Source organism: Xanthobacter aminoxidans, assembly GCF_043193615.1.
In the GTDB taxonomy this organism is placed as follows: domain Bacteria; phylum Pseudomonadota; class Alphaproteobacteria; order Rhizobiales; family Xanthobacteraceae; genus Xanthobacter; species Xanthobacter aminoxidans.
Genome location: NZ_JBAFUS010000001.1, coordinates 790,143 through 846,243 on the forward strand (window position 1 = coordinate 790,143; position 56,101 = coordinate 846,243).

The 56,101-nt window shown below is 67.0% G+C and carries 50 protein-coding genes, 1 tRNA gene and 1 pseudogene (2 of these 52 only partly in view); 28 read left to right on the plus strand and 24 right to left on the minus strand.

Annotated elements, in window-relative coordinates:
- Nucleotides 1-486, minus strand: the start of a protein-coding gene (gene mutL / locus V5F74_RS03615; protein ID WP_394006306.1) for a DNA mismatch repair endonuclease MutL. Its footprint begins 1,362 nt before the window's first position; the window shows 486 of its 1,848 coding nt (coding positions 1-486); it begins with the start codon at nt 484-486; its stop codon lies beyond the left edge, outside the window.
- A gap of 198 nt (nt 487-684) precedes the next feature.
- On the opposite strand from mutL, the gene map reads away from it, so the two are divergent.
- Nucleotides 685-1,512, plus strand: coding sequence for a type I methionyl aminopeptidase (gene map, locus V5F74_RS03620; protein WP_024279754.1), 828 nt, complete (start codon nt 685-687; stop codon nt 1,510-1,512).
- A gap of 9 nt (nt 1,513-1,521) precedes the next feature.
- Nucleotides 1,522-2,226, plus strand: a complete 705-nt coding sequence (gene radC, locus V5F74_RS03625; protein ID WP_024279755.1) for a RadC family protein — start codon at nt 1,522-1,524, stop codon at nt 2,224-2,226.
- Nucleotides 2,227-2,248: 22 nt separating this feature from the next.
- On the opposite strand, the gene V5F74_RS03630 is transcribed toward radC, so the two are convergent.
- The 4 genes from V5F74_RS03630 to petA form a co-directional block, all read right to left on the minus strand.
- Nucleotides 2,249-2,785 (minus strand): adenine phosphoribosyltransferase, encoded by a 537-nt coding sequence (locus V5F74_RS03630; protein WP_024279756.1) that lies wholly within the window; start codon nt 2,783-2,785, stop codon nt 2,249-2,251.
- Between the two features lie 170 nt (nt 2,786-2,955).
- A complete protein-coding gene (locus V5F74_RS03635; RefSeq protein WP_029557864.1) occupies nt 2,956-3,801 on the minus strand; it encodes a cytochrome c1 in 846 nt (281 codons plus the stop codon).
- A 20-nt stretch (nt 3,802-3,821) separates the two neighbouring features.
- Nucleotides 3,822-5,096 (minus strand): cytochrome b, encoded by a 1,275-nt coding sequence (locus tag V5F74_RS03640; protein ID WP_029557863.1) that lies wholly within the window; start codon nt 5,094-5,096, stop codon nt 3,822-3,824.
- A 37-nt stretch (nt 5,097-5,133) separates the two neighbouring features.
- Nucleotides 5,134-5,661: a ubiquinol-cytochrome c reductase iron-sulfur subunit gene (gene petA, locus V5F74_RS03645; RefSeq protein ID WP_024279759.1), complete on the minus strand. Its 528-nt coding sequence runs from the start codon at nt 5,659-5,661 to the stop codon at nt 5,134-5,136.
- A gap of 449 nt (nt 5,662-6,110) precedes the next feature.
- Here petA and V5F74_RS03650 point away from each other — a divergent pair, with 449 nt between their 5' ends.
- The 4 genes from V5F74_RS03650 to V5F74_RS03665 all read left to right on the plus strand — a co-directional run bounded on the left by V5F74_RS03650 (nt 6,111) and on the right by V5F74_RS03665 (nt 9,118).
- On the plus strand, nt 6,111-7,322 hold the full coding sequence (locus tag V5F74_RS03650) for a beta-1,3-glucanase family protein (protein ID WP_394006310.1): 1,212 nt from the start codon (nt 6,111-6,113) through the stop codon (nt 7,320-7,322).
- A gap of 42 nt (nt 7,323-7,364) precedes the next feature.
- The gene (locus tag V5F74_RS03655) at nt 7,365-7,829 is read left to right on the plus strand and encodes a tRNA (cytidine(34)-2'-O)-methyltransferase (RefSeq protein WP_394006312.1); all 465 of its coding nucleotides are present in this window, start codon (nt 7,365-7,367) and stop codon (nt 7,827-7,829) included.
- Between the two features lie 80 nt (nt 7,830-7,909).
- Nucleotides 7,910-8,836, plus strand: a complete 927-nt coding sequence (gene hemF / locus V5F74_RS03660; RefSeq protein ID WP_394006314.1) for an oxygen-dependent coproporphyrinogen oxidase — start codon at nt 7,910-7,912, stop codon at nt 8,834-8,836.
- 72 nt (nt 8,837-8,908) lie between these two features.
- Nucleotides 8,909-9,118 (plus strand): DUF2158 domain-containing protein, encoded by a 210-nt coding sequence (locus V5F74_RS03665; protein ID WP_024279764.1) that lies wholly within the window; start codon nt 8,909-8,911, stop codon nt 9,116-9,118.
- 3 nt (nt 9,119-9,121) lie between these two features.
- On the opposite strand, the gene V5F74_RS03670 is transcribed toward V5F74_RS03665, so the two are convergent.
- The 4 genes from V5F74_RS03670 to V5F74_RS03685 are packed head-to-tail and all read right to left on the minus strand — an operon-like array spanning nt 9,122 to nt 11,872.
- The gene (locus V5F74_RS03670; protein ID WP_394006316.1) at nt 9,122-10,360 is read right to left on the minus strand and encodes a CCA tRNA nucleotidyltransferase; all 1,239 of its coding nucleotides are present in this window, start codon (nt 10,358-10,360) and stop codon (nt 9,122-9,124) included.
- Nucleotides 10,357-10,617 (minus strand): DUF6111 family protein, encoded by a 261-nt coding sequence (locus tag V5F74_RS03675; protein WP_394006318.1) that lies wholly within the window; start codon nt 10,615-10,617, stop codon nt 10,357-10,359. Before V5F74_RS03675 ends, V5F74_RS03670 begins: the two co-directional genes overlap by 4 nt.
- Nucleotides 10,617-11,294: a CoA pyrophosphatase gene (locus V5F74_RS03680; protein WP_394006320.1), complete on the minus strand. Its 678-nt coding sequence runs from the start codon at nt 11,292-11,294 to the stop codon at nt 10,617-10,619. The genes V5F74_RS03675 and V5F74_RS03680 overlap by 1 nt, the downstream gene beginning before the upstream one ends.
- Nucleotides 11,294-11,872: a DUF1285 domain-containing protein gene (locus tag V5F74_RS03685; protein ID WP_394006321.1), complete on the minus strand. Its 579-nt coding sequence runs from the start codon at nt 11,870-11,872 to the stop codon at nt 11,294-11,296. Before V5F74_RS03685 ends, V5F74_RS03680 begins: the two co-directional genes overlap by 1 nt.
- A gap of 458 nt (nt 11,873-12,330) precedes the next feature.
- Between V5F74_RS03685 and V5F74_RS03690 the strand changes: the two genes are divergently transcribed.
- The 5 genes from V5F74_RS03690 (at nt 12,331) to V5F74_RS03710 (ending at nt 19,479) form a co-directional block, all read left to right on the plus strand.
- Nucleotides 12,331-13,332, plus strand: coding sequence for an AAA family ATPase (locus tag V5F74_RS03690; protein ID WP_024279769.1), 1,002 nt, complete (start codon nt 12,331-12,333; stop codon nt 13,330-13,332).
- Between the two features lie 32 nt (nt 13,333-13,364).
- Nucleotides 13,365-14,330 (plus strand): DUF58 domain-containing protein, encoded by a 966-nt coding sequence (locus V5F74_RS03695; RefSeq protein WP_024279770.1) that lies wholly within the window; start codon nt 13,365-13,367, stop codon nt 14,328-14,330.
- Nucleotides 14,330-17,161: a DUF4159 domain-containing protein gene (locus V5F74_RS03700; protein WP_029557854.1), complete on the plus strand. Its 2,832-nt coding sequence runs from the start codon at nt 14,330-14,332 to the stop codon at nt 17,159-17,161. Before V5F74_RS03695 ends, V5F74_RS03700 begins: the two co-directional genes overlap by 1 nt.
- A gap of 16 nt (nt 17,162-17,177) precedes the next feature.
- The gene (locus V5F74_RS03705) at nt 17,178-19,244 is read left to right on the plus strand and encodes a hypothetical protein (protein ID WP_394006324.1); all 2,067 of its coding nucleotides are present in this window, start codon (nt 17,178-17,180) and stop codon (nt 19,242-19,244) included.
- Nucleotides 19,245-19,344: 100 nt separating this feature from the next.
- Nucleotides 19,345-19,479: a hypothetical protein gene (locus V5F74_RS03710; protein ID WP_280938448.1), complete on the plus strand. Its 135-nt coding sequence runs from the start codon at nt 19,345-19,347 to the stop codon at nt 19,477-19,479.
- Between the two features lie 47 nt (nt 19,480-19,526).
- Here V5F74_RS03710 and V5F74_RS03715 read toward each other — a convergent pair whose 3' ends face one another.
- From V5F74_RS03715 to V5F74_RS03725, 3 genes are read right to left on the minus strand one after another with little or no spacing between them, the layout of a single operon-like run.
- Nucleotides 19,527-20,342, minus strand: a complete 816-nt coding sequence (locus tag V5F74_RS03715; protein ID WP_024279773.1) for an ABC transporter permease — start codon at nt 20,340-20,342, stop codon at nt 19,527-19,529.
- Nucleotides 20,339-21,256 carry an ABC transporter permease subunit gene (locus V5F74_RS03720; protein ID WP_051679140.1) on the minus strand — a complete coding sequence of 306 codons (918 nt, stop codon included), beginning with the start codon at nt 21,254-21,256 and terminating at the stop codon, nt 20,339-20,341. Before V5F74_RS03720 ends, V5F74_RS03715 begins: the two co-directional genes overlap by 4 nt.
- Before the next feature lie 9 nt (nt 21,257-21,265).
- Nucleotides 21,266-22,444, minus strand: a complete 1,179-nt coding sequence (locus V5F74_RS03725) for an ABC transporter ATP-binding protein (protein ID WP_394006326.1) — start codon at nt 22,442-22,444, stop codon at nt 21,266-21,268.
- Between the two features lie 231 nt (nt 22,445-22,675).
- Here V5F74_RS03725 and V5F74_RS03730 point away from each other — a divergent pair.
- From V5F74_RS03730 to V5F74_RS03755, 6 genes and pseudogenes are all read left to right on the plus strand, one after another.
- Nucleotides 22,676-22,750 (plus strand) — tRNA-Thr (locus tag V5F74_RS03730).
- Between the two features lie 89 nt (nt 22,751-22,839).
- A complete protein-coding gene (locus tag V5F74_RS03735) occupies nt 22,840-23,448 on the plus strand; it encodes a DUF6538 domain-containing protein (protein WP_394006327.1) in 609 nt (202 codons plus the stop codon).
- A pseudogene (locus V5F74_RS03740) lies at nt 23,399-23,652 on the plus strand (IS3 family transposase); the annotation flags it as partial. The gene V5F74_RS03735 and the pseudogene V5F74_RS03740, both read left to right, overlap by 50 nt.
- Before the next feature lie 245 nt (nt 23,653-23,897).
- Entirely contained in the window at nt 23,898-25,058 is a 1,161-nt protein-coding gene (locus V5F74_RS03745) for a DUF6361 family protein (RefSeq protein WP_394006329.1), read from the plus strand.
- A complete protein-coding gene (locus V5F74_RS03750) occupies nt 25,055-26,854 on the plus strand; it encodes a phospholipase D-like domain-containing protein (protein ID WP_029557848.1) in 1,800 nt (599 codons plus the stop codon). Before V5F74_RS03745 ends, V5F74_RS03750 begins: the two co-directional genes overlap by 4 nt.
- Nucleotides 26,854-29,817, plus strand: a complete 2,964-nt coding sequence (locus V5F74_RS03755; protein WP_394006331.1) for a DEAD/DEAH box helicase family protein — start codon at nt 26,854-26,856, stop codon at nt 29,815-29,817. The genes V5F74_RS03750 and V5F74_RS03755 overlap by 1 nt, the downstream gene beginning before the upstream one ends.
- Before the next feature lie 612 nt (nt 29,818-30,429).
- Here the strand turns inward: V5F74_RS03755 and V5F74_RS03760 are convergent.
- The 4 genes from V5F74_RS03760 to V5F74_RS03775 form a co-directional block, all read right to left on the minus strand.
- A complete protein-coding gene (locus tag V5F74_RS03760; protein WP_394006333.1) occupies nt 30,430-32,400 on the minus strand; it encodes an ABC transporter ATP-binding protein/permease in 1,971 nt (656 codons plus the stop codon).
- Between the two features lie 273 nt (nt 32,401-32,673).
- A complete protein-coding gene (locus V5F74_RS03765; RefSeq protein WP_029557845.1) occupies nt 32,674-32,985 on the minus strand; it encodes a 2Fe-2S iron-sulfur cluster-binding protein in 312 nt (103 codons plus the stop codon).
- Between the two features lie 15 nt (nt 32,986-33,000).
- Nucleotides 33,001-34,038 (minus strand): NAD(P)/FAD-dependent oxidoreductase, encoded by a 1,038-nt coding sequence (locus tag V5F74_RS03770; RefSeq protein ID WP_029557844.1) that lies wholly within the window; start codon nt 34,036-34,038, stop codon nt 33,001-33,003.
- Nucleotides 34,035-36,077 (minus strand): molybdopterin-containing oxidoreductase family protein, encoded by a 2,043-nt coding sequence (locus tag V5F74_RS03775; RefSeq protein WP_029557843.1) that lies wholly within the window; start codon nt 36,075-36,077, stop codon nt 34,035-34,037. The genes V5F74_RS03770 and V5F74_RS03775 overlap by 4 nt, the downstream gene beginning before the upstream one ends.
- 210 nt (nt 36,078-36,287) lie before the next feature.
- On the opposite strand from V5F74_RS03775, the gene V5F74_RS03780 reads away from it, so the two are divergent.
- The 7 genes from V5F74_RS03780 (at nt 36,288) to pdxR (ending at nt 43,513) form a co-directional block, all read left to right on the plus strand.
- The gene (locus V5F74_RS03780) at nt 36,288-37,172 is read left to right on the plus strand and encodes a dihydrodipicolinate synthase family protein (RefSeq protein ID WP_197023007.1); all 885 of its coding nucleotides are present in this window, start codon (nt 36,288-36,290) and stop codon (nt 37,170-37,172) included.
- Nucleotides 37,173-37,264: 92 nt separating this feature from the next.
- Nucleotides 37,265-38,572, plus strand: coding sequence for an ABC transporter substrate-binding protein (locus V5F74_RS03785; RefSeq protein WP_245279371.1), 1,308 nt, complete (start codon nt 37,265-37,267; stop codon nt 38,570-38,572).
- A 23-nt stretch (nt 38,573-38,595) separates the two neighbouring features.
- Entirely contained in the window at nt 38,596-39,474 is an 879-nt protein-coding gene (locus V5F74_RS03790) for a branched-chain amino acid ABC transporter permease (RefSeq protein ID WP_029557840.1), read from the plus strand.
- Nucleotides 39,471-40,421 carry a branched-chain amino acid ABC transporter permease gene (locus V5F74_RS03795; RefSeq protein ID WP_051679139.1) on the plus strand — a complete coding sequence of 317 codons (951 nt, stop codon included), beginning with the start codon at nt 39,471-39,473 and terminating at the stop codon, nt 40,419-40,421. Before V5F74_RS03790 ends, V5F74_RS03795 begins: the two co-directional genes overlap by 4 nt.
- Nucleotides 40,418-41,191 carry an ABC transporter ATP-binding protein gene (locus V5F74_RS03800; protein ID WP_029557838.1) on the plus strand — a complete coding sequence of 258 codons (774 nt, stop codon included), beginning with the start codon at nt 40,418-40,420 and terminating at the stop codon, nt 41,189-41,191. Before V5F74_RS03795 ends, V5F74_RS03800 begins: the two co-directional genes overlap by 4 nt.
- Entirely contained in the window at nt 41,178-41,888 is a 711-nt protein-coding gene (locus tag V5F74_RS03805; protein ID WP_374250224.1) for an ABC transporter ATP-binding protein, read from the plus strand. Before V5F74_RS03800 ends, V5F74_RS03805 begins: the two co-directional genes overlap by 14 nt.
- Before the next feature lie 71 nt (nt 41,889-41,959).
- Complete coding sequence (gene pdxR, locus V5F74_RS03810; protein ID WP_394006338.1) at nt 41,960-43,513, plus strand: MocR-like pyridoxine biosynthesis transcription factor PdxR; 1,554 nt, start codon at nt 41,960-41,962, stop codon at nt 43,511-43,513.
- A gap of 64 nt (nt 43,514-43,577) precedes the next feature.
- On the opposite strand, the gene V5F74_RS03815 is transcribed toward pdxR, so the two are convergent.
- The 7 genes from V5F74_RS03815 to V5F74_RS03845 form a co-directional block, all read right to left on the minus strand.
- Nucleotides 43,578-44,756 (minus strand): iron-containing alcohol dehydrogenase, encoded by a 1,179-nt coding sequence (locus V5F74_RS03815; RefSeq protein ID WP_394006340.1) that lies wholly within the window; start codon nt 44,754-44,756, stop codon nt 43,578-43,580.
- Between the two features lie 10 nt (nt 44,757-44,766).
- Nucleotides 44,767-46,245, minus strand: a complete 1,479-nt coding sequence (locus tag V5F74_RS03820) for an aldehyde dehydrogenase (RefSeq protein ID WP_038193326.1) — start codon at nt 46,243-46,245, stop codon at nt 44,767-44,769.
- Nucleotides 46,242-47,111 carry an alpha/beta fold hydrolase gene (locus V5F74_RS03825; RefSeq protein ID WP_394006342.1) on the minus strand — a complete coding sequence of 290 codons (870 nt, stop codon included), beginning with the start codon at nt 47,109-47,111 and terminating at the stop codon, nt 46,242-46,244. The genes V5F74_RS03820 and V5F74_RS03825 overlap by 4 nt, the downstream gene beginning before the upstream one ends.
- On the minus strand, nt 47,104-47,688 hold the full coding sequence (locus V5F74_RS03830; RefSeq protein WP_284145621.1) for an amino acid synthesis family protein: 585 nt from the start codon (nt 47,686-47,688) through the stop codon (nt 47,104-47,106). The genes V5F74_RS03825 and V5F74_RS03830 overlap by 8 nt, the downstream gene beginning before the upstream one ends.
- Nucleotides 47,689-47,765: 77 nt before the next feature.
- Nucleotides 47,766-48,494 (minus strand): amino acid ABC transporter ATP-binding protein, encoded by a 729-nt coding sequence (locus V5F74_RS03835; RefSeq protein ID WP_374250254.1) that lies wholly within the window; start codon nt 48,492-48,494, stop codon nt 47,766-47,768.
- A gap of 49 nt (nt 48,495-48,543) precedes the next feature.
- Nucleotides 48,544-49,239 (minus strand): amino acid ABC transporter permease, encoded by a 696-nt coding sequence (locus V5F74_RS03840; RefSeq protein ID WP_024279790.1) that lies wholly within the window; start codon nt 49,237-49,239, stop codon nt 48,544-48,546.
- Nucleotides 49,240-49,332: 93 nt separating this feature from the next.
- A complete protein-coding gene (locus V5F74_RS03845) occupies nt 49,333-50,199 on the minus strand; it encodes an ABC transporter substrate-binding protein (protein WP_051679137.1) in 867 nt (288 codons plus the stop codon).
- Between the two features lie 164 nt (nt 50,200-50,363).
- Between V5F74_RS03845 and V5F74_RS03850 the strand changes: the two genes are divergently transcribed.
- Nucleotides 50,364-51,050 (plus strand): GntR family transcriptional regulator, encoded by a 687-nt coding sequence (locus V5F74_RS03850; RefSeq protein WP_250168314.1) that lies wholly within the window; start codon nt 50,364-50,366, stop codon nt 51,048-51,050.
- A gap of 262 nt (nt 51,051-51,312) precedes the next feature.
- Here V5F74_RS03850 and V5F74_RS03855 read toward each other — a convergent pair whose 3' ends face one another.
- The gene (locus tag V5F74_RS03855; RefSeq protein WP_394006345.1) at nt 51,313-52,275 is read right to left on the minus strand and encodes a LysR family transcriptional regulator; all 963 of its coding nucleotides are present in this window, start codon (nt 52,273-52,275) and stop codon (nt 51,313-51,315) included.
- Nucleotides 52,276-52,731: 456 nt separating this feature from the next.
- Here V5F74_RS03855 and glsA point away from each other — a divergent pair, with 456 nt between their 5' ends.
- The 3 genes from glsA to V5F74_RS03870 all read left to right on the plus strand — a co-directional run.
- Entirely contained in the window at nt 52,732-53,727 is a 996-nt protein-coding gene (gene glsA, locus V5F74_RS03860; protein ID WP_394006347.1) for a glutaminase A, read from the plus strand.
- Between the two features lie 61 nt (nt 53,728-53,788).
- Nucleotides 53,789-55,444, plus strand: coding sequence for an MFS transporter (locus tag V5F74_RS03865; RefSeq protein WP_394006349.1), 1,656 nt, complete (start codon nt 53,789-53,791; stop codon nt 55,442-55,444).
- Nucleotides 55,445-55,950: 506 nt separating this feature from the next.
- Nucleotides 55,951-56,101 carry the 5' portion of a LysR family transcriptional regulator gene (locus V5F74_RS03870; protein WP_394006351.1) on the plus strand. 770 nt of this gene lie beyond the right edge of the window, so 151 of the gene's 921 nt are visible here — the first part of the coding sequence; it begins with the start codon at nt 55,951-55,953; its stop codon lies off the right edge, out of view.

Below are 56,101 nucleotides of genomic sequence, written 5' to 3' on the forward strand. Positions count from 1 at the left end.
GTCGGACTTCAGGAACTTGAGGCGCGCGGGCGTCGCGTAGAAGAGATCGCGCACCTCCACCCGCGTTCCGCGCCCGAGCGCCGCCGGCCGGGGCGGCGTCACCACGCCGCCATCCACACGCACCTCGAAGGCATGGGCGGCCTCCGGCGGACGGCTGGCGATGGCAAGGTGCGCCACCGCCCCGATGGAGGGCAGTGCCTCGCCGCGAAAGCCGAGGGTGGCGATGGCGAGCAGGTCCTCCCCGGACAGCTTGGACGTGGCGTGGCGCTCCACGCACAAGGCAAGATCGTCCGGCCCCATGCCCGAGCCGTCGTCGCTCACGCGCACGAGGCGCCGGCCGCCGCCCTGAATCACCACCTCGATGGAGCGCGCGCCGGCGTCCAGCGCGTTCTCCACCAGCTCCTTCACCACGGCAGCCGGCCGCTCCACCACCTCGCCGGCGGCGATGCGGTCGATGAGCACGGGCGGTAGGCGGCGGATGGACATGGCACTCATCGCGATTCGGATGGGGCGATCTTATCGGCTCCCGCCAGCCGCACGAAATCGCCGCAAACCCGCCCAAGGCCGCGCTTCTGCGAGGCCGGGACGACGACCAAGCTTGCTTTGACGCCGGCAAGGACTAATTGTGTAGATTGAATTCCGAGATTGAGGACGGCTCCGCGCGCCGTCCGTGAAGGCAGCGTCATGAACTATGTTGAGGCGGCAAACGCGCCGCTGCGCAAGACCGGCCATATCAAGCTCTACGGGCCGGAAGGCTTCGAGGGCATGCGGCGCGCCGGCGCGCTGACCGCCAAGGCGCTCGACGCCGTGGCGGAAATGATCGGGCCGGGGGTGACCACCACCGCCATCGACCAGCTCATCTTCGACTTCGCCATGGACCATGGCGCCTACCCCGCCACGCTGATGTACCGCGGCTACCGCTACTCGGTCTGCACTTCGGTGAACCACGTGGTGTGCCACGGCATGCCAAACGCGCGCCCTCTGCGCGACGGCGACATTGTGAACGTGGATGTCACCCTGGTGCTCGACGGCTGGTACGGCGATTCGAGCCGCATGTTTCCGGTGGGCGCCATTCCGCGCCGGGCGGAGCGGCTGCTGGACGTGACCTATGAGTCGATGATGCGGGGCATCCGCGCCATTCGTCCGGGCGCACATGTGGGCGACATCGGCGCCGCCATCCAGGAGTTCGTGGAGCCGCAGCACATGAGCGTGGTGCGCGACTTCTGCGGCCACGGCGTCGGGCAGGTGTTCCACGACGAACCCAACATCGTGCATGTGGGCCGGCGTGGCGAGGGGCCGAAGCTGGTGCCGGGCATGATCTTCACCGTCGAGCCGATGATCAACCTCGGACGCCCGCACGTGAAGGTGCTCTCCGACGGCTGGACCGCGGTGACGCGGGACCGCTCGCTCTCCGCGCAGTTCGAGCATGCCGTTGGCGTGACGGAGACCGGCGTCGAGATCTTCACCCTGAGCCCCAAGGGCTATCACAAGCCGCCTTACATCACCGCCTGAGGGAGCCGGATGGCCGAAGCGCCGGAAGACGGCCTGAACGAGGCGCCCCACTTTCACGGGCATCGCGACCGGCTTCGCGCGCGCTTCCGCTCGGCCGGGTCGCAGGCGCTGGCCGACTACGAGCTGCTGGAGCTGGTGCTGTTCCGTGCCGTGCCGCGGCGGGATGTGAAGCCGCTTGCCAAGGCGCTGGTTGACCGCTTCGGCTCCTTCGCCGAGGTGGTGGCCGCGCCAGTGCAGTTGCTGGCCGAGGTGCCCGGCGTGAAGGACGCCATCATCACCGAGCTGAAGGTGGTGGAGGCGGCCGCCCAGCGCCTCGCCAAGGGGCAGGTGAAGCGGCGGCCGGCGCTGTCGTCCTGGAGCGCGGTGATCGACTATTGCCGCACCGCCATGGCCTATGCCGACCGCGAGCAGGTGCGGGTGCTGTTTCTCGACAAGCGCAACCAGCTGATCGCCGACGAGGTGCTGCAGACGGGTACCGTGGACCACGCGCCGGTCTATCCCCGCGAGGTGGTGAAACGGGCGCTGGAGGTGTCCGCCTCCGCGCTCATCCTCTGCCACAACCACCCCTCGGGCGATCCCACCCCCTCGCGCGCCGACATCGACATGACCCGCCGCATCATCGATGTGGCGAAGCCGCTGGGCATCGAGGTCCACGACCACATCATTGTCGGCAAGGACGGGCACGCGAGCCTGAAGGGCCTTCGGCTGATCTGAGGCTTCCGGGTCCTCCCCCGGATCAGTGGCCCTCGAAGGCCACCAGCGTACGGACCGCCACGCCCATCCCCCGCAGCTTCTCGGAGCCCCCGAGGTCCGGCAGGTCGACGATGAAGCAGGCCGCCTCCACCACGGCGCCGCAGGTTTGAAGGAGCTTCACCGCGCCGGTGGCAGTGCCGCCGGTGGCGATCAGGTCATCCACCAGCAGCACCCTTTGGCCGGGGGTGATGGCGTCCACATGCATCTCGATCTCGTCCTCGCCGTATTCGAGGGCGTAGGCCATGCGCACCGTCTGGTGGGGCAGCTTGCCCTTCTTGCGGATGGGCACGAAGCCGGCCGAAAGCTGATGCGCCACCGCGCCGCCGAGGATGAAGCCCCGCGCCTCGATGCCGGCCACCTTGTCGATCTTCGCGCCGGCCCAAGGCTGCACCAGCTCATCCACCGCCCGACGGAAGGCACGGGCGTCGCCGAGCAGGGTGGTGATGTCGCGAAACAGGATGCCGGGCTTGGGGTAATTCTCGATGGTACGGATGGAGGCGGCGAAATCGGCAGGGGTCATGACAGGCTCCGGTTTGGCGGAGAAGCTAAGGCGGCGGCAGCGCGGGGGAAAGCAGCACAGCGGCCAAAAGCGCCGATGCCGCGCAGTCGTGATCGGCGGGGCGCCCACATGAAAAAGGGCCCCTGACGGGGCCCTTGATCGTTCTGCGGACTTACGGTCAGCGCACCTGATCAGTGCGCCACGTTCGACCAGACCTTCTTCTTGGTGAAGTAGAGAAGGCCGCTGAGCACGATCAGGAAGATCATGACCTGAAACCCGATGCGCTTGCGCTGGTCGAGGTGCGGCTCTGCCACCCACATCATGAAGGCCGCCACATCCTGGGAATACTGGTCGACGGTCTGGGGCGAGCCATCCGTGTATTCCACCTGGCCGTCGCTGAGGGGCTTCGGCATGGCGATCTGGTGACCGGGGAAATACTCGTTGTAGTTCAGACCCGGCTGCACATGGACACCGGCGGGGGCATCCTCATAGCCCGTGAGCAGAGCGTGGATGTAGTCCACACCGTGCTCCTGATACTGGATGAAGGCGTCGGTGATGAAGCCGGGGAAGCCGACGTGGTAGGAGCGGGCCTTGGCCAGCACCGAGAAGTCCGGCGGCAGGGCGCCGCCGTTGGCGGCGCGGGCAGCGTTGTCGTTCGGGAACGGCGCCGGCCAGTGATCGGACAGGCGACCCGGACGCTGGAACATGTCGCCGGCGTCGTTGGGGCCGTCGGTGATCTGGTACTCGCCCGCAACCTGCTTGGCCTGCGCTTCAGTGAAGTGCGGGCCGCCCTCCTGGGCGAGGTTGCGGAAGTACAGGTAGTTGGCCGAGTGGCAGGCGGCGCAGACTTCCTTGAACACCTTGAAGCCGCGCTGCAGCTGCGCCGGATCGTACATGCCGAAGGGACCCGCGAAGGACCACGACATGCGATGCGGACGCGGCTGGGCGTGCGCATCCTCGGCACGGGCGCCGGAGGCGCCCGCTGTCAGGAGCAGTGCCGCCGCGACGGCACCGAAGAGAGAGCTACGAATGGTCATTGCTGTTCTCTCCGCGCCGATCACTTGGTCTCGGGACCGGCCGCCCCGGCGACCACCACCGCTCCGCCCTTCGACTTCGCGAGCACGGCATCCGCGATGGAGGCCGGCACGGGCTTGGGGCGCTCGAACAGGCCGAGCAGCGGCAGGATGACGAGGAAGTGGATGAAATAGTAGGCCGTCAGGATGCGCGAGACGATGAGCGCGCCGCCCTCGGCGGGCTGGGAGCCCATGTAGCCGAGGAGGACCGCCACCACCGCGAACACCCAGAAGAACTGGCGGAACAGCGGACGATACTTCGCCGAGCGCACCTTGGAGGTGTCGAGCCAGGGCAGGAAGGCCAGCACCGCGATCGCCGCGAACATGGCGAGCACGCCGCCGAGCTTGTCCGGGATCGAGCGCAGGATCGCGTAGAACGGCAGGAAGTACCATTCGGGCACGATATGCGCCGGCGTGGCGAGCGGGTTGGCCGGGATGTAGTTGTCCGAGTGGCCGAGATAGTTCGGGATGTAGAAGATGAACCAGGAGAAGAAGATCAGGAACACCACCATCGCGAACGTGTCCTTGATCGTCGCGTAGGGGGTGAAGGGCACCGTATCCTTCGCCACGCTCTTGATATCCACGCCGTCCGGGTTGTTCTGGCCCACGTGGTGGAGCGCCCAGATGTGGAGACCGACCACGCCGGCGATCATGAACGGCAGCAGGTAGTGCAGCGAGAAGAAGCGGTTCAGCGTGGGATCACCCACCGAATAGCCGCCCCACAGCCACTGCACGATGGTGTTGCCGACCCACGGAATGGCCGAGAACAGGTTCGTGATGACGGTGGCGCCCCAGAACGACATCTGGCCCCAGGGGAGCACGTAGCCCATGAAGGCGGTGGCCATCATGAGGAGGTAGATGATGACGCCGAGGATCCACAGCACCTCGCGGGGGGCCTTGTAGGACCCGTAGTACATGCCGCGGAAGATGTGGATGTACACCGCGATGAAGAACATCGAGGCGCCGTTGGCGTGGATGTAGCGGATCAGCCAGCCATAGTTCACGTCGCGCATGATGTGCTCGACGCGGGCGAACGAGACCGGGGCATAGGCCACGTAGTGCATGGCCAGCACCACGCCGGAGACGATCTGGCAGACGAGCATGAAGCTCAGGATCGCGCCGAAGGTCCACATGTAATTGAGATTCTTCGGCACCGGATAGGCGATGGCCGAGGAATGGATCAGCCCGACGATCGGCAAGCGGCTCTCGAACCACTGCGCGACCTTCCCCTTGGGCTGGTAGGTGGAATGTCCTTCCATGAGTCCAACCTTTTTGAAAGCGGCGACGATGCGCGCGTCAGCCGATCACGATCTTGGTGTCGGTGGTGAAGGCGTAGGGCGGCAATTCGAGATTGAGCGGCGCCGGTCCCTGCCGGATGCGGCCGGAGGTGTCGTACACCGAGCCGTGGCAGGGGCAGAACCAGCCGTTGTACTGGCCCTGGTGGCCAAGCGGCACGCAGCCGAGATGGGTGCAGATGCCGATCACCACCAGCCACTGGTCCTTGCCGGCCTTCACACGCGCCGAATCGGGCTGCGGGTCTTTCAGGTCAGACAGGGGGGTGTCCACCGCCGACTTGATCTCCGCCGGTGTGCGGTGGGAGATGAAGATCGGCTTGCCGCGCCACTGCACCGTAACGATCTGGCCTTCAGCGATGGGGGAGAGGTCCACCTCGGTGGTGGACAGCGCGAGCACGGACGCATCGGGCTGGAGCTGGGAGATGAAGGGCCACGCCATGGCGGCGGCACCGACGGCGCCCACGGCACCGGTTGCGATGTAGAGGAAGTCCCGACGCGTCGTCGTGTCCGACGTCTCCGTATGTGCCACGGCGCAGTCCCCGATAGTGTTGTCGTCCCGACGCACGTCCCGCAACCGCCGGCCGCGCGCAATGCTGCGGCCGCACGGACCTGCGAGCCGCCAATTTCAAGCGCCTCTAATTGCACCCTAGCCCCATCTTGTCCAGATCATGGCGATGCGGCACGCGGTCCTGCACTGCGACAGATCCATGTCGTTGCGCAAGGTCATGTGGGGAACGACGCCGGGCAGCCCGCCGGGCGGTCGCGCTCCAGGATTGCGCCCGCGGATATAAAGCGGCCCCAGCACCCGACTTATGGCTAAGATCAAGCATTGCGCGACGTTCGGCCGACCGGTAGCTTGGCAGTGCTTTCCGTTTGCGCACTCTGCCTCGTCCCGCCCGCGTCGGCCCCACCCGCCCGGACCGCGAAAGCGAGTGTGCCCTGCGCACCGCACAACCATATGATCCGGGGGAGAAACTCATGACGAAACGTATTCTGGCTTGCCTGGCGGCAGTGGCCGGCATCGGCGCGGCGGGGGCCGCCCATGCCCAGACGGTCCCGGTGACGATCGTCAACAACACCGGCATTACCGGTAAGATGTACATCACGGTCTATGGCCAGGACCCGGCCAACCCGACCTCCTATCTGGTCAGCGACGCGACCGGAAAGACCAAGCCGCTGAACACCCAGAACAACACGCCGACCGACTATGGCTTCAATACTGCGTCGACCAGCACATATACGTTCAACGTTCCGCGCCTGAATTCCGGGCGGATCTATATTTCCTTCTGCCAGCCCTCCTATCTCACGGTCACTCCGACGGGCAACGGCAGCGGCCCTCTGGCGCCCAATTCGCCGGCGCCCTGGAACACGTCCAGCAAGAACCACACCTCGGTAATCGACTTCGCCGAATACACCTGGGGGCCGGACAACAATTTCAACGTCAACACGACGCAGGTGGACTCGCTGGGCATCCCCATGAAGATGGTCCTGCAGAACGCGTCGCAGACGGTGACGGCCGGCTTCACGGATGCCAACTCGTCGCAAACGGTCGTCAAGACGCTCGTCGCCACCCCGCCATGGAGCACGCTTCTCATCACGGACAGCAAGGGGCGCCCGACCCAGGTGCTCAGCCCCAACCATGGCATGGAAGCAGGGTACAAATTCCCCACCAATTACTGGGACAGCTACGTCAACCTGGTCCTCGCCACCTATTCCAAGGCCGGGAAGAGCTTCACCCTGAACAACCAGGTCGGGAGCGTCACGACCCCTTACACTGGAACGACCTCCGCCACCCAGATCACACTGACGCCCACGGGGGGCACCAACAAGACGGTCTTCAACAAGCCGACGTCCAAGGACCTCTGGCAGAATGGTCCCACATTCGCCAGCGGCGATGCGGGGCCGGTTCCGAGCCTGCAGCGGTGGATGCAGGCGGCGTTCCTCCGCTCGACCTTCATCAACAGCACCAACAGCATCTCGAACTGCTCTGTGAAGCCGTACCAGGGGCTGCCGCAGAACCTCTATTCCCAGACCATCCACGCCGCATCGCTCAACGGAAAGGCCTATACCTTCCCTTATGACGATGTGTGCGAGCAGAGCAGCTACAACTCGGTCCCCGCGCCGACCAAGCTGACGCTCACCCTGTTCCCGCTCAATTCAACGTGGAACAAGATGACCTGCAGCAACTGACCTGACGACCCGCTCCGGCGGCGTCCCCGCCGGAGCCTTTCCTTGACCCTGCGCATCGCCCTCTATTGCCCGGACATCGCGCAGAATGCCGGTGCCATCCTGCGCACCGGCGCCTGCCTCGGGGCAGAGGTGCACATCATCGAGCCCGCAGGCTTCCCGGTGGGCGACGCCGGGTTCCGCCGTGCGGGGATGGACTATATCGACCAGGTGGTCTGGCGGCGGCACGCCTCCTTCACCGCCTTCGATGCGGAGCGGCGTGCCGAGGGCCGGCGCCTCGTCCTCCTCACCACCACCGGTGCGGAGCCTCTGTTCGGCTTTCCCTTCCAGAGCGACGACGTGATCCTGTTCGGCCGCGAGTCCGCCGGTGTGCCGCCCGAGGTTCATGCCGCGGCGGATGCGCGCGTGCGCATTCCCATGCGGCCGGGCGTGCGCTCGCTCAATGTCGCTGTCAGCGCCGGCATCGTCCTCGCCGAAGCGCTCAGGCAGACCGGTGGCCTGCCCGCCTGAGCTTTCTTCCGCCGCGGGGAGGCGATAGAAGCGCCGCCAGCCAGAAGAACATCGGAGGCGGAACGCCCATGGAAAACCCCGTGCCCCCCGTTTCCGTCCCTGCCGAGGCCGGCAACGCGCTGCTCGATGCCCGCCGTGCCGAGGCCCGCGCCTGGTTCGAGGACTTGCAGGGCCGCATCATCGCCGCCTTCGAGGCGCTGGAGGACGCCGCCGATCCCGCGCTCTACGGCCCCTCCCCTGCCCGCTTCGTCCGGACCCCCTGGGTGCGCACCGATCACACCGGCGCGCCGGGCGGCGGCGGCACCATGGCCCTCATGCGCGGCCGGCTGTTCGAGAAGGTGGGCGTGCATACCTCCACCGTATTCGGCGAGTTCGCCCCCGAGTTCCGCGCCCAGATCCCCGGCGCAGCGGACGATCCGAGCTTCTGGGCCTCCGGCATCTCGCTCATCGCCCACATGGCGAACCCGCACGTGCCGGCCGTGCACATGAACACGCGGTTCGTCGTCACCACCAAGGCGTGGTTCGGCGGCGGCGCGGACCTGACCCCCGTGCTTGCCCGGCGGCGCACGCAGGAGGATGAAGACACCATCGCCTTCCACAAGGCCATGGAAGCGGCCTGTACCGCCCACAAGGTGGCGGACTATGCCCGCTACAAGGCGTGGTGCGACGACTATTTCTTCCTCAAGCACCGCAACGAGATGCGCGGCATCGGCGGCATCTTCTACGATTATCTCGATTCCGCCGCCGCCGGTACCGGCCGCTGGGAGGACGATCTCGCCTTCACCCGCGACGTGGGCCTCGCCTTCCTCGACGTCTATCCCCGCCTCGTGCGCGCCAACATGGCGACACCGTGGACTGAGGAGGACCGGGAGGAGCAGCTCATCCGCCGCGGGCGCTATGTGGAATTCAACCTGCTCTATGACCGCGGCACGATCTTCGGCCTCCGCACGGGCGGCAATGTGGATTCGATCCTCTCCTCCATGCCCCCGGTGGTGAAGTGGCCGTGATCCGCCCGTCATGAATGCGCATTAAGGCTGCTGCTGCGCTGGCCCCTTCGCGGCCGGCCCGGAGAAACAGCCATGGCGTTCGCCCCCGGAGATATCGTCCAGCTCAAGTCCGGCAGCCCCGCCCTTACCGTCGTCACCGCCTCCGAGACGGAGATTTCGGTGGTGTGGTTCGCCGAGGACGTGAGCGAGTTCCGCAAGGATACCCTTCCCGCCATCGCGGTCGAGAAGCTCGAGATCGCCGATTTCGAGGAAGAGGACGAGGAAGAAGACGACGAGGACTGAGCCTTACAAAGGCCCTTCATCCGCGGCGATCGCCGCCCGCAGCAGGGCGGCGATGTGGCCGGGCTCCTCGGGGAAGCCAGCGTCGATCCAGTCCGCTTCCGCCCGCCGCAGGGCGGCCCCGAGCGCCCGTCCCGGCTTGAGGCCCAACGCAATCAGATCATCCGCGCGGAACGGGGCACGCGGCACCGCCCATTGAGCGGCCAGCCGGCCGATCCGCTCCATGCCCGGCCGCCCGTGCGCCGCCGCCAGCAGGGCGCGCTCGCGCGCCGCTTCCGCCCCCGTCCGGTAGATGAACGCCTGCGCCGCCGCGTCGTCGGCCATGTCCGGCACAGGGCCGGCCATGAGGGCGAGGCGCCGCCCCTCGGCATTGGACAGGCGCAGTTTTCCGCGCAGCCGCTCGGCATCGTCCGGCACCCGCACCGCAAGGACGGCGAGACGGCGGATGGCATCGGCCGGCACGTCCCAGCCCTCCGCGCGCCACAGCGCCTCGATCTCCACCAGCCGCGCGAACGCCCGGGCATCGGCGATGCCGCCGATCAGCGGCTGGATCAGGCCCGCGTCGCTCATGACGGCAAGGGTCGCCGCCGCCCCCGGCGCGAGGAGCAGCTTCAGCAGTTCCGCCCGCACCCGCTCGTGGGACAAGGCGAGCAGGCCCTGCCGCAAACGCACGGCACCGGAGAATGCCGCCTTGTCCACCGGGCCGTCCCCATAGGCCGCGTGGAAGCGGAACAGACGCAGGATGCGCAGGTAATCCTCGCGAATGCGCGCGTCCGGCGAGCCGATGAAGCGGATTTTCCGCGCCTCGAGGTCCGCAAGGCCGCCCACGAGGTCCACCACCGTGCCGTCCGGCGCCGCATAGAGCGCGTTCAGGGTGAAGTCCCGCCGCTCGGCATCGTGCTGCCAGCTCCGGCCGAAGCGCACCACCGCCCGCCTGCCGTCCGTCTCCACATCCTCGCGCAGGGTGGTGACCTCATAGCCGTGATGGCCGGACACCACGGTGACAGTGCCATGCTCGATGCCGGTCGGCACCGCCTTGAGGCCGGCGCGGGCGGCGCGGTCGGCGACCTCCTGTGGCGGGGCGGTGGTCGCAATGTCGACGTCGATCACCGGCAGGCCGAGGAGGGCGTTGCGCACCGCACCGCCAACCACTCGCGCCTCCTCCCCGCCGCCATTCAGCACGGCGAGCAGGGGCGAAAGGCCCGGTGTGGTCCAGAACGGCGCGCCGGCAACGCTGACAGTCATTCGAAATGCCCCGGCACGAACGCGCCATCTCTGGTCTGGGCGGGAACGTAGTGGGCGCCGGGCGGGGCCACGCGATCATGCTCGAACAGGAACAGGCCCAGCGCCACCAGCCCGACGGCCGCCACCGAGGCCACCGCGAGGGCGCGCGGCGACCAGTTGGCCGGTACGACCGATCCCTTGGTCGCGAGCAGCAGGGCGCCGTAGAGCAGGAACGGCGTGAGAAAGAGAGCGAGTTCGATGAGCAGGCTGCGCGCCATCAGGCGTAGACCTTCTCGTAGAGATTGCGCAGCATGCCCGCGGTTGCGCCCCAAATGTTATGCCCCTCGAACGGCATCACATAGAAATGCCGCAGCGTGCCCTTCCATTCCCGCGACTGGCGCTCATGGTTGCGTGGGCTCATGAGAAAGCCGAGCGGCACCTCGAACGCCTCGTCCACCTCGGCGGGATTGAGCGTGAGCGTGTAGGCCGGGTCCACCAGCCCCACCACCGGAACGATCCAGAAGCCGGTACCGGAGAGGTAGCCGTCCAGAAATCCCAAGGGCTGCACCAGCGCCGAATCGAGTCCCACCTCCTCGCGCGCCTCCCGCAGGGCCGCGTCGATCTCGTCCTTGTCACCGGGATCGATGCGCCCGCCGGGAAAGGCCACCTGCCCCGCATGCTGTGAGAGGTGCGACGATCTGAGCGTGAGCAGGATGGTCGGCTCCGGCCGGGCGATGACCGGTACGAGCACGGCGGCGTGCCGCGGGCGATCCTGCGGAATGAGGCTCACCTTCTCCGGCTGCAAGGCATGGTCGCCATTCAGCGCGAGAAAGTCGCTTTCCGAATAGAAGGGAGGCGGCTCCCGCGACAGGCGCTCACCCGCACGGCGCAGGAAATCGGCGAGGCTGTCACCGGCGCTGTTGGCCCCGGAAAATGCATCATCGGACACCCGCATCAGTCCAGTCCCAGTTCGGCTGCCGGAAGAATGGGGAAGAAGAGCCCGCCCGACGCCACGCCGAACATGGGGACGCCGCCCTCCTCCCGCACCTCCCCGAGGTCCATCAGGTCGAGATGGACGGCGCGCGACAGCCGCGCCTCCAGCCCCCGCCGGACATGCAGGTAGGGGACCACCTCGCCCACCCCGTCGCCGCGGGCGAAGCGCAGCTCGTGGCCCGGGCCACAGCGCACCACGTCGTCCAGATTGGTGCGGAAGACGAGGGCGCGATTCGGGTCGCTGCGCCCGGCCGCATCCGGCTCAGACGCGGATTCCACGGCCAGATCCACGGCAAGAAACGGAGCATCCTCGACCCGAATGCCCACCTTCTCCACCGGCGTCTTCAGCACGAAGCGCTCGCCCTCCCGTGCCAGCACGGAGGCGAACAGCTTCACCAGCGCCGGGCGGGTGATGGGGGTGCCCATGTAGGTCCAGCTTCCATCGGCGCGGATCACCATGTCCATGTCACCGCAATCGGGCGGGTTCCACAGCTCCACCGGGGCCGGACCTTTCCCGCCGCCGGCGCGCGCAGCCTCCATCAGCGCCTCCAGCCGGCCCGACGCAGATGGCGCCTCGGAAGTGGAGGGTGTGAGAGCTGGCGTGTCTGGCGTTGGGGCAGGCATCTGGTCTCCTTGGACCCGGTCACGCCGCAAAAGGCGGAAGCCTCGCGATGACGTGAGTGCGCCGCACCCGCACCACCTCCGCGGGGGCTCGACGGGCGCGCATCATATCGTAAGCTCTCTGTCCGGGTGGCGCGACGTTTGCAAGACTTCGCGAGACGGGCGTGTTCCGCTCCGTCCCAGACCGGCGCGTGGACCGGCCCGCCCGATGCCCGTTAAACAGGCAAAGGGTGGATCAGCCCAGCGGATGGGAGCTGGAGGCGTTTTGTTGCCGCTTTTGGCAGCAAGCTTGCGGTGCGTGTCCGGCGTGCAGGCAATTATGGCGTGCGGTTCGTGTTTGGCGTGCGGTTCGTATTTGGCGTGTAGGAGATGAGCATATGTCGGCTGCCGGCGAGACCTTTGACCTCGACCAGATGATCATCCGCAATGCGGAAGCCGCCGCCGCCCATGTGAAGGCTGCCCGCGCGGCCATCTCCAACGTCATCTTCGGCCAGGAGACGGTGGTGGAGCGCGCGCTCATCACCATCCTCGCCGGCGGCCATGCGCTGCTCGTGGGCGTGCCGGGCCTCGCCAAGACCAAGCTCGTGGACACCATGGGCACCGTGCTCGGCCTCGACGCCCGCCGCGTGCAGTTCACGCCGGACCTTATGCCCTCCGACATCCTCGGCGCCGAGGTGCTGGAGGAATCGGCCGGCGGCCGCCGCGCCTTCCGCTTTATCAAGGGGCCGATCTTCGCCCAGCTCCTGATGGCGGACGAGATCAACCGCGCCTCGCCGCGCACCCAGTCGGCCCTGCTGCAAGCCATGCAGGAATACCATGTCACCGTCGCCGGCGAGCGGCATGACCTGCCCAAGCCCTTCCACGTGCTCGCGACCCAGAACCCGCTGGAGCAGGAAGGCACCTATCCCCTCCCCGAGGCGCAGCTCGACCGCTTCCTGATGGAAATCGACGTCGATTATCCCGATCGCGACGCCGAGCGGCGCATCCTGTTCGAAACCACCTCGGCGGAGGAGCAGAAGCCCCGCGCCGCCATGACGGTGGACGATCTCGTCGCCGCCCAGCGCCTCGTCCGCCGCCTGCCCGTCGGCGAATCGGTGGTGGAAGCCATCCTCACCCTCGTCCGCTCGGCCCGTCCCGGCGCCGAAGGGCCGGAGCAGGCCTATATCGCCTGGGGTCCCGGCCCGCGCGCCAGCCAGGCGCTGATGCTGGCGGTGCGCGCCCGCGCCCTGCTGGACGGGCGCTATGCCCCCTCCCTCGACGACGTAGTGGCCCTCGCCGAGCCGGTGCTGAAGCACCGCATGGCGCTGACCTTCGCCGCCCGCGCCGAGCGCCAGAGCGTCACCGGCATCATTCGCCGCCTCACCGAGCGGCTCGGGTGAGCGCGGACAGGCCCGCGCCCATGGCCGCTCCCATGGCCAACGCCCCACAAAAAGGCGCGCCCGAGGACGCGCAGCGTCACGCCGTAGAGACGTCCGCCCTCGCCGCCGCAGACCTCGCGGCAGCCATGCCGCGCCTCGTCCTGGAGGCGCGCCGCATCGCCATGAGCGTGCAGCACGGCCTGCACGGGCGTCGGCGCTCGGGCACGGGTGAGAATTTCTGGCAGTACCGCCGTTTCGTGGACGGCGAGCCGGCCAATCGCGTGGACTGGCGCCGCTCCGCCCGCGACGATCATCTTTATGTCCGCGAGCGCGAGTGGGAGGCGAGCCACACGGTGTGGATCTGGCCGGATCTCTCGGCGTCCATGGACTATGCCTCCCGCGGACAGCCGCCGAAGCGCGAGCGGGCGCTGGTGGTGGCGTTCGCCCTCGCGGAGCTTCTGGTGAAGGGCGGCGAGCGCGTGGGCATTCCCGAATTGATGCGCCCCTCCGCCAACCGCCGCATCGTCGAGCGGATGGCCGAGGCCGTGGTGCTGGCGCCGCGCCTGCCTGCGAGCCTGCCGCCCGAGTTCGGCCCCTCGCCGCTCTCCGAGATCGTGCTGCTGAGCGATTTCTGGAGCCCGGCCGAAGAGGTCTCGGCCCGGCTTCACATGCTGGCCGCCTCGGGCGCCCACGGCCATCTGGTGCAGATCGTGGACCCGGCGGAGGAGACGTTTCCCTTCTCCGGCCGCATCGAGTTCCGCGAACCGGAGGGCGGCGACCGTCTCACCGTCGGCCGGGCCGAGAGCTGGAAGGCAGACTATGACGTGAAGCTGGCGGACCACCGTGCCCGTCTCCGCGCCGCCGCGGAACGGCTCGGCTGGAGCTTCGCCATCCACCGCACCGACCGGCCGGCGAGCGAAATGCTGCTTGCCCTGCACCAGCGCATGAGTGTGGGGGGCGGCCCGTCCGCCTTCCCCAAGGACGGCGGCCATGCCTTCGTCTCTGGAGGACCGGCCTGATGTTCGGTCTTCCCCTCGCCTTTTCCGCGCCGCTGCTGCTCACCGCCTTCCTGGCGCTGCCGCTGCTGTGGTTCCTGCTGCGCGTGGTGCCGCCGAAGCCGCGCGAGGTCAGCTTTCCCCCGTTGCGCCTGCTCCTGGGCATCACGCCCAAGGAGGAGAGCGCGGCGCGCACGCCGTGGTGGCTCACCGCGCTGCGGATGCTGCTGGCGGCCCTCGTCATCCTCGCCGCCGCCGGCCCCATCTGGAACCCACCAGCGACGGCGCCGACCGGCTCGGGGCCGCTTCTCATCGTCATCGATCAGGGCTGGCCCGCCGCCGCGAGCTGGGAGGCCCGCCGGAGCGCCGCGGCCGCCCTCATCGACGAGGCGGAGACCAACGGACGCGGGGTCGCCCTCATTCCCACCGGCGACGTGCCGCGCGAGGCGACCCTCTCCACTCCCGCAGCCGCGCGTGACCACCTGCGCTCGCTGGAGCCGGTGCCCTATGCGCCCGCCCGCAAGGAGGCGCTGGCGCTGGCCGGGCGCCTCCTCGGCACCGAGCCCAGCGCCGGCATCGTCTACATTTCCGATGGCGTGGACCTTGGCGCCGATCCCGACACCGCCCGCGCCTTCACCGATCTCGGCGCCGGCGCACGCCTGCTCGTGGTGGGCGGCGGCGTCGCCGCGCCGCTTGCCTTGGCCGGCGCGGAAAACGCTGCCGAGGCGCTCACGGTGAAGGTGCTGCGGCCGGCCTCCGGCGCCCCGCGCTCCGGCCGGGTGACGGCCCGCGACATGCGCGGCCTCGTGCTCGCCGAAGCCCCCTTCACCCTGCCCGAGGGCGCGAGCGAGGTGGACGCCCGCTTCGACCTGCCGGTGGAATTGCGCAACGAGGTGGCACGGCTGGAGATTGCCGGCGAGCACTCGGCCGGCGCCGTGCAGCTTCTCGACAAGCGCTGGCGGCGGCGCTCCGTGGGCGTCGTCTCCGGCACCTCCACCGACACCGGGCAGCCGCTCCTTGCGCCGACCTATTACCTCTCCCGCGCCCTCGGCCCGTTCGCCGACCTGCGCGTGGCGGAGACGGGATCGGCCACCGAGAACATCAACCGCTTCCTCGACCAGCGCCTGCCCGTGCTGGCGCTAACGGACGTGGGCACCATCCCGCCCGCCACCCGCAACCGCCTCGCCAAGTTCGTGGAAGACGGCGGCGTGCTGATCCGCTTCGCCGGGCCGCGCCTCGCCAATGCGCAGGACGATCTCCTGCCGGTGCGCCTGCGCCGGGGCGGCCGTGTGCTCGGCGGCTCCCTCTCGTGGGAAACGCCGCAGAAGCTCGGCTCCCTCACGCCGGAAGGTCCCTTCCGCGACATCAAGCCCGCCGACGACGTGACAGTGAACCGGCAGGTGCTCGCCGAGCCGGACGGCACGCTGGGCGACCGCACCTGGGCGACGCTCGCCGACGGCACACCCCTCGTCACCGGCACCCGTCGGGGCAAGGGCGCGCTGGTGCTGTTCCATGTCACCGGCGACACATCCTGGTCGAACCTCCCCCTTTCCGGCACATTCGTTGAGATGCTGCGCCACGTGGTTGCCCTGTCCGATGCCCCGCCCCCGCCCGAGACGGCGCCGGCGGACACCGCCATTCATCCCGCCGGCCGGCCGGATGTGGCGGCGCTGCCGCCCGCCCGCGTCCTCGACGGCTTCGGCGCCTTCCGCCCCGCCGGCCCCACCGCCCGCGCTTTGCCCGCCGACTATCGCGGCCGTTCCACTGCCGACCATCCGCCCGGCTTCTACGGCCCGCCGGACGGCCTCGTGGCGGTCAACACCCTGCTCCCCGCCGACCGGCCCAAGGCCCTCGACCTCGCGGCGCTGGGCGGGCGCACGGAGCCGTTGCAGGAGAGCGCGCCGCGCGACATGCGCGGGCCTATCCTCATCGGCGCCATGCTGCTGCTGCTGCTCGACGCTCTGGCGGTTCTGTTCCTCGCCGGCGGGCTCTCCCGCATGGGCGGAACGCGGCCGCGCCCAGGGGCCGCCGCCATCCTGCTCGCCGCCGTGATGCTGGGCGCCGCCGCCGGCGCCTTCCTGCCCGTCCCGGCTCGGGCCGACGACAGCTTCGCCTTGAAGGCCACCACGCAGACCCGCTTCGCCTATGTGGTGACGGGCGACAGCGAGGTGGACGACATTTCCCGCGCCGGCCTCGACGGGCTCGCCACCTTTCTCGCCCAGCGCACCGCGCTGCAGGCCGGCGAAGCCATGGGGGTGGATATCGCAAAGGACGAGCTCGCCTTCTTTCCCGTGCTCTACTGGCCCATCCTCGCCAATACGCCGGTGCCCGCGCAGCCGGTTCTGGCGCGCATCGACGCCTACATGAAGCAGGGCGGCACGGTGATCTTCGATACCCGCGACGCCATCGAATCCCCCGGCGGGCCCGGCGCGCCGCTCACCCCGGCGCAGGCGCGGCTGAAGGAGATTCTCTCCCGCCTCGACATCCCCGAGCTGGAGCCGGTGCCGCGCGACCACGTGCTCACCAAGGCCTTCTATCTGTTGAAGGACTTCCCCGGCCGCTTCACCGGCGGCACCACCTGGGTGGAGGCGCTCCCCGCCGCCCGCGACGATGCCGACCGCCCCGCCCGCGCCGGCGACGGCGTGTCCCCCGTCATCATCACCTCGAACGATCTGGCCGGCGCCTGGGCCGTCTCGCGTTCCGGCGAGCCCATGCTGCCGCTCACCCCCGGTGAGCCGCGCCAGCGCGAGATCGCCTTCCGGGCCGGCGCCAACATGGTGATGTACGTGTTGACCGGCAACTACAAGGCGGATCAGGTGCACGTGCCGGCGCTTCTGGAACGGCTGGGGCAGTGAGGAAGACATCCATCCGATGAGCTACGGCCTCACCTTCTCCCCCTTCCTGCCGCTGCCGGCGCTGATCGCGGTGGCGATCACTGCTGCTGTGCTGGCGGGGCTGCTGGTCTATTCCCGCACGCGTGGCTCGGTGTTCCGGGCGCTGGCGCTGGCAGTGGGCCTGCTGGCGCTCGCCAACCCCTCCTTCACCCGCGAGGAGCGCGAGCCGCTGTCTTCCGTTGTGGCGCTGGTGGTGGACAAGAGCCAGTCCCAATCCTTCGGCGAACGCACCCAGCAGACCGAGGCCGCCCGCGCCCAGCTCGCCGAGCGCCTGGGCAAGCTCTCCGGCGTCGAGGTGCGCACCATCGAGGCCGACGCGGGCGACGGTTCGGTGGACGGCACGCGCCTGTTCTCCGCCCTCTCGGCCGGCCTTGCCGATGTGCCGCCGGAGCGGGTGGCCGGCGCCATCATGATCACCGACGGGCGGGTTCACGACACGCCGGAGAATGCCGGCGCGCTGGGCTTTTCTGCCCCCGTCCACGCCCTCATCACCGGCCGCGCCGGCGAGCGGGACCGCCGCGTGGCGCTGGAGAAGACGCCGCGCTTCGGCATCGTCGGCCAGAAGCAGACCATCACCTTCAAGGTGACGGACGAAGGCGCGCCGGCCGGCGCCCGCGTGCCCGTCACCATCCGCCGCGACGGCGAAGTCATCGGCCGCCCCACCGTCACCACCGGGCGCAGCGCCAGCATCGACGTGGATATCACCCACGCCGGCCCCAACATCGTCGAGTTCGAGGTGCCCCCGCTCGAGGGCGAGCCGACGCAGGTGAACAACCGCACCGCCGTCGCCATCGACGGCGTGCGCGACAAGCTGCGCGTGCTCCTCGTCTCCGGTGAGCCGAACGTGGGCGAGCGCACCTGGCGCAACCTGCTCAAGAGCGACGCCAATGTGGACCTCGTCCACTTCACCATCCTGCGCCCGCCGGAGAAGCAGGACGGCACGCCCATCAACGAGCTCTCGCTGATCGCCTTTCCGACCCGCGAGCTGTTCCAGACCAAGATCAAGGATTTCGACCTCATCATCTTCGATCGCTACGCCCAGCAGGGCGTGCTGCCGCAGATCTATTTCGACAACATCGTGCGCTACGTGCGCGCCGGCGGCGCCGTGCTGGTGGCCGCGGGCACGGACTTCCTCGACACCGGCTCGCTCTACAACACGCCTCTGGAGGAAATCCTTCCCGGCATACCGCGCGGCGAGGCCACCGACGCGCCCTATCACGCCAAGCTCACCGACCCCGGCAAGCGCCATCCCGTCACCCGCAACCTGCCGGGATCGGAGAGCGACCCGCCCCACTGGAGCCGCTTCTTCCGTGTGATCGACGCGCAGGCGCGCTCCGGCACCAGCCTCATGTCCGCGCCCGGCGACAAGCCGGTGCTGCTTGTGGACCGGGTGGGCGAGGGCCGCGTCGCCCTCCTCCTCTCCGACCACATCTGGCTGTGGGCGCGCGGCTACGAGGGCGGCGGCCCGCACATCGACCTGCTCCGCCGTCTCTCCCACTGGCTGATGAAGGAGCCGGACCTGGAGGAGGAGCGCCTCAAGCTCACGGTTTCCGGCCGCGACCTGGTGGTGGAGCGCCAGACCATGGCGGACCAGGTGCCGCCCGCCACCGTCACCACGCCCTCCGGCGCGCTGCGCACCCTCACCCTCGCCCAGGTCGAGCCCGGCCTGTGGCAGGCCAAGACGCCGGCGGACGAACTGGGCCTGTGGCGGGCACAGAACGGCACGCTGAACGCCCTCGCCAATATCGGCCCCCTGAACCCGAAGGAGTTCGCCGAGGTGACGAGCACCCGCGACGTGCTCGCCCCCATCGCGGCGGCCACGGGCGGCGGCGTGTGGCGGCTCGCCGATCTCAACGGGCAGGTGCCGCGCCTCGTGCAGGTCTCCGCCTCGGACCGGCTCGCCGGCGAGGACTGGATGGGGCTGAAGACGCGGGACGTCTCGGTGGTGCGCGGCATCGGCCTGTTCCCGATGTTCGCGGGTCTCTCGGGCCTGCTCCTGCTGCTCGGCGTCATCACCGCCGCCTGGGTGCGCGAGGGCCGCTGAGGCTGCCTTCCGGGCGCGGGCCTGGGATGCCGATACTTAAGGTTATGGTTAACGATTTGCTGCCACGCTCCCGGAAACTCGCACACTTGGAGCGTGTTGCATGGCGTCCGCCGCCTCCGTATCCGCCGACCGCAACCGTGGGATCGCGCTGCTGATGGGCGGAGCGATGCTGGCTGGCGGCCTGCTGCTCATGGTCCAGATCGTGACCGCCTTCAGCGCCTTTGCCGCCGTCTGAACGGACAGCACCGGGAATGGGCGCGCTGCGCGCCCTCGCGATGCCCCCTATTGCAGCGCCGCCCGCTCCTCGGCCTCACGCTGGCTCTCGGCCCGCTTTGTGACGATGGAGGCAATGATGACCACCACCGTCACAATGGCGATGAGGATGGTGCAGACCGCGTTGATCTCCGGCGTCACGCCGAGGCGCACCTGCGAATAGATGCGCATGGGCAGCGTGGTGGCGCCGGGTCCGGTGGTGAAGCTCGCGATCACCAGATCATCCAGCGACAGGGTGAAGGCCAGCATGAAGCCGGACACCACCGCCGGCAGGATGAGCGGCAGGGTGATCTTGAAGAAGGTCTGGAACGGCGGGCAGCCGAGATCCAGCGCCGCTTCCTCCAGCGTGCGATCGAAGGTGACGAGGCGCGACTGCACCACAACGGCCACGAAGCACATGGTGAAGGTGATGTGGGCGAGCAGCACGGTCCAGAAGCCGCGGTCGAAATTCACCGCCACGAACAGCAGCAGCAGCGACAGGCCGGTGATGACCTCGGGCATGACGAGGGGCGCGTAGATCATGCCCGAGAACAGCGTGCGCCCGCCGAATCGCCCATAGCGGGTGAGCGCCAGCGCCGCCATGGTGCCGAGCACGGTTGCGGCCAGCGAGGAGAAGAAGGCGATGCGCAACGTCACCCAGGCAGCATCAATGAGCTGCTCGTTCTCCAGCAAAGACCAGTACCATTGGGTGGAGAAACCGGCCCAGACGGTGACAAGTCTTGACGCGTTGAAAGAGTAGATCACCAACAGAATGATTGGAATGTAGAGGAAGGCGAAGCCCAGCACGATGGACGTGACGTTGAACCAGGTGAGGCCTTTTCTCATTTGCCTGCCTCCAGTTCGCGCTGCTGGATGTTCTGGTAGATCACGATGGGGATCACCAGCACGAGCAGCAGCAGCACCGCCACCGCCGAGGAGACGGTCCAGGAGCGGTTCACAGTGAATTCGGTCCACAGCGACTTGCCGATCATCAGCGTGTCGGAGCCGCCAAGAAGATCAGGGATCACGAACTCGCCCACCGCCGGGATGAAGCACAGCAGCGCGCCGGCGGCGACGCCGGGAAGGGAGAGCGGGAAGGTGATCTTCCAGAAGGCCTTCACCGGCGGGCAGCCGAGATCGGCCGCGGCTTCGAGAAGTGTGAGGTCGAGCTTCTCCAGCGCCGAATAGAGCGGCAGCACCATGAACGGCAGGTAGGAATAGACGATGCCGATATAGACCGCGAGATTGGTATTCAGGATCTCCAGCGGCGTGTCGATGACCCCCAGCGACATCAGCCCCTGATTGAGCAGACCCTCCGGCGAGAGGATGCCGATCCATGCGTAGACGCGGATGAGGAACGAGGTCCAGAAGGGCAGGATCACCAGCATCAGCAGCGTCGGCTGAATGGAGCGCGGCGCCCGCGCCATGGCGTAGGCGATGGGGTATCCAACCAGCAGCAGCAGGATCGTCGAGATGGAGGCGATGATGAGGCTGGAGCCGTAGGCGGCGAGGAATTCGTTCGAGAAATCCAGCACGTAGCCGTAATTGGCGAGGGAAAGCTGCGACAGGAAGTCGGTCAGGCCCGAAAGGCCGTTGGAGAGATCGAGTTGCGGCGCATAGGGCGGCTGGGCCACCACGTCCTGCGACAGCGAGATCTTGAAGACGATGAGGAAGGGCGCCAGGAACAGCGCCAGAAGCCACAGATAGGGAACCGCGATCACGAACCAGCGGCCCCGTCCCTTTTCTCCCGCCATGGCCATGACTGCCTCCTAACGGGTCAGAAGGACGCCGGCGTCGGGATCAAACGTGACCCACACCTTGTCCTCCCAGGAAATGGGCCGCGCCACCCGGCGCGACAGGTTCGGCTGGGACACCTTGAGGCGCTGACCGCAGGCGAGCTCCACGTGATAGATGGAGAGATCGCCCAGATAGCCGATGTCCCAGATTTCCCCGGCGAAGACGTTCTCCGTCCCCTCAGGCGGCGGATCGAGCGAAATGCGCAGCTTTTCCGGCCGAATGGCGATGCAGGCCTTGCCGCCGGGCCCGGCCTCGCAGGGATGCGCCACGGTCAGCGGCGACGGCGTCACCTCGGAGGTGAGGCGCGTGGTCTCGCCCTCGCATGCGGTCACGGTCGATTCGATCAGGTTCACCTCGCCGATGAAGTCGGCGATGTAGCGCGTGGCCGGCTGCTCGTAGATTTCCGCCGGCGGGGCCACCTGCACCAGCACGCCGTGATTCATCACCGCGATGCGGTCGGCCACGGTCATGGCCTCCTCCTGGTCGTGGGTCACGATCAGGAAGGTCATGCCGAGGGACATCTGCAGGTCCATCAGCTCGAACTGGGTCTCCTCGCGCAGCTTCTTGTCGAGGGCACCGAGCGGCTCATCCAGCAGCAGCACCTTGGGGCGCTTGGCGAGCGAACGGGCGAGTGCGACGCGCTGGCGCTGGCCGCCGGAAAGCTGGTGCGGCTTGCGCTTGGCGAACTGCTCAAGCTTCACCAGTTCCAGCATCTCGGCAACGCGGGCGTCGATGTCGGCCTTCGGCATCTTGTCCTGCTTCAGGCCGAAGGCGATGTTGTCCGCCACGTTCATGTGCGGGAACAGCGCGTAGGACTGGAACATCATGTTCACCGGCCGCCGGTAAGGCGGCACCCCCGCAAGATCTTCACCCGCGAGCGTCAGGCGGCCGGAGGTCGGTTCCTCGAAGCCGGCGAGCATCCGCATGAGGGTGGTCTTGCCGCAGCCCGAGGGGCCGAGCAGAGCGAAGAACTCCCGCTCATAGATGTCCAGGCTGACATTGTTGACCGCAGTGAAATCGCCGAACCGCTTGACGACATTCTCGAAGCGGATGAGCGGCGTCTGGGTTGGATCCTTCCATGGGGCAAACGTGCGCCGGACGGCGCCGATGGTTTCCTTGCGCGCCTTGTCCGCTGCCATGACTTCCCCCATCCAGGCCTCGTAGCTGGAGGCTAGCTGCGCAGAAGGAATCGCTCAAGCCGCAAGCAGGCGCATTTTTTCAGCGCCCGTAGCCTGCCGAGCGCCCAACCGTGTCTGCCTGGCATGTCATCCACTGCCATCGGCGCCGAGCCCCTTGCACCGCAGCGCCGCATGTACTAGAGGAGCGCTCCTGACGACGGCACACCCGTCTCCGCGGTCCCCTCCTGGTGCGGCCGCCGGCACGCTGCGGTAGCTCAGTGGTAGAGCACTCCCTTGGTAAGGGAGAGGTCGAGAGTTCAATCCTCTCTCGCAGCACCATCCCAACCCATTGAAATCCCAAAACGATGGGCAAGATCAAAGGCTTGAAACGGCATTTGCTACAGTCTCCTGCTACAGTCGGAGACGAAATGAGCAAGCCCCAGAGGCTGTTTTGCCGTGGCGGTCGGTGGACCTTTCGAGCGTATGTGCCGGAGGAACTCCGGCCGATCATCGGCAAGCGGGAAATCTGGAAGAGCCTGGGCACCATCAGCCACCGCGAGGCAGTCCGCCTTTCACACATCGAGTCGGTGAAGGCAGACACGCTATTCGCCGAGGCCCGGGCCAAGCTCACCGGCGTCGACACCGGCATCGGGCATGACGAGCCTGCGGGCGTCTCGGATGCCGATCTCCAGCAGTTGGCTAGGTCCTATCTCTACAGTTTGGAACGCCAGACGCCGCCGGTGCCCTTCTCTCAGGAGGAGCGGGAAGCTCGGCGAGATGCAGCAGACGATCAGGCCGCAGCCATTGCGCAAGGCATCGACGACGCCGGCCTGCAGAGCCTTGCCAAGGCAGCAGCCCAGGAGAGAAGGCTGCGCCTCATCGACGGACGCGACATCCTGCGGGCGACGGAAGCCCTGCAACGGGCTTTGCTAGAGCACTACGCGAGAGACGCAGATGGGGCCGAGTTGAAGGAAGAGCGCGTCCGCGAAACACCACGATCTCCAGCATTCAAAGAGCCGTCGCGGCAACTGCCATGACAACGCCGTGGCCGAGAGCTTCTTCAACCTGCTCAAGCGCAAACGCTTCTGTCGCAAGGTTTACCGCAAGCGCGACGCGGCACGCCGCGATGTGTTCGATTATATCGAGTGTTCTACAACCCCACCCACAAGCACGCACGGAACGGGATGCTGTCACCCAGAGAGTTCGAACGGCAGCACAGCGCCAAAGCCGAGGGCGCATAGAAAACTCGGGGCGGTTCAGTATGCTCCTTTGAAACTGCTAATTCGCTACACCCTGGAGGGTGCGGGTTTGTTACCTGTCAGGCTGATGGGCTCGGGCAACATTGCGGTGCTCTCTCGTGGCAACCGCATTGTCTACAAACCTGCGACCCTCGTCATTCAAACGAGGACGATGCATGAACGGGAGGAGATTGTCCGATCCGCATGGGAGAGGTCCCGTAAACAGCTCGCCAGCCATCGGATGGTTTATGCTCTCGGAGGCCGATCGCGACGCGGCGCACCGGTTCCTGTCGAAGCTATCGTCGGACGGGACGCGGGATGAGCTCGGCTTCTCCCCGATCCACTTCGCGTTCGCCGACCGCTTCTTCCCGGGAACCTCGGTCCAGCATCAGCAACTGCGCTATGTTTTTTTCGTCGCCTGGTCGTATCAGGAGCTGCTAGCCGAGAGCTCGGGCGGCCGCTTCGACCGCGACCGGCTTTTCGAGATCGAGCGCCGCTACTCCCTTCGACTAATGAAGACCGTTCGGCAGCTCCAGAACTCGGGAATCTCGGGGTGGATGAAGTATCAGGCGGGGGAGCGCCCCGTGGTCCGCGCGAGTACGATCTACTGGACCGCCCTCCGCTCCTGGAAGATCGTAAGTCCTGTCGTAGGCATCGGCGATGCCCCGACGGAGTCGCAGTTGCAGGCCGCCTGGCCGAGGCTTGTCGCGCGAGACGACAGCGACGCGCTCAAGGCATCGCTGATCGATCCGTTCGAAGACATCCCGCGCGCGCCTGACGACTGGCCGCGCAAGTCCGGCCACCTCGATTTCGAACTCCGTGGCGTCGAAGCGGAGTACATCCGTCGAAAATGGTGGCAGGCCGGTCCGGGTGGGACGCGTCCGCTGCTCAGCCGCCTCGCAGAAGCCGGCGCGGCCCCAAGTTCGCTCTGGTCGCGGCAGGTTTGGGACGTAGCATCCCCCGAGGAGCGGAAGTTGCTCGCGCTGGCACGAAGGGCGGCGTCGATCGCCTGCATCGCCCGCGCGGCCTATGCCGCACTCGTCGAGGCGAAGCGCAACGTCGACTTGAAGATAGACGAGCAGCTCCATTCCGACGCGTTGCCTGAGCTCATCGCCGAGCATCGCGATGCCGCGCTGGAAACTGACCTCGACGCCCTGCGCGCAGCAACCCGCATGGATAAATACCTCACGAGCTTCGTACAGGACGTGCTCGAATGGATTCGTTCCAATGGGGCGCTGGACGGCATCTCCCGGGTCCTCGAGACCCGCGAACGCGACCTGAAGGGGGAACGGGCATACCTGATCAACGCTAAGCGGCGCGCGGACTGGCGCAAAGGTGTCGCAACACCTCTCGACTACCGGTGGCCGGTGGTGCAGGAGATGATCATCCGGCTCGGAGCGGCCAAATGAGCTTCGACCCGGGCAGCCGCATCTCAGTCTTCGGCGCACTGCGCCCCGACGCTGGGCAATCCATCTCGCGAGCGGTCATCGCCACCTACTCGCTCGATCTCGTCGCGCTACTCGGACTCGTCCTGGTGCTTGGCGGAGACGCCGAGGCCGAGTTCGAGAACTCTCCGCTCGGCCTCGTGAAGGCCTTCGACGGCGTGCGCGGCAGGCTCCGCGTACTGCATCAGGTCGGTCGCATAATCGCACCCCGAGCGCACAGGTCGATCCTGCCACTGCTCGACACGATGGTCGAGGCGATCCCGGCCAACGAGCGCCGCCAGAGCTGGCATCCGAAGGTCGCCCTCGTTCGATACAATGGCGATCCCGTCCAATGGCGCTTCTGGATCGGCAGCCGGAACTTGACTGGCTCGCGCGACCTCGACGCCGGCCTCCTCCTTGCGTCGTCGCACGACATGGCGGCGCGTCCGGTTCGGGACATTGCCAAACTGGCGCGTGGCCTCCTGATCGAAGGCGAATTCACTGCGTCTGAACTCGAAGAGCTGCGCGCTGCGCGCTGGCTGGCTCCCGCCGGCACGGCCGTCCGGCGATTGCTGTGGCGTAGGCCGGGTGGAGGCACACCCTTCATCTCCGCGCCGTTGCTGGATGGGGCGGAGATGGCCAGCGCGATCAGCCCCTTCATCGATGTGACCGGACTGCGCCAACTGTTACGCGCAGGCTCGCCCTCCGTTACCCTGCTGACCAATGACGTGTCGGCTGGCAGCTGTGCGCCACTATCGGGGATCGTCTTTCGAACACGTTCGGCACCCGAGCCGGAAACGACGGTCTCGGTGGAGCAGCAGGCGGTTGACAGGACCGCCGAGTTTATTGAGCCGGTATCGGCTGGCGTCCACGCCAAGATGATCGCCGTCACCAAGGGGAAGCGATCGACCATCATGCTCGGCAGCGCGAACCTGACGAAGCGCGGACTGCTAGGTCCAAACGCCGAGGCGGTCGCCATCCTCGACGTCACGGACACGGCGCTGGCCGGTTCGCTTCATAGCTTCGTGCAATCTGGCTTCGAGTTCGACCCTTCCCGGGTGGACGAGGACCTCGCAGAGCTCGAGGAGAGCGAGCGACAGCTGGACGAGCGGATAGCTCTTCTTCTCGAATGCAAGCTCGGCCTCGAATATGAGGTCGGCGGGCTGACGCTTACAGTTGGCGAGGGCGCGGACGCGGCACTCCAGACCGCGCGGTTCGAGGCTGCACCATTCCTCGCCCCCGACGCCTGGGTCCGGATCGAGACAGGGATGCGGAGCGTCCGGCTTCTGCGCGGAAATATCGTGCTGAGCGAGCAGACGTCGCTTGTCTCGTTCCGCGCGACCAGCCTGACGGACCCCACTGTCCAACGATGCTGGGTGCTGTCGCTACCAGTCACAGGTCTCGACCATGACCGGCGCGACCGAGCGCTCCTGACCCGATATGTTGGGGCCAGCAGGTTCCGGGACTGGTTACGCTCGCAGCTCGAAGGCCTCGACGGCACAGCGGGCGAGAGGTGGTCCGATGGGCTACAGAAGACCCATGAGCGCAAGATCTCTAGGATCTCAGAGATGTTCACCCTAGAGACGATGCTCTCCGCCTGGGCCCGCGATCCTCGGGGCTTCGAGCGACGCACCGCCGGCATGATAGCGATGCTCGATTCCTTCCAGGAGACCTTCAAGGAGCCGCCTGACGAGGAGGAGAAGCGTGCTGCACTCGCGGACCTCTCCGACGTTCGGCCGTTCCTGCAGGCCGTCCACGACGCAATCCACGGGGGCGCCTGATGGAGCTGGCACCATTCCAGTCCCGCACCGTCCAGGTGGCGAGCGAGGTCCTCAAGGCCAACGGCCCGCGACGCTTCCTCGTCGCCGACGAGGTTGGACTGGGCAAGACCCTCATCGCTCGGTCGATCGCCCAGCAGCTGCAGAAGGGAAGCAGGCGGCTGAACGTGATGTATCTCTGTCCGAGCCTCGAGATCGCCGGTCAGAACCGGCCGAAGTTCATCTCGCTGACCGGGATCGACCCCGAGAAGTACGATCCCGGCGGGGACCGGCTCGCGCTGGTCCCCGGCTGGCTGCCCGAGGAGGGGAACGGGTTCCGGGTGTTCACCTTCACTCCGGAGACGAGCCTGCCCGGATGGAAGCCGGGCCCGAGAACCGGCCGAAAGGCGGAGCGCGAACTGATACTCTCGGCGCTGGAGCGGTTCCCAGCATTGTTGTCCGCTGTGAAACAGCTCGACCGCGAGCGCGCTGCGGGCGGTCGGCTTTTGCTCTCCGACCGGGGCGACCTGAAGGGCTTCAACGCCATCGGGGTCGAGCGGGCAATGCGGGACATCTTTGACTGCCAGTCGGGGAGCATCGAGAAGTCCGTGTTGGGATGGCTCGAGGGTGATGGTGTCGACGTCGTCGAGTTCATCGGGCGCTTCAGGTCGGTCCTCGCGCTGGCGGCGCTGCGGCTCAAGACGGTCAAGCCCGACCTGGTAGTTCTCGACGAGTTCCACCGATATGCGGATTTGATCGTTCCAAAGGCCGATACTCCTAACGTTCGGCTCAAGCAGGAACGAGCGCGGATTCATCGGCTCCTCGTGGAGGCGCTTCTCGGCGGCGACGAGCGACCGGCGGTGCTTCTGCTCTCAGCGACACCCTACAGGCTGCGACGCCTCGGGGGCGACGAGATCCACGAGGTCGACCACTACCGATCGCTCATCGCTCTCGCCGGCTTCCTCGCCGACGACGAAGGATGCCGGGTCGCAGTTGAGCAGGCGATGCGCGACTACCACTGTGCCTTGAAGACGACCGGGACGAGGGACGCGATCCGCGCGTCGGTCCTGGGCGCCAAGGAGAGGCTCGAGGTGCTTCTCCGGCCTCTGATGGCTCGGACGGAACGCGCTCTGGTGCACAAGGAGGATCTGTTCGAGCGCGATAACCCGCAGGTCTCCGTCGAGACCCAGGACCTTGTCGTGTTCAAGCACTTCGCGGAGTCTGCCGGACCGGAGTTTGCCGGCTGGGCGCCAGCGATGTGGACGTCTATCCCATACCCCGCGCAGACGATGCACGGCTATAAGATCTGGAAGTCCCTCCAGGCGGCCAGGCCCGCTCCGATCGAGGCAGGAAGCGGTAAGGGCAGTCTGGCGCATCCCCAACTGCGCCATCTCGCCAAGCTAGTCGGGGATCCAGCCTATCTCTCGCTACCTTGGCAACCGCCGACCGTCGCCTGGTGGCGACTGGAGGGTCCGTGGTCCGACAAGCGTTCGGTTCCCGGCAAGACGTTGCTGTTCAGCAGGTGGCGCGGCGCCCCAACGGCCATCTCGGCGCTGCTCTCGATCAACCTGTCCGGTGGGCTGCGCAAGCCGAAGGCGAAAGCGCCCGTCCCGCTCTTACGGCCCGGCGGCAGCGAGACCGGCGCTCTGGTCGGGCTCTTCATGCCGTGGCCCAACCTGCCACTCGCGATCGAACCGCAGAAGTCGAGGGGCACGACGCTCGCGAGCGTCCGGGCGGACGCCCGTCGACAGCTCGAGGCGTATCTCCGGGGGAGGCGGATCCGCCTCGACGGGACGGAGAAGCGTCCGACCTGGATCGTCGCGGCCGGGATCGAGCGTGAGATCAACAGGAGAACATACCAGAGGGTGTCATCGCTGGCTGCCAAGGCCAGCCGGGGCGCGAAGGCCAAGAAGTGGTCCGGCCTGCCCAAGATCAACCGGGTCTCGCCGGCCGAGGTGACGGCGCTCAGCGACCACCTTCTGTCATCGCCGGGCTCGATCCTGGCGCGATGCCTTGTGCGCCACGATGTGCCGCAGGATCGGCCCCGCGACCGCCAACGGACATTTACGTTCTCATGGGAGAGGATGCGGCCCTATCTCGGCCACAGAGCCTTCGCTGAGCTCATCCAGTCATCGTCCAAGAAAAAGCGCTATCCCGACGCGCTCGCGGACGCGATGCTTAAGGGCGGCTTCGAGGCCGTGCTGGACGAGCAGATGTGCCTCCTCTCCAGGCTGGGCGACGCCGAAGGGCTGGGGATCGTCGAGCAGCTTTCGGAGAGCCTGCTCGACCGTCCCGGCCTCGTGCAGTTCCGCCGTGGAAGAACCAACCACCGCGTCCCGGTGCAGGCAGTGACCCCTTTCGCCGGAGGCGAGCAGAGCCGCGAAGGGAAGAAGGGAGGCAAACGTCTCCGCAGCGATACCCTTCGCCGCGCGTTCAACTCACCCTTCTGGCCGCACATGCTCTGCACGACCTCGATCGGCCAGGAGGGACTGGACTTCCATCTGTGGTGCAGCCGGATCGTCCACTGGGACCTCCCGGGCGATCCGGTCGACTTCGAGCAGCGCGAGGGCCGCATCGCGCGCTACGGGAGTCTCGCTGTCCGCCGCTCGCTGGCGCGGGAGCATGGCGTGCAATCGCTCGCCGCCGCACGTAGCACGAGCCCGTTCGGCGAGCTGATCTCGCTTGCCAGGAGGGTCGATAGCGACCACACGGGGCTCGAGCGGTGGTGGCTTCCGGCCGAAGGCCGCCCGACCAGCGTCAGCTTCGACTGGCGGTTCAGCCACCGGGCGGCCCGACGGGACCATATGCTCAATGACCTACTCTACTACCGTCTCGCGCTGGGACAGCCAGACCCCGAGGCCTTCGTCACGATGCTACGCCGGTTAGGAGCCGACGAGACCGGAGCGCGGGAACTCGCGATCGACCTGTCTGCGATCTCGCGGGTCTCCGAGACCCGGGGTCAAGCGGTCTTGCACGAAGCTGGTTAAGGCCGCGAGACGGTCAAGGGACGTTGAAGCACCTTTGCCCGCTTCCAAGGCGACATCCCAAACATCAAACTCTGCGGGCTCTGTGAGCGCCCCGGGCATGCTCATCGCTTCAGCCGCGTTATTGCAACCGGTTGCACCACGGCGCATTTACGCACATGTCGCTGTTAGGCTTCCAAAACCAAATCTGCAACAGGACGATGCTCCAGTCGGTCTGTGGCAGGGTCGAGCCGATCCTTTGGTAGCTTGATCTTTGGGTAGCGCGAAGGGAACTTCAATCCTCTCTCGCAGCACCATCCCAAAGCGTTGCAAACGCTAGAAACCCTCGCGAATCCTCACCTCTTGTCCAAGCTCCGTCCAACGATTGTCCAAAATCGGGGCGGCCATGGCTGCAAAGACCCCATATGTGCGGCAACGGGGCACCGCTTTTTTCGTACGCATCGGCGTGCCGAAGGAGCTTCGGGAGATCGTCAGCAAGCGAGCTTCAAGGGGCCCTGGGCGCCAGACATGGGCATCCTAAGGCGTGTCGCATGGACTCGGCGTTAGTCAGCGGTGCAACTCGTTGCACCACGGCGCGGACGATGAGGCCGACAACGCCCCCGTGATTTCGGGCGACTAGGCTTGGCTCGATGGCCGTCGCCGCCGCAGCAATTGCCCCAATAGCCGCGGCTTTCCCTTTCGCGGAATAAGGTCGATGTCAGTCACCAGCTTCGCCCCGCCCTTGCGCCGCTCCAGCACGATCTTGCGGCTGTGGAAGGCCTCCAGTTCGGCACGGTGGGCGACGCTGACGATTGTCGCGTCCGGCAGCTCGGTGGTCACAAGCTCCATCATCCTGTCCTGGCTCTTGTCGTCGAGGGCGGAAGTGGCCTCGTCGAGCACGATGATGTCGGGGCGATGCAGCAGCAGGCGCGCGAAGGCCAGACGCTGCTTCTCGCCACCGGACAGCGTCTGGTCCCAGGGCGCCTCCTCCTCGATCTTCTCCTTCAGATGCTCAAGCCCGACCGCCTGGAGCGCGGCGCAGATCTCCTCGGCCGACCAGTCCTCGGCACCGCCCGGATAGGCCGCCGCCCGCCGCAGGGTGCCCGATGGCACATAGGGCTTCTGGGGCAGCATGAAGAGGCGCGCATCGGGATGGAAATTGATGCTGCCGCCGCCCCAGGGCCACAACCCCGCGATGGCCCTGACCAGCGTGCTCTTGCCGCTTCCGGAAGCACCCGAAACGAACAGCCGCTCCCCCGGCTCGATCACCACCTCCGCCTGCTCCACCACCGCCGTGCCGTCATCCAGCGACACGGAAAGGTCGTTCAGGGTGAGCATGGCCTGCCCATCCGTCTCGCCCCGCTGGATGCGCCCAACGCCATCGCCGTTTTCGGCCCGCTCCAGCGCGTCGAGGGACATCATCAGCGAGGCGATGCGGCGTGCGCATGCGTTCCAGTCGGCAAGCCGGGGATAGTTGTCGACCAGCCAGCCGAAGGCCGTCTGCACGATGGTGAAGGCAGAGGCGGCCTGCATCACCTCGCCGAGTGACATCTGGCCTTCGAGAAATTTCGGCGCACACAGCAGCAGCGGCACGACCGGAGCGATGAGGCTGGATCCTTGCGACACGAGCGTCGTGCGCATGTATTGGCCGGCGAGGCGCGACCATTGCCGGAGGACGCCGGAGAAGGTGGAATTGATACCATCCCGCTCCTCCTGCTCTCCGCCCAGCAAGGCGATGCTTTCGCCATTCTCGCGAACGCGGGTCAGCACATAGCGGTAGTCGGCCTCCGACTGGTTCTTCTCCTCCGACACCTCCACGAAGCGCCGCCCGATGAACAGGATCGATCCGGACGCGATGAGCGCATAGATCACGGCTGCCACGACGAGGAAGCCGGGAATGGTGATGGCCGTGCCGCCCAACGTCACGGTCAGCGCACCGCCAATGGTCCACAGCACGACGATGAAGGTGGCCGCAGAGAGGAACGCCGATGTGACACCGGCGAGGAAGTCCACGGGGGCTTCGGTCGCCACCCTCAGGTCTTCGGCGATGCGGTATTCCGGGTTCTTGTGATCGCCGCTGACCAGATTGAGCTGATAGTAGCGGCCCCCCGTCAGCCATCGCGAGACGACCGCATTGGTCAGCCACGCCCGCCAGCGCCGCTGCATGCCCATGCGCGCATAGACCTGGGCGACGCCCAGCGCCACGCTGCCCACGGCCAGCGGGAAGAAGACGGCCGTGAGGAAGAAGACGGTGGAGGCCTCGCGCTTCTCGATGCCGTCGAAGATCGACCGGTTCCAGACGTTGATGGCGTACTGAAACCCCACGTTGGTAACGATCAGCAACAGAAGGCCAATGGTGAAGACCCATGCCAGCTTGTCGCCCTTGGCGCCCCAGTATCCGCGCGCGCTGATCCAGAAGCGCTTCAGCAGATACGATTTGCGGAGCCGTTCGACCTCTTCCGAGGAGAGGGAGGGGTCAGGCTCGATGGCCTCGGGCGGAGGCGGCTCGACCACCTTTCCGTTCTCCGCGATCACGCTGTCCAGTTCGGACTCTGCGGTCGCATCTGGCTTTTCGGTCGGTCGAGCGGGGGCTTCGGCGGTCGTCATGGCGCGATAACTCGCCGAGATTTCGAATGTTCCTGAGACGCCCCAGCTTACGCAGCGCGAACATCGAGAATGGTATCCAACTCGTGGGGAGCAATCTCCCGCCGAACAAGCGTGTTGGGCACGCCTCCAGCGACCGGGGAGAACATGCCGCCCGGATCGATCTCTCGCGTTCCGATTGACGCCCGTCTGCAGCCGCTGTTTTGGCTGTGAGTGGCGCTGCCCTGGTCGGCGCCTCTTCAGCGGGTCGAACTCTTCGCGGGAAAGATCCCTGTGTCAGGCATGCGGCATGGCGAGTTCCAGGCCGTCCAGTTCCGGCCCCACGCGCAACTGGCAGGAAAGACGCGATCCGGCGCGCGTGTTGAAGGCGCAGTCCAGCATGTCCGCCTCCGCGTCCTCAGGCTCGGGGAGGCGCGCGAGCCAGGCGGCATCCACCCACACGTGGCAGGACGCGCAGGCGGCTGAGCCCTCGCACTCTCCTGCGATGCCGATGCCGAGCGGGCGCAGCACTTCCATGACGGAGAGGCCGTCCTGCGCCTCCACGTCGTGGCGGCTGCCGTCGCGGGCGGTGACGATGAGACGTGTCATGGGCCGAAGGGCTCCTCAGGAGTTTGCAGCGCGCGCGGCCGGGTCGCCACGGCTGGTGGAATGCTCGAAGTGGCGCGCCGCGGCCGGGCGCAGCAGGGCGAGCGTGCTGTGGGCGGCTCGAGCGGCCTCCGCGAAGCCGGTGAGGATCAGCTTCAGCTTGCCGGGATAGTCGGCGACGTCCCCTACGGCGAATACGCCGGGGCGCATGGTCTCCATGCTGGCGGGAGCGACCGGGACGCCGGCGGTGCCCGCGGCGATGCCGAAGCCGGCGAGCGCCGAGAGATCCTTGGCGAGGCCGTAGAAGCACAGGAGCGCATCGGCCGCCACCTCTTCCTGCCCACCCGCGCCATCGGCGAGATGCACGGCCTCGATCCGCGCGCCGGTTCCAGACACGCCCGCAAGGGTACGGGGCGCGCAGATGCGGATGCGCCCCTCCTGCACGAGGCGCTCGATCGCGGCGAGCGTCGCAGGCGCGGCCCGGAAGACGGGCCGCCGATGCACAAGCACCACCTGAGCGGCGATGCCGGCGAGGATCACCGCCCAATCGGCTGCCGAGTCTCCGCCGCCTGCGATCACCACCATCCGGCCGCGAAACCGCGCGGGGTCGTCCACCGCGTAGAAAAGGCTTGTCCCCTCGAAGCCGGCGAGATTGGGGATCGGCGGACGGTTGGGGCCAAACGCCCCGGCGCCCGCCGCCACCACAACGGCACGGGCGCCCACCTCGCTCCCGTCGGAGAGGGTGATGCGGAACTGTTCCTCCTCCTGCCTGAGGCCGATGGCGCGGCGGCTGAGGAGATAGAGGGGGTCATAGGGCGCCGCCTGTCCCACCAGATCGGCGACCAGTGCACCCGCCGTCACGGAGGGCCGGCCGGGAATGTCATAGATGGGCTTTTCCGGGTAAAGCGCCGCGCACTGGCCGCCGGGTACGTCGAGCGCGTCCACCACCACGGCGTCGAGCCCCGCCTGGCCGAGGGCGAAGAGGGTGAACAAGCCCACGGGCCCCGCGCCGATGACCGCCACGTCCCGCACGGCGGCCATCCGCAATGGGCTCATTGCGCGGCCTCCGCGCGTATCAGGCGCGCCTCCGTACCGTGGACGGTGGTGCTCTCGGCGATGTCGCTCTTGTGGCCCGGCACCAAGGCGTTGACGTTGGCATCGCCCGGCGAGAGGCTCGGCCAGCGTCCCTTGTGCATCAGGACGACGCCCGGAAGGGTGCGGTCCGAGATGGCGACCGTGACCGGCACGCGGCCCTCGCCATTGGCAAGCACCACCTGATCGCCCTCCGCGAGGCCTTCGCGCGCCGCGTCGTCCGGATGGAGCGCCACGGTCGGCGGTCCGAGCCGGCGCCGGATCACCGGATCATTGCCGTAGCTCGAGTTCATCTGCCATTGGGAGGCGGGAGAAAGGATGCGCATCCTGCCATCCGCAGGCGGCGCGTCGACGTGGGCCATGGGCAGGCGCGGCAGGCCGAGGGCGGCCGCCTGCCCGCTCGCAAGCTCAATTCGTCCCGACGGCGTACCGAAGGCGAGGCCTTCGAACTGCACCTTCGGCTCGGGGAAGACGGTGGCCGTACCCACCGCGGCCAAGTCGGCGAAGGTGCCTTCAAAGGGCGTCTGGGCGAGGAGCCGCGCGATGAGGTCGGCATCGGTCTCGAACAGCTCGGGCTCGGCAAAGCCCATAGCCGCCGCGAGCCGGCGGAAAATTTCCGAATTCGGCAGCGCGGTGCCGGGGGGATCGCCCGCCTTCACCTGCGCCGAGACGGTGAGGTCAAAATAGGACAGCACCAGGTCGTCGCACTCGAGAAAGCTCGCCGCCGGCAGCACGATGTCCGCATAGGCGGTGGTGTCGGTGTGAAACAGGTCCACCGCCACGTGGAACAGGTCCTCGCGCTTCAGCGCCCGGCGCAGGCGGGCCTGCTCCGGCGAGGAGGCCGCGGGATTGTTGTTCCAGTTCACGAAGGCGCGCGCGCGCTGCGGATCCTCCAGCGTGGCGGCGAGGTCCATGTGGCTTATGGCGGGCGGCGCGTTCGTCGCAAGCGCGGGGCAGGTCAGCGTCGCCATGTCGATGCCGCGCCCGCCGGGGCCGTTCATGTAGAGAAACCCGGCGCCGGACTTGCCGAGATTGCCGGAGAACGCCACCAGCGCCGCCAGCGCACGGAAGGCGTTGCCGCCATACGGCTGCCGCTGCACGCCCTGTCCGAGCCACAGGAGCGAGGGGCCCGCTCCATAGGCGCGCGCGGCCTCCTCGATCAGCTCCGCCGGCACGCCGCAAAGCGTCGCCGCGCGCTCAGGGCTCATGGCGGCGATGGTTGGGGCAAGGTCCTCCGCCCCCAGAACGTGGGAGCCCAGGAAATCCCGGTCGTCGAGCCCGTCGCGCCGCAGCACATGGATGAAGGCGAAGGCGAGCGCCGCATCGCTGCCGGGCCGCAGTTGCAGATGCAGGTCCGCGGCGCGCGCCGTGTCGTGGGCGACGGGATCGACGGCGATGATGCGCGTGCCCGCGGCCTGCGCATCCGCGAGCCAGCCCTTGTTCTGGTGCGGCGCCGAGAAGGAGGGATTGGCGCCCCACACCAGGATGGTGCGGGCATCGCGCGCGGTGCGCGGGTCGAAGCCTTCGAGGGAGTTGCCGAAGGTCATTTCCAGCGCGACATGCCCCGCCTTGTTGCAGACGGTGTCGGGATCGACCTCCGTGGCACCGAGGCGGTTGAAGAAGCGGATGGGATACCAGCCGCCCACCAGCCCCACCGTGCCGGTGTAATGGGTGTGGAGGATCGTGCGGGCCTCGCCTTCGGCGCTGAGCGCGCCGAAACGCTCGGCGATCAGCGCCAGCGCCTCGTCCCAGCCGATGGGCTCGAACGTCCCTTCGCCCTTGGCCCCCACGCGCTTGAGCGGCGTCGCCAGCCTGAAATCCGGCGCGCGCCAGCTGCCGTTGTAGGCGATGGCGCACTTGCCGCAGAGGGCGCCCCGGGTGACGGCGTGGTCGGGATCTCCGAGAACCTTCCGGATCATGCCGTCGCGGCGGCCCACGACGATCCCGCAGGCGTCGTAGCAGTCCCTCGGGCAAGTGGTCTTGATGAAGTCCGCGTCCGCCATGGCGCTGGTCGGCCTCGTTCTGGTGAAGGGAAGAGCGGTCGCGGCCGCCCACATCGGCCGGCTCGCATGGAAAACTTATGCGAAGGGCCTCCCGCCCCGAAGCCCTCCCTGAGCTGGTCCTATCGATTTTTCCCAAAGCGGAACCATCGCACGCCTTGTGAACCGGACATCCCGGGCTCAGGCTTCATAGTGAAGACGGGGAGCCGAGGCATGACCAGAATGAATATCGAGGGTGTTGTTCTGTTTTCAGTGACGCCGGTCGCGGCGGATGGCTCCATCGACTACACACGGTGGAAGAAACATCTTGATGATGCACTCGCGGCCGGCATCCACAGCGTCACCCTGTTCGGAAGCACGGGCGCGAACGGCTACTTCACCGAAGCCGAGAAGATGAAGGCGCTGGAAGAGGTCGCCACGCATCTGGGCGGCCGGGTGCCGGTGATGACGGGTATCGGCGCCATGACCACGGCGGAAAGCGTCCGCCTTGCAAAGCACGCGGCCGACCATGGCGCGGATGCGGTGCTGGTGGTGCCGCTCAACTACTGGAAGCCGACCGAGCGGGAGATCATCGCCCATTACGAGACGGTCGCCGCGGCCAGCGACCTGCCCCTGTGGCTCTACAACAACCCGCCACTCGCCGGCATCGACCTCACCCCGGCGCTGGTGAAGACGCTCTCCTCCATCCCGACGCTGGTGGGCATGAAGGACTCCTCCGGCGACCTGTCGCGCGCCTTCATGGTGCCCAAGATCACCGGCGGAAAGGTTCAGGTGGGCATCGGCCAGGATACGCTGATCCTGGAGCCGACGCTGGCCATCGCGCCGGCCTGGTTCACCGGCCTTGCCAACATTTGTCCGGCCGAGTGCGTCGCCTTCTGGAACGCAGCCAAGGCCGGCGACGTGGCGGCGGCCTATGCCGCCGCGGCCCGTCTCTTTCCCCTGAGCGAGATCGGCGGTCGTTACGGCATCATCCGCGTCGCCCACGAGGGGTTGGCGCTGATGGGCAAGAGCGCGGGGTATCCGCGCCCGCCGCTTCTGCCGCTGGAGGCAGCGGCCGCCGCCGAGGTGAAGGCGGCTCTCGATGCGTTGGCCGCCTGAGGCGGACCGGCAAGGCCATTCATAGGCAAGGCCCATTCATAAAAGCATAGAGCGCCAAAGGCGCCGCTTCTCCAAACCTTCCGGAGATCGACATGGACCCGAAATCAGGTATGGACCCGAAATCAGGTATCGACCGTCGTGGTGTCCTCAAGGGCATGGCGGGGCTGGCGGCTGGAAGCGCCGTCGGCGCCTTTCCCATGCCCGCCCTCGCCCAGAATACGCCGTTGAAGGTCGGCATCATCGCGCCACGCGCCGGCACCGCGGCCTACATCGGCGCCAACGGCCTGCGCGCGGTGGAGTGGAGCACCGAGAAGATCAACGCGTCCGGCGGCATCGCCGGCCGCAAGGTTGAACTGGTGGTGGAGGAGGAGACCAACGCCAAGGAGACGCTGGAGCGGGCGCGGCGCCTCGTGCTCCAGGAGAAAGTGGACTGCATCCAGGGCGGCTATTCCACGGGTGTGACGCTGCCGATGGCGCCGACGCTGGAGGACATGCAGGTTCTCACCATCTTCTGGGACGGCACCACCCAGGACGGCGTGAAGGAGACGATGCCGTCGCCGAAATACGTGTTCAAGAGCACCGACAACGAGTGCGAAGCGGTGATGGCCTCGCTGATCGCGCTCAAGCATCTGAAGGGCCAGTTCAAGCGCATCGCCGCCATCAGCCCGGACTATACCTACGGGCGCAATGTGTGGACCGCCTTCAAGGCGCTCAACAAGAAGTTCGGCATCGACGCCGAGGTGGTCTCGGAGCAGTGGTCGAGCTTCAGCCAGCTGGATTTCACGGCCAACGTGGCGGCGCTGAAGGCGGCCAAGCCCGATCTCATCTATTGCGTGCTGGGCAATGCGGACCTGCCCATCTTCATGCGCGCGGCCACCAGCGCCGGCCTCACGGATACCGCCCGCATGGTGCTGGTGCAGGCCGGCCACCAGCACGGCCAGCTGAAGAAGCCCTTCACGCCGGTCGGCACGCTGCTGTGCTACAACACCATGTATTTCGCGCGGCCCAATCCCTCTGCGGCGCAGAAGGAATTCGTCGAATACTACATGGACAAGTACAAGGACTATCCCCACTGGGAGAGCGACCGCGCCTTCTTCGCCATGAACGTCTACAAGGCGGGCGTGGAGAAGGCGATGGCCGCGAAAGGCGGCTCCTGGCCGAAGCCGGAGGAGATCGCCCAGGCGATCGAGGGCATCAAGGTGGAATCGTTCGGGGGGCCGGCCGGAATGCGCAAGGATCATATCGCCGAGGAGATGTTCTACGGCGGCTTCGCCACCCACGACAATCCCTATGACGTGTGCACCCTGAAGGACACCTACAGCTACGACGCCTCCGTGCTCCAGAAGCCGCCGGGCGCCGATTTCTGGGGCTGGCTCGAAACGGCCAATTTCCCGGTCTGACCGGCCGGGAGCAGAGACGCGACATGGCCACGGTCGACCTTCTGTTCGCCGCGCTGTTCAACGCCGCGGTCCTGTTCCTCGTCACCGCGGGACTGCAGCTCATCTTCGGTGTCCAGCGCATCGTCAATCTGACCGCCGGCTCGCTCTATGCCCTCGGGGCCTATTTCGGGGCCTCGGTGTTCGAGTGGTTCTCGGCGCAGGGCGGCTCTCCCGTCCTGCTCCTGCCGGTGCTCATCCTGTCCGGCCTCCTGGCGGGACAGGTGGGCTTCATCGTCGAGCGGGTGCTGCGCACGGTCTACGGCCGCGACGAAGCCTTCCAGCTGCTCATGACGTTCGCCTTCGTGCTGATGTTCCAGGATGTCCTGCGCTACGTCTGGGGCGCTCAGCCGCGGCTGCTCGGCGATCTGCCATCGGTCTACGGCACACTCGTGGTCGGCGAATTCACCTTCCCGGTCTACAATTTGCTCGTGATGACGAGCGCGCTGGTGGTGGCCGGCCTGCTCTACTGGCTCATCGAATGGACCAGCCTCGGCCATGTGGTGCGGGCCACCGCCGAGAACGGCCGCATGGCGGAGGCGCTGGGCGCCAACACCCGGCGCATCAACATGCTGGTGTTCGTGCTCGGCTCCATGCTCGGCACGGTGGGCGGCGCGCTGGTCATTCCCACCACGGCGGCCTCGCTGGAGATGCCCATCGCGCTCATCGTCGAAGCCTTCGCGGTGGTGGTGATCGGCGGGCTGGGCAGCATCCGCGGCGCCTTCCTCGGCGCCATCATCGTCGGCGTGCTCAGGGCGCTCTCGCTCACCTATTTCCCGGAGCTGGAGGTGATGTCCATCTATCTTGTGGTGATCGTCGTCCTCGTGGCGCGGCCCTACGGACTGTTCGGGAAGGCCGAGGCATGAAGACCATCCTCGCCTTCCTCGCGGTGCTCGCGGCCTTCGTCGCCGCCCCGTTCGCGCTGGGGCCCTACTACACCACACTCATCATCCCGATCCTCGCCTACGCCATCGCTTTGACCGGCCTCAACCTCCTGTTCGGCTACGGCGGGCTCCTGTCCTTCGGCCACGCCATGTTCCTCGCCATCGGCGCCTATGCGAGCGCGGTGATGGGGGCGAAGCTCGGGGTTCGCGCGTTCGAGGCGCAGCTCATCGTGGCGATGCTCGCGAGCGGCACGGTGGCGGCCCTCATCGGCCTCCTGTGCCTGCGCTATACGACCATCTTCTTCTCCATGCTGACGCTCGCCTTCGGCATGATCTTCCATTCCTTCCTGTTCAAGTTCTACGACCTGACCGGCGGAGAATCCGGCATCTCCGTGCCGCGCCCCAGCCTGTTCGGCGCCAGCTTCGCCTCCATGAGCAAGACCGCCTTCCTGGTGGGGCCGTTCTACTGGTACGCGCTCGGGCTGTTCTCGGTCATGTTCCTCCTCATGGCGCTGATCGTCTCCTCGCCCCTGGGGCTCGCGCTCAAGGCGGGGCGGGACAACGAGCGCAAGACGTCGTTTCTCGGGGTACCGGTGTTCAAGGTGCGCTACGTGGCGTTCATCCTGTCCGGTATCTATTGCGCGGTGGGCGGCGCGGTGCTGGCGGTCAGCATCGGTGCCGCCGATCCGGAGCTGTCCTACTGGACACAGTCCGGCAACATGATCTTCATCATCATCCTCGGAGGGCTCGGGCAATTGTTCGGCCCGATCGTCGGGGCCGTGTCCTTCACCCTGCTGCAGGACACGCTGATGGCCAATACCGAGTACTGGCGTTTTGCCCTCGGCGCGATTCTCGCGCTCATCATCATCTTCGCCCCGCGCGGTATTCTCGGCCTCATCACGCGTGCACTGGAATGGAGGCGGCGATGATCGAGATGCTGCTGCGCGCGTTGAACATCACCAAGCGCTACGGTGCCTTCACCGCGCTCGCGGGGGTGTCGTTCGATATCTCGAAGGGGGAGGTGGTGGCGGTGGTCGGCCCCAATGGCGCCGGCAAGACCACGCTGGTGAACACGCTCTCCGGGCTGTTCATGCCCGACGAGGGCGGCGTGATGTTCGAGGGGCGCCCGGTGGCGGGGCTCGGGGCCAGCGCGCTCGCGTTGCGTGGGCTGGCCCGCTCCTTCCAGCTCGTCACCATCTATCCGAGCTTCACCGTGGCCGAGATGATCTCGGTCGGCGCCTTCGCCCGCGCCGGGCAGACCTTTCGCCTGCTGAGGCCGTCCGCCACCTGCCGGCGCGAACAGGCGCAGGTCCGCGAGGTGGCGGCGGCCTTCGGCCTGGAGCACCGGCTTGAAACCACCTGCTCCGCCCTTTCCCAGGGCGAGAAGAAGCTGGTGGACATCGCAAGCGCGCTCACCCTGCGCCCGCGCCTGATGCTGCTGGACGAGCCGACCAGCGGCATCTCCAGCGCCGACAAGGACCGCATCATGGAGACCCTGCTCGCGGCGGCCCAGCGGCTCGGCGTCGAGAGCCTCGTCCTTGTGGAGCACGACATGGAATTGATCGCGCGCTACGCCACCCGGGTGATCGGCCTGAAGGCCGGCAGTCTCGTCGCCGACATGCCACCTGATGCCTTCTTCCGGGACCCGGCGGTGATCGAGACCCTCGTCGGCAAGGTGCCTCACAATGCTCTCGGTTGAACGCCTCAGCGTCGACATCGCCGGAACGTCGATCCTGCGCGCCATCTCGCTGGACGTGGCGGCCGGTGAGATCGTCTGCCTGGTCGGCCGCAACGGGGCCGGCAAGACAACGTTGCTCCGCGCACTCATGGGGCAGCTCGCGCCCCGCGCCGGCACCGTCCTGTGGCACGGGAAGGCGCTGGCCGGGCTTCCGCCGCACGAGGTCGCCCGGCGCGGCATCGGCTTCTCTCCCGAGGAGAGCGAGGTGTTCGCAAGCCTCTCCGTGGCCCAGAACATCGCCTTCGGCACCTGGACGCGGCCATCGCGGGAGCGTCCTGCGGCCGATCGCATCGCCTTCGCCTATGAGGTCTTTCCCAAGCTCCTCACCTACATGGCGCGCGGCGGTGCCGAACTCTCCGGCGGCGAGCGCAAGATGGTGTCCATCGCCCGCGCGCTGGCCCTCGATCCGGATCTGCTGCTGCTCGACGAGCCATTCGAGGGCCTCTCGCCCGCCATCATTCCCACCATCGCCGCCGGCATCGCCTCCATCCGCGCCTCGGGCCGGGCGGTTCTGATGGCGGAATCCAACGTCCAGCATATTCCCGACTATGTTTCGCGCATCTATGTGATCGAGCGGGGGGAGATCATCTTCCACGGCAGCCTGGAGGCGGCGCGGGCGGATCCCCTGGTCCGGCAGGTGGCTTCGGGCCTCGCCTGACGGGGATCTGGAGGCGTTGGATGGCACGTGAATTGCTTTGCTCACCCTTGGGGCAAGGATCGAGCAGGCACATGATTCCACTGCATCTGGACCCGGCCGCGGGCGTCACGCTCCAGGAGCAGGTCTACGACCAGGTCCGTGCGGCCATTCTCGCCCGCACCCTGCCGCCGGGGGCGGCACTGCATTCGACCCGGGAACTGGCCCGCACGCTCAAGGTGTCGCGCAACACCATCGTGCTTGCGTTCGAGCGCCTCGCCAAGGAAGGCTACCTGGTGATGCGCCCGGGCGCCGGCACCTTCGTGTGCGAGGTGCTGCCGGAGGCCTGCGTCGGCCTGTCGGGATCGCCCAATCCTGAGGCATCGAGCCCCTCGCCGCGCCGGCCTGAGCCCACAGTCGTGCACCCGCCAGTGCTGCTGCGTGCAGCGCCGCTGCGCATGGTGCAGACCGGCCCCACCCGCATGCAGGTGGATTTCTGGTACGGCAGCGCCAACAGCCGGAATTTTCCGATCCGTGAATGGCGGCAATTGCTGCTGGAGAACCTTTCGCGCGCCTCCGGCAACCTGTCCGGGTACGGTCCGCCGGAAGGCGCGATCGAGCTGCGCCGCGCCATCGCCAGCCATGTCTCGGCAAACCGCGCCATTCCGGCCGAGCCGGATCAGATCATCATCACTGCCGGCGCGCAGGAGGGCTTCAACCTCATCAGCCGCCTGTTCGTGCAGCCGGGGGTGAAGATCGCGATCGAGGACCCCTGCTATGCCGGCGCAGCGCATGTCTTCTCCAGCTTCGGCGGCGCGCTGGTCCCGGTGCCGGTGGATGCGCAGGGTCTGTGCACGGAGTATCTGGCGGGCTGCGGCGCATCGCTCGCCTACGTCACGCCCTCCCACCAGTTCCCCACCGGCGTCACCATGTCGTTCGGGCGCCGCCGCGAACTTCTGGCCTGGGCCCGCAGCAGCGGCGCCTATGTGGTGGAGGACGATTACGACAGCGACTTCCGTTATGACGGTGCCCCGCTCGCCGCGCTGGCGGGCCTCGATGCCAACACCTCGGTGATCTATCTCGGCACCTTCTCCAAGTCCGTCGGCGCCGGCATCCGCACCGGCTACATGGTGGTTCCGAAGCAGCTGGTCGGGCCCGTGCGGCAGGCCAAGAGCCTCGCCAACTACGGCCATCCCTGGCTCGACCAGATCGTGCTCGCGGACTTCATCGACCAGGGCCGCTTCGCCCGGCACGTGCGGCGCATTCGCCAGACCTACAGCGAGGCGCGCCAAGCGTTGGTGGAAAGCCTGAACAGCCATTTCGGGCCCACGCGCATCTCCGGTGCCGATGCCGGCATGCACGTGATGTGGACGCTGCCGGACCACCTCCCGCCGGTGCGCGAGGTGGCGCGGATCGCGGCCGACGCGGGCGTGGGGATCTACACGCTGGAGGCGGCGGGCGCCCACGAGATCGTCCCGTTCCGCTATCCCCGCGCCGTGGTGCTGGGATATGCGGCGCTGACGCCGGAGGCGATCCGCAAGGGCATCGCCCGGCTTGCATCCGCCTTGTCCCGGGAGGGCGTTGACCTCTCCCCCCGCTTCGTGCGGCAGCGGCCGAGCGTACTGGCGGCACCGGGACCGCAGCGATAGCGCGTCAAAGCTCCTCCCGCCCGTCCAGACGGTGACCGGGTGCAACGCAAACGTTGCCCCGCCATCACCCGCGGATGGCTCCGCCGTCCCAGGCGATCTCGTAGAGACGGACGATCTCGTCTTCGGACGGAATGCGCGGATTGTTCCCCGGGGTGCCGGAGGCGAGGGCCTGGCGGGCCATCTCCGGCCGCAGGCGGAAATAGGCCTCCTCATCCACGCCATAGGCCTTGGGCGTGGGAACCTTGAGGCGGGTGTTGAGATCCCGGAAGCCCCTCACCAGGGCATGCCCGGCCTCTTCATCCCCCATGGTCGCCGGCGCCCAGCCGAGCGCGCGGGCGGCGGCGGCGTAGCCGGCGGGCGCAGCGGAGAGGGAATATTCCGTCACGAGCGGCAGGAGCATGGCGTTGGAGAGGCCGTGCGGCACGTGGAAGAAAGCGCCGATGGGCCGGCTCAGCCCATGAATGAGGGCGGTGGACGTGTTGGACACCGCAAGCCCCGCATGGGTTGCCCCCAGCATCATGGCCTCGCGCGCGGCGCGGTTCGACGGTTCGCGCGCGACCGTCTCCAGATTCGCGCCGATCAGCCTGAGCGCGGAGAGCGCCAGCGCTTCAGCGTGGGCATTGCCGTTGCGATTGATGAGGGCTTCCAGCGCATGGGTCAGGGCATCGAGCCCCGTGTCCACGGTGACCCGGAACGGGCAGGAGAGAGTCAGTTCGTAGTCAACGATGGCTGCGGCCGGAAGGGCCGCGGTGCCGAGGATCAGCATCTTCTCCTGCGCAGCTGTGTCGGACACGACGCAGGCGCGAGTGACTTCGCTGCCGGTGCCGGCGGTCGTGGGGATGGCCACCAGCGGCATCACCTGAAGATCCACGATGCGCGGCACTTTCAGGGCACGCACGTCCTCGCCCGTGCTCGCGAGGATCGCCGCCGCTTTCGCCGTGTCGATGGCGCTGCCGCCGCCGAAGCCGATGACGCCATCGTGGGAGCCGGAGCGGATCTCGTCGGCCGCCGCGATCACGCTGGTGTCGGTCGGATCTTCCACCACCGCCGAGAACACGCCGAGGCCCAGCCCCGCCTCCCGCATGGCGGCGATGGCCGTATCGGCGATGCCGAGCCTGAGGATGGTGGGGTCGACGACCAGCATGGGCCGTCTCACGCCGAGGCGGCCCAGCAAAGGCACGAGCTGGGAGAGGCTGCCGCCGCCGATGAGAAGCTCGCGCGGGGTGAGGATGCGGTTGATCATGCAGCGGTCCTCAGCGCATCACGAAGGGATCGGGGATCGGGGCGTCGGACGTGTTGATCCACACCGATTTTGTGCGCGTGTAGTCGCGGATGGAATCCATGCCCGCCTCGCGGCCGAGGCCGGACATGCCATATCCACCGAACGGCACCATGGGCGAGACGGCGCGATAGGTGTTCACCCAGACGATGCCGGCATGGATCTTCGCCGTCATGCGATGGGCACGGGCGAGATTGGTGGTGAAGACACCGCTGGCGAGGCCGAAGACGGTGTCGTTCGCCTTGGCGACCGCCTCCTCCTCCGTGTCGAACACGGTGGCGCTCAGGACCGGACCGAAGAATTCCTCGCGGAAGCAGGGCAAGTCGGTGTCGTGGGAAAAGAGGATGGTGGGGGAGACGTAATAGCCCTGGGAGAGGCCCCGGGGCCGGCTGCCGCCCGTGATGCACTCGGCCCCCTGCACGATGCTGGCGGCCACCGTGCGCTCCATGTGGGCCACCTGCCGCGCGGTCGCGAGCGGGCCCATCTCCGTCTCCATCCGCTGCGGATTACCGATGCGGATGGCGCGAGCCTTGTCTGCCAGCAGTTTCAGGAAGGGCTGTGCGACCTTGCGCTCCACCAGCAGCCGCGAACCCGCTGTGCAGCTCTGCCCGCTGGCGGCGAAGATGCCTGCAACCACGGCGTTGGCTGCGCTTTCGAGATCGGCGTCGTTGAACACCACGACGGGAGACTTGCCGCCGAGCTCAAGGGTCGTGAAGGCGAGGTTCTCCGCGCTGTTGCGCACGATATGCCGCGCCGTCGCCGGCCCGCCGGTGAACGCGATGCGGGATACGAGCGGATGGGTGGTCAGCGCTTTCCCGCACTCGGGCCCGAAGCCGGTCAGGATATTGACCACGCCCGGCGGGAAGCCGGCCTGATGGACGAGCTTGGCGAAGGCGAGAAGCGGCGCCGGGCCATCCTCGGACGCCTTCAGCACCACGGCGCAGCCGGCGGCAAGCGCGGGCGCGAGCTTCACCGCGGATAGGAAGAGCTGCGAGTTCCATGGCACGATGGCCGCAACCACGCCGATGGGCTCGGGGCGCAGCGTGACGTCGAGGTCCGGCTTGTCGATGGGCACGACGGCGCCCTGGTGCTTGTCCGCAAGGCCGGCGAAGTAACGGTAGTAAGCCGCCACATAGCCGATCTGCGCCTTGGTCTCGCGGATGATCTTGCCGGTGTCGCGGGTTTCCAGCTTGGCAATCTCGGCCGCGTTCTCCGCCACGAGGTCGCCGAGCTTGTAAAGCAGCCGCCCGCGCTCGGTGGCGGTCATGCGCGCCCAGGGCCCTTCATGCATGGCACGATGGGCGGCGGTGACGGCGCGGTCCACGTCCGCCGCGTCGGCCTGGGGCATCAGCGCCCACGCCGCCTCGGTGGACGGGTCCACGCTCTCGAAACGCTCGGTGGGATAGGAGAAGACACCGTCGATATAGTGCTCGAATGTCTGTAAGGCGTTCACGGCTCGGCCCTCGCAAGGCTCGCGGCAGGCGCCTGCGCTTCGGCCAGGAAGGCGAGCAGGCTGCGGTTGACGGCATCGGGATGGGTGAGGGCCATCATATGGCGCGCGCCGGCGAGAATTTCCGCCCGGCCACCTGGAGCGCGAGCTGCCATCTCCAGCGACATGGCCGGGGAGGAATTGGCGTCGTGCTCGGCCGTGAAGAACAGGGCCGGCGGGACCAGTTGCCGAAGCGCCTCGGCAAACACCGCATCGGAACTGGCGAACAGCCGGTAGGTCAACCGATAGCCTTCCGGCCGCACCTGCTCCAGCGCAGCGCGGGTCAGGGCCGAGGCCTCGACGAGACCGTCCGGCACGGGATCGCCGAACCAGCGGGCCAGGGTCGGATCTATGGAGGCGGCGACGCCCTTTTGGTCCAGTTCGTCGGCGCGGGCCTCAACGGCGCGCTTCAGTTCCGGTGGCCGGCAGAAGACGGCGTTCATCGCCACCAGCCGGGTGACGCGCGCGGGATGGCGCAAGGCCACCTGCATCGCCACCAAGGCCCCCATGGAATGCCCCACCAGGGCCGCCCGCTGGATGCCCAGCGCATCAAGCAGACCGACGACAGCCTCGCCATAGTCCTCAAGGCGCGCCGGGTCCGGCGGCAGGGTGCTTTCGCCGTGACCGGGCATGTCCATCGAGATGACGTCGTGATGCGCGGCGAGGACACGGACCTGCGGTCTCCAGACGTCGGCATGCATGCCGACGCCATGGATCAGCACCACGGGCGCGCCCTGACCCGCCCGAAGATAGGCGACCGAGCCCTCCACGGCGCCACCGCGCAGCCGGACGGCGGCGTGGCAGCGACCTGCGTCTGCGACCTCAGCCATGGAGGTCCTTCAGGGTCTCGAGGTCCTTGTAGCGGTCGCCGATGCGATGATGCGGTCGCCCGCCGATGGAAGCGCCGAGCGCAATCACCAGTTCGTCCGGCGCGGGAGCGTCGGAGATGGCGAAGTGGACCGTCAGATAGTGCGAGCGCCGGCCCTCGTCCTGCTTGTCCATCAGCGGAATCATGATGGGGCAGCCCGGCCCGCCACGGACGTTGGTGAAAGCGAGATAGGTCTTCGCCCCCACCGCACGGCGGAAGTGATTGCCGAAATGCAGGGTATGGATGAGCGCGGAGGCGTGCTCGATTTCGCCGGAGGTGCCGCACAAAGCGGCCTTGCCATAGCCCTCCACCGCGTCGCCGGAGCCGACGCGGCGCAGGATCTCGTCAGTCAGGAGCGCACCGAGTTCCGGCGCGATAGCCATGATCTCCGGCTTGAGGTCGTCGACGAAGCCGCGGCCGGCCCAGGGATTGGCGATCACCGCCGCAGCACCGAACAGATGGAGGGGGGTCGGCGCCGCCTTGCCACCCTCGATAAGCACCTTCTCGTCGTAGCCGACGATCTTGCGAAGCTTCAGCATGATCTCTTTTCCAAATTCCGGATTACGGCATGCCAGGACAGGAGGCGCGCAGGGGCATGGCACCGCCCCCGGCAGCCTCAGTGAGACAGGATCTTGGAGAGGAACGCCTTCGCCCGATCGCTCTGCGGATCTTCGAAGAAACGCGCCTTCGGCGTGTCCTCGACGATCTCGCCGCGATCCATGAAGACGACACGATCCGCGACCTTTCGCGCGAAGCCCATCTCGTGGGTCACGACCATCATCGTCATCCCCTCCTGGGCGAGGGAGACCATCACGTCGAGCACCTCGGTGATCATCTCCGGATCAAGCGCCGAGGTCGGCTCGTCGAACAGCATCGCGATGGGGTCCATGGCGAGCGCGCGGGCAATGGCGATGCGCTGCTGCTGGCCGCCCGAGAGCTGGAGCGGATACTTGCCCGCATGGGCCGTCATGCCGACGCGCGCGAGCAGGCCCATGGCCTTGTCGCGTGCCTCCTCGCTCTTGCGCTTCAGCACCTTCTCCTGGCCGATGCACAGATTCTCCAGCACGCTCATGTGCGGGAACAACTCGAAGTGCTGGAACACCATGCCGACGCGGGCGCGCAGCTTCGAAAGGCTGGCCTTGCCGTCGGTGATGGAGGTCCCCTCGATGAGGACCTCGCCCGTGTTCACCGGCTCCAGTGCGTTCACGCACTTGATGAGGGTGGACTTGCCCGAGCCGGAGGGCCCGCACACCACCACCACCTCGCCGCGCGCCACCGAGAGCGAGCAGCCTTTCAACACCTGAAAGGTGCTGTACCATTTGTCGACGCCCCGGATTTCGACCACGGGTGTGGTGGCGCGGGCGGATGTGCCGTCAGATGCATTCATGGCGCCCTCACCTCTGCTCGACCAGGCCGGCCTGGGGATCGTAGGCCCGGCCGAAGCGGCGCTCGATGCGGCGCTGGATGAACTCCCAGGCGGTGGTCATGATGAGGTAGTAGATCGCCGCCACCACGAAGAGTTCGAGCACCAGGAACCGCTCCTGAATGAGCACCTGCGTGCGCCGGAGCAGTTCCTCCATGGAGATGATGGAGGCGATGGAGGTGGTTTTCAGCACCCCGTTCACCGAGTTGCCGAGCGGCGGGATGATGATGCGGAAGGCCTGCGGCGCCACCACGTAGCGCATCACCTGGAACGGCGTCATGCCGATCGCGCGCGCTGCGTTCACCTGGCCCCGGGACACCGCGGCGATGCCGGCGCGCACGATTTCCGAGAGGTAGGCCGCCTCGTTCAGCGTAAGTCCGATGAGGGTGGATTCCACCACGGTGAACTTGATGCCGAGCTGCGGCAGGCCCGTGTAGATGATGATGAGCTGCACCAGAAGGGGCGTGCCCCGCATGATCCAGGTGTAGAAATACGCGGGCGCAGACAGTAATTTGTAGCTCGACATGCGCATCACGGCGATGACGAAGCCCAGGATGAGCCCGAAAAATATGGAGAAGACGGTGAGCCCGAGGGTCACCAGCGCACCCTCTATGAGGTAGCCGTTGGTGAGATACTCGAAGAAGCCGTCCCAATGCCAACCCTTCACGTCAGCCTCGCGGGAATGAGAGAGGTCTCGGGCTGCGCGGGGCGCCCGGCGAGGCGGCGGGGACCAAATGCCCCGGCCGCAATGAGGAAGACGTCATGTATTGGGGCCGAGAACGCGCACCCCGCCCTCGGCCCGGCCGACGCCGTATTCGCCGAGCAGCTTGTCGAGATAGCCGTCCTTCTCCATGTCCTTCATCACCTCGGCGACGGCGTCCGCCACCACCTTGTCGCCGAAGGCCAGAGACCCCGGGGTGGGGTACAGACGCGACAAGGCGTGGGTGAACTCGCCGCGGTCCTGATACTGCTTCGCCACAGGATCGATGGACACCGCGGCATCCACCTGCCCGGCGCGCAGCGCCTGATAGACGGTGGCGTAGCCATCGAAGAGATTGATGGTCATGGGCTTCAGGCCCCGCGCCTCGAAATCCTTGTTGAGGTCGCGCATCTTCTTCTCGGCATAGCCGCCGATGTCGGTGCTCACGGCCTTGCCGGAGAGGTCGTCGAGCTTGGTGATGGGCGCGCCCGACTTCACCGCCGTCGAGATGGAGATGGCGAGGTTCTCATACGGGATCATGTAGAGAATCTTGGTGCGCTCGGGCGTCACGAAGAGGCCGGCGTTGATCATGTCCCAGCGCTTGCCCTGGAGACCGGGAATCATCGCTGCATACTCGGCGCTGATGTATTCCGGCTTCAGGCAGAGGCGCTTGGCCACCTCATAACCGAGTTCGATCCTGAGCCCTTTCAGCACGCCTTTCTGGTCGGCATAGGCCATGGGCGGCAGGGTCGGGCTCGTCGCCATCACGAACGTGCCAGGCTTGACGAGATGACTGTCGGCGATCTTCGGCTGACAGGTCTCCGCGCGGGCGAGCCCGGCCGTGAGGCAGACTGCGGCGGCCGCCGCGAGGGTGGCCGCACGGCGCGCGGACCGGGACAGCGAGGTCGGAAGCGTGATGGGGGCCATGAGTTCACCCTGAGGAATATTATTGTATGCCGTACTATGGCATACCATAATCTGACGTCAATCGGCCTCAGCCAGCGACGATTGGTTTTCTGAGATGGCGCCGGGTTGAGTTGAATATTCGGCGCGGCTGCGGCACCAGTGCCGGCAAGAGGGAATGCGAGAAGATGAACGCTGCCACTGAACCCCTGAGGGTTGATCGCCCCGCCAAGACGCTTCGCGAGCTGACGCTTGAGAAGATGCGCGAGGCCATCTTCTCGCAGCATTTCCGGCCGGGCGACCGGCTGGTGGAGCGCGACCTGTGCGAGCGTCTGGGGGTGAGCCGCACCATCGTTCGCGAGGTTCTGCGGCATCTGGAGACGGAAGGCCTGGTCTCCAATCTTCCGGCGCGTGGCCCCATCGTCTCGCGCACCACGGCGGCGGAGGCCTTGCAGATTTACGAGATCCGGGGGGCGCTTGAGGCCATAGCCGCGCGCGCCTGCGCCGAGGCCCGGCAACCCGCGACGATCGCGGCCCTCGACGCCTGCCTCGCCCGCATCCTCGCCGGCTACGCCCGGGGCAACTCGACGTTGGTCCTGGAGGCGACCTCGGACTTCTACCGCACCCTGTTCGCCAGCTCCGGCAAGGAGGTCGCCTGGAACATCGTCAACGCCCTGACGATGCGCATCAACCACCTCCGCTCGATGACGATCAAGACCCCAGGCCGAGAGGTGGAAGGCCCCAGGCAGATGCAGCGCATCGTGGAGGCGATCCGCGCGGGCAAGGGGGAGGAAGCGCATGCCGCCGCTCTGCAGCACGTCGCGAGTGCCTCGGCCATTGCCCAGCGCCTGCTGCGGGAGCGGGAGGGCGGGTGATTGAGATTGGGTGCAGGCGCCCCGAGAGCCCGTAGGGAAATCGGCGGACTGAACCACCCCTGGATTCACAGGCGCCTTCTTCCCTGGGGGCCCGGCCCCTAACGCCCGGCTGACGGGCGCTCCGTGCCGTTTTTTGCCGCCAGCGAAGCGCTCACCGCGCTCCTCGCCGGACCATGACCAAGCCACTGAAGGGCAGATGACCTATGACGCCACCAAATGGCGGCATCTTACCAGGCTCGCGCCCACCTCAATTACTCTTCAATTAATCTTCTAGACCCGCCACATCTTCAAGATGCTTCAACAGCCATTTCAAGCCAGCATCTCGGTTACCCCGCTGATGCCAGATCGCTTCGACTACGGCTTCTTGCGGAGCGTGAGGGAGAGACAGCATCACATGGTGCCCCGCTTCAACCAGCCGACGGGCGAAGCGCTCGGGCAACGTGGCCACCATGTCCGTACGCGACAAGATATCCGCTACGGAGGCATAGTGCGGCAGTGAGACCGCGATATGAGCTACGGCCGCGTCATCTTCGTCCGCCTCCATGAGCAGGCGATCGATCCACACCCTCCGCCAAACTCCGCGCTCATCGAGGAACCCGTCGGCGGACTGATCGCCTGAGCCGGTCAGTTCCACCACAACGAACGGGTAGGAGAACAACCGCTCCCGGGTCACGGCGCTTCCTTCCAGTGGATGACCGCGCCGGGCCACGAGCGCCTCTTTGTCTTTGAGCAGCGGCGACCGGTGGATGCGTTCAGGGAGCTCCGAAAACCAGCCTATTACCAAGTCGAGTCGCCCTTCGTCCAAATGCTGGACGACGTCGATGCGGCTGTAGGGAAAAATTCGGAGTTCAAGCTGGGGAGCCAGTTCCGCGATGCGCTGGACGAGGCCCGGAAGGATGATGCTGCTGCTATACTCGCTGGCGGCGACACGGAAGGTTCGCACGGCCTGGCATGGTGAAAACGGCGTCGCCGAAATCGCCTCATCAAGGCGCCCGAGACCGTCGCGAACCATGGGGGCGAGTTCGCGCGCCCGCGCCGTCGGAACCATGCCGTCATCGCCATAAATGAACAGATCGTCCCCAACCGCAAGGCGCAGGCGTGCCAGCGCATGGCTGACGGCAGATGCCGTCACGCCCAGTTCCCTGCTGGCGCCGCTCACGCTGCCGGTGAGCATGATCGCATCAAAGACACGGAACAGGTTGAGATCAACGCGCTTCAGAGACATTCGCCACCCTGTGATTGAAATTCATTGCTGCACTGAAGCAAATTCAGCGTTTACGGCCCCGCTTCACATTGGCATGGTTCGCTCGCGAGAAAAATGGCGGTAGCAGCGTGCGAGAATCGAGTGGCCGGCCCATAAATCGTGAGGCGGACGTCCTGAACATCGGCCCCGCATCAAGGTGATCCGCGATATCAGCAACGCCCCTCGCATGAAACCCCCGCTGCAGCACAGTATAAGTACGCCGCGATGCAATATATGTCTGAAATCATTATCATTCAAAAAAGAATGGCGGGTTGAGACTCTCTGCCTCCGGGCATAAGCTTCGGTTTGACGATTGGCATCTGACCTGCCCGTCGTTCGCGTTTTTGCTTTTGTTTGAAGGAGAATCGCAGCGCGCCGTCTCGGCGAGGCCCGATCAGGCTTCATCAAAACACGCCCAAGAAAAACGAGGAAACGCTCATGTTCAGAGACGACGATCTGCCTTCGCCCGCCTACATTTCCACAGGTCACCTACCTGAGGCAGACGAGGTCGAGCGCCTTGTGCGGCGGGCTCACGCGCGTTTCAAGGACAATGACGAGGGGGAGAACTCCAAGGTCTATCCGGCGCTGGAGCGGGTGCCGCGCGACCTGTTCGGCATCTGCGTCGCAGGAACGAGCGGGCGCATCTATGCCGCTGGTGACGTCGAGCACGAATTCACCATCATGAGTGTGTCGAAGCCGTTCATCTTCGCCCTCATCTGCGAACTCATCGGCCCCTCGCAGGCGCGTGCGAAGCTTGGCGCTAACGCCACCGGCCGCGCCTTCAACTCGCTCGCGGCGATCGAGGCCATGCCGGGTGGCATCACCAATCCCATGGTCAATCCGGGCGCCATCGCCGCCACAAGCCTGGTTCCCGGCGCGACCAGCGCGGAGAAGTGGGCATTCATCCACGGCGGGCTCTCGCGCTTTGCCGGCCGCGCGCTTCCTTTGAACGAAGAGGTGTACGCCTCCGCTATCGCGACCAACTTCCGCAACCGCTCCATCGCCCGCATGCTTCAAAGCGTCGGCGCCATCTACAGCGATCCGGACGAGGCGACGGAGCTGTACACGCGCCAATGCTCCCTCAATGTGAGCGCGCGCGACCTGGCGGTGATGGGCGCGACGCTGGCCGATGGCGGCGTCAACCCCATCACCAAGGAGCGCGTGGTGGAGCCGGACGTGTGCCACTACGCCCTCGCCGTGATGGCGACCGCCGGCCTCTACGAGACCTCCGGTGACTGGCTCTACGAGATCGGTCTGCCCGGAAAGAGCGGCATCGGCGGCGGCATCGTCACCGTCTCTCCGGGCAAGGGCGGCCTCGGCACCTTCGCCCCGCCGCTCGATGCGGCGGGCAACAGCGTGAAGGGGCAGTTGGCCGCGCGCTACCTCTCCCAGCATCTCGGCATGGATCTGTTCGTCTCGCGCCCTGAAGAGTGACGGCGCCGCCTCGCCACCGGCTCCCGCGCACCAGCACCACAATTTCGGAAGGAAAATGCCCATGACAGGTTCGACCCCGGCGCAATCGCTGGCGGGCCAGCCGCCCGGCCAGGAGGCCAAGGAGAGCTGGGTGCCGATGATCGCCATCGCGCTCGGCCAGGTGATCATGTCCTTTAACGTCGCCTCGCTGCCTGTCGCGATGGGCGGCATGGTGAAGAGCTTCAACGTGCCGCCCACCACGATCGCCACGGGCATCGTGATGTATTCCATGCTGGTGGCGGGCTTCGTGATGCTCGGCGCCAAGCTCAATCAACGGTTTGGCGCGGTCAATGTATTCCGTGCCACGGTGGTTCTGTTCGGCTGCGCCCAGGTGCTGATGACCTTCAGCCCCAATGCGACGGTCATGATCACCGCGCAGGGCCTGTCAGGCGCGGCTGCGGCGGCCATCGTGCCCTCGCTGGTGGCGCTGATCGCGGAAAACTATCGCGGCACGCAGCAGGCGACGGCACTCGGCGCGCTGGGCTCGGCCCGCGCGGCGGCCGGTGTCGCCGCCTTCCTCATCGGCGGCGTTCTCGGCACCTTCATCGGCTGGCGCCCCGCGTTCGGCATCCTCATCGTCCTTTCAGCCGTGGTGTTCGTCCTGAGCTTCCGTCTCAAGGCGGACCATGGCCGGCCAGAGGTGCAGATCGATCTGGTGGGCGTGGTGCTGGCGGCTGCCGCCATCGTGCTGATCTCGTTCGGCTTCAACAACCTCAACCGCTGGGGCCTCGCGGTGGCGACGCCGGCCGCGCCCTTCACCATCGCCGGTCTTTCGCCCGCGCCGGTCTTCATCGTGGTCGGCATCGTGCTGGGACAGTTGTTCGTGCGCTGGACCCGGCGCCGGCAGGAAGCCGGGAAGACGCCGCTGCTGGCTCTGGAGGTCATCACCTCCGGCCAGGAACGCGCGGCGGTGATGGCCATGTTCGCGGTGGTGGCGCTGGAGGCGATGCTGAACTTCTCCGTGCCGCTCTACATCCAGATCGTGCAGGGACGCTCTCCCCTCGCCACCGCCATCGCCATGATGCCGTTCAACCTCACGGTGTTCTTCTCGGCGATGCTGATCGTGCGCTTCTACGACAAGCTCACCCCGCGCCAGATCGGTCGCTACGGCTTCATGCTCTGCACGGTGGCCCTTGTCTGGCTCGCCTTCGTCGTGCGCAACGACTGGAGCGCGGTTCCGGTGCTGTTCGGCCTCGTCGTCTTCGGGATCGGCCAGGGATCGCTGGTGACGCTGGTGTTCAACGTTCTCGTCACGGCCTCGCCGAAGGAACTGGCCGGAGATGTCGGCTCGTTGCGCGGCACCACCAACAACCTTGCCGCCGCCGTCGGGACGGCCGTGGCGGGAGCGCTGCTCGTCGGGCTGCTCTCCACCATCGTGCTGGGCCGCGTCGCGGCGACGCCGGAACTGACCCCCGAGGTTCAGGCCATGGTGAATCTCGACAGCATCAACTTCGTTTCAAATGATCGCCTGAGGACGACGCTGGAAACCGCCGGTGCGACGCCTGAGCAGGTCACGGCCGCTGTCGTGGTGAACGCAGAATCCCGGCTGAGGGCCCTGAAGATCGGCTTGCTCCTGATGGCCGCTATAGCGCTCCTCAGCATCATTCCCGCCGGACGCCTGCCGGACTACAAGCCCGGGGAAATACCCGATCCAGACACGACGCCGCCCGCCAAATAGGGCAGAGTCTGCCGAGGTGCGCCCTGCCTATTCACCAGCACCTCGGCAGGCCCAGGAAAGGCGACGGCTCTTCATGGGTATCTTGGCCCAACAGAGTGGCCTCGGTCGGCAAAGCCCCCCAGGCGCCTCCTCGGCATCTTGGATTTGATACCTAGACGGTCGTCGCAAAGCGCAAAGGGCAGAAGGCCCCAACCCTGTGGTAGGGTCGAAGCAATCCTTTGGTCGCTTAGTTTTGGCTAGCCCGCCGGGAACTTCAATCCTCTCTCGCAGCACCGTCCCAAATCATTGGAATTGCACGACGCAAAGGCTTGAAACGGCACAGCGCATGCCTGTTTGTGAGCCCCCGCGTGGCTCGTGCGCGCGCACTCTCCGGCCCGCCACGACAGGCATGCCAACCGCCTTTCCGTACGGCACCCACGGTTCACGCCCGGAAAGGCGGAGGTTGCAGTTCTGGCGGCAAGGGGCATGATCGCGCCCCTCGGTCGCGGCGGGAGCCTTCAGGGCGCATGAACATAAGGTTCCTCGAAACCTTCCTCTGGGTTGCCCGGCTGCGCAGCTTCTCCAGCGCGGCGGACCGGCTCTGCACCACGCAGGCGGCCGTCTCCAATCGCATCGCGACGCTGGAGAAAGACCTCGGCGTGCGGCTGTTCGACCGCG

What these genes read in the sequence shown, in the direction of transcription:
- V5F74_RS03795 (WP_051679139.1), top strand. Translation starts at nt 39,471, where the DNA reads ATGAAGACCATCCTCGCCTTCCTCGCGGTGCTCGCGGCCTTCGTCGCC.
- V5F74_RS03765 (WP_029557845.1), bottom strand. Translation starts at nt 32,985, where the DNA reads ATGACACGTCTCATCGTCACCGCCCGCGACGGCAGCCGCCACGACGTG.
- V5F74_RS03850 (WP_250168314.1), top strand. Translation starts at nt 50,364, where the DNA reads ATGAACGCTGCCACTGAACCCCTGAGGGTTGATCGCCCCGCCAAGACG.
- V5F74_RS03750 (WP_029557848.1), top strand. Translation starts at nt 25,055, where the DNA reads ATGAGCTTCGACCCGGGCAGCCGCATCTCAGTCTTCGGCGCACTGCGC.
- V5F74_RS03650 (WP_394006310.1), top strand. Translation starts at nt 6,111, where the DNA reads ATGACGAAACGTATTCTGGCTTGCCTGGCGGCAGTGGCCGGCATCGGC.
- V5F74_RS03830 (WP_284145621.1), bottom strand. Translation starts at nt 47,688, where the DNA reads ATGCTGAAGCTTCGCAAGATCGTCGGCTACGACGAGAAGGTGCTTATC.
- V5F74_RS03760 (WP_394006333.1), bottom strand. Translation starts at nt 32,400, where the DNA reads ATGACGACCGCCGAAGCCCCCGCTCGACCGACCGAAAAGCCAGATGCG.
- V5F74_RS03755 (WP_394006331.1), top strand. Translation starts at nt 26,854, where the DNA reads ATGGAGCTGGCACCATTCCAGTCCCGCACCGTCCAGGTGGCGAGCGAG.
- V5F74_RS03790 (WP_029557840.1), top strand. Translation starts at nt 38,596, where the DNA reads ATGGCCACGGTCGACCTTCTGTTCGCCGCGCTGTTCAACGCCGCGGTC.
- V5F74_RS03815 (WP_394006340.1), bottom strand. Translation starts at nt 44,756, where the DNA reads ATGATCAACCGCATCCTCACCCCGCGCGAGCTTCTCATCGGCGGCGGC.
- V5F74_RS03825 (WP_394006342.1), bottom strand. Translation starts at nt 47,111, where the DNA reads ATGGCTGAGGTCGCAGACGCAGGTCGCTGCCACGCCGCCGTCCGGCTG.
- V5F74_RS03775 (WP_029557843.1), bottom strand. Translation starts at nt 36,077, where the DNA reads ATGGCGGACGCGGACTTCATCAAGACCACTTGCCCGAGGGACTGCTAC.
- V5F74_RS03665 (WP_024279764.1), top strand. Translation starts at nt 8,909, where the DNA reads ATGGCGTTCGCCCCCGGAGATATCGTCCAGCTCAAGTCCGGCAGCCCC.
- V5F74_RS03725 (WP_394006326.1), bottom strand. Translation starts at nt 22,444, where the DNA reads ATGGGGGAAGTCATGGCAGCGGACAAGGCGCGCAAGGAAACCATCGGC.
- V5F74_RS03705 (WP_394006324.1), top strand. Translation starts at nt 17,178, where the DNA reads ATGAGCTACGGCCTCACCTTCTCCCCCTTCCTGCCGCTGCCGGCGCTG.
- V5F74_RS03690 (WP_024279769.1), top strand. Translation starts at nt 12,331, where the DNA reads ATGTCGGCTGCCGGCGAGACCTTTGACCTCGACCAGATGATCATCCGC.
- V5F74_RS03780 (WP_197023007.1), top strand. Translation starts at nt 36,288, where the DNA reads ATGACCAGAATGAATATCGAGGGTGTTGTTCTGTTTTCAGTGACGCCG.
- V5F74_RS03855 (WP_394006345.1), bottom strand. Translation starts at nt 52,275, where the DNA reads ATGTCTCTGAAGCGCGTTGATCTCAACCTGTTCCGTGTCTTTGATGCG.
- V5F74_RS03745 (WP_394006329.1), top strand. Translation starts at nt 23,898, where the DNA reads ATGCTCTCGGAGGCCGATCGCGACGCGGCGCACCGGTTCCTGTCGAAG.
- V5F74_RS03735 (WP_394006327.1), top strand. Translation starts at nt 22,840, where the DNA reads ATGAGCAAGCCCCAGAGGCTGTTTTGCCGTGGCGGTCGGTGGACCTTT.
- V5F74_RS03695 (WP_024279770.1), top strand. Translation starts at nt 13,365, where the DNA reads ATGGCCAACGCCCCACAAAAAGGCGCGCCCGAGGACGCGCAGCGTCAC.
- V5F74_RS03670 (WP_394006316.1), bottom strand. Translation starts at nt 10,360, where the DNA reads ATGACTGTCAGCGTTGCCGGCGCGCCGTTCTGGACCACACCGGGCCTT.
- V5F74_RS03635 (WP_029557864.1), bottom strand. Translation starts at nt 3,801, where the DNA reads ATGACCATTCGTAGCTCTCTCTTCGGTGCCGTCGCGGCGGCACTGCTC.
- V5F74_RS03675 (WP_394006318.1), bottom strand. Translation starts at nt 10,617, where the DNA reads ATGGCGCGCAGCCTGCTCATCGAACTCGCTCTCTTTCTCACGCCGTTC.
- V5F74_RS03685 (WP_394006321.1), bottom strand. Translation starts at nt 11,872, where the DNA reads ATGGAGGCTGCGCGCGCCGGCGGCGGGAAAGGTCCGGCCCCGGTGGAG.
- V5F74_RS03700 (WP_029557854.1), top strand. Translation starts at nt 14,330, where the DNA reads ATGTTCGGTCTTCCCCTCGCCTTTTCCGCGCCGCTGCTGCTCACCGCC.
- V5F74_RS03770 (WP_029557844.1), bottom strand. Translation starts at nt 34,038, where the DNA reads ATGAGCCCATTGCGGATGGCCGCCGTGCGGGACGTGGCGGTCATCGGC.
- V5F74_RS03805 (WP_374250224.1), top strand. Translation starts at nt 41,178, where the DNA reads ATGCTCTCGGTTGAACGCCTCAGCGTCGACATCGCCGGAACGTCGATC.
- V5F74_RS03715 (WP_024279773.1), bottom strand. Translation starts at nt 20,342, where the DNA reads ATGAGAAAAGGCCTCACCTGGTTCAACGTCACGTCCATCGTGCTGGGC.
- glsA (WP_394006347.1), top strand. Translation starts at nt 52,732, where the DNA reads ATGTTCAGAGACGACGATCTGCCTTCGCCCGCCTACATTTCCACAGGT.
- V5F74_RS03640 (WP_029557863.1), bottom strand. Translation starts at nt 5,096, where the DNA reads ATGGAAGGACATTCCACCTACCAGCCCAAGGGGAAGGTCGCGCAGTGG.
- V5F74_RS03630 (WP_024279756.1), bottom strand. Translation starts at nt 2,785, where the DNA reads ATGACCCCTGCCGATTTCGCCGCCTCCATCCGTACCATCGAGAATTAC.
- V5F74_RS03865 (WP_394006349.1), top strand. Translation starts at nt 53,789, where the DNA reads ATGACAGGTTCGACCCCGGCGCAATCGCTGGCGGGCCAGCCGCCCGGC.
- V5F74_RS03680 (WP_394006320.1), bottom strand. Translation starts at nt 11,294, where the DNA reads ATGCGGGTGTCCGATGATGCATTTTCCGGGGCCAACAGCGCCGGTGAC.
- V5F74_RS03800 (WP_029557838.1), top strand. Translation starts at nt 40,418, where the DNA reads ATGATCGAGATGCTGCTGCGCGCGTTGAACATCACCAAGCGCTACGGT.
- V5F74_RS03720 (WP_051679140.1), bottom strand. Translation starts at nt 21,256, where the DNA reads ATGGCCATGGCGGGAGAAAAGGGACGGGGCCGCTGGTTCGTGATCGCG.
- V5F74_RS03785 (WP_245279371.1), top strand. Translation starts at nt 37,265, where the DNA reads ATGGACCCGAAATCAGGTATGGACCCGAAATCAGGTATCGACCGTCGT.
- map (WP_024279754.1), top strand. Translation starts at nt 685, where the DNA reads ATGAACTATGTTGAGGCGGCAAACGCGCCGCTGCGCAAGACCGGCCAT.
- radC (WP_024279755.1), top strand. Translation starts at nt 1,522, where the DNA reads ATGGCCGAAGCGCCGGAAGACGGCCTGAACGAGGCGCCCCACTTTCAC.
- V5F74_RS03710 (WP_280938448.1), top strand. Translation starts at nt 19,345, where the DNA reads ATGGCGTCCGCCGCCTCCGTATCCGCCGACCGCAACCGTGGGATCGCG.
- V5F74_RS03845 (WP_051679137.1), bottom strand. Translation starts at nt 50,199, where the DNA reads ATGGCCCCCATCACGCTTCCGACCTCGCTGTCCCGGTCCGCGCGCCGT.
- pdxR (WP_394006338.1), top strand. Translation starts at nt 41,960, where the DNA reads ATGATTCCACTGCATCTGGACCCGGCCGCGGGCGTCACGCTCCAGGAG.